This window comes from Acinetobacter sp. 2JN-4 (assembly GCF_003687745.1).
In the GTDB taxonomy this organism is placed as follows: Bacteria; Pseudomonadota; Gammaproteobacteria; order Pseudomonadales; family Moraxellaceae; genus Acinetobacter; species Acinetobacter halotolerans.
In genome coordinates this window covers 518,561-576,231 of the sequence record NZ_RDNY01000001.1, presented here as the reverse complement: position 1 = coordinate 576,231, position 57,671 = coordinate 518,561, and the positions used below count along the sequence as shown (strand labels likewise).

Here is a 57,671-nt window from a genome sequence, read left to right as displayed (position 1 = left end):
GGGTCAATGACCACTTGCACGAGACCATCGCGGTCACGCATATCAAGGAAAATCACACCGCCATGGTCACGGCGACGATGAACCCAACCACATAAAGTCACTGTTTGATCGATTTGGGCTTCAGTTAAAGAGCCACAGTAATGAGTGCGCATCATATTGAATTATTTATCCAAACTATATTGGCTGTAGAAGGTGAATGCGTAAACAGCGCAGCACCAATGAAGGGGGAGATTATGCCTTGTTGAGCGGATTGTCTCAAGTCTTAAGCGGGTTTATTGGCACTTCAAAAGTGCGGAGGTGATTTTCGATCTAAAAATAACAATAATAAGCAAGACAGTGTGAAGATTATTAGTGCTGTGTGAGTAAATTCATTGATTGATTTACCCATGAAAAAATAAGGCTCTTTCACCCAAATCTCGGATGCGATATGACGACTATAATCCCAGAGCGATAGCAGTCCACCAATGCTTGAAATGATCAAGCTGCTCCATACAAAAACTTTAAACTCTTTTGGAATAATCGTGTCTTGCTTATATTTTTGGAAATAGCTCAGACACATCCTAAAGATAAATGGGAGTGCAATGATGGATGAGCCAATCTGTAAAACGAAATGTAATGGGTAGTTAAAGCCAAACAATGAGATTTGCTGAGCAAGTATTGTTTCGAATGCAAAAGTACGGAAATCTAAATGGGTAAATCCATCCCAAATCAAATGTGTTGCAGTTCCGATGATGATTGCAAAACAACTCATCAAACTAAAGGCAACAAAACGGTCAAATGAATGGATATGTAAAGGATCTTGGATCGCGAACAGACGGTAGATCACTGGGCGATAAAGTAAATACCACAGGATGCAAAAGAATAATCCAATTGGAAGATTTGGAAATAAAATGCCGCTCCATTGGTGGGTTAGCGCAATATTTCCTTGTGTAAATAAACGATAAAGATCTGGTGTCATGCAGCCGATGGCTAAAGCTGCGATGGGCAAATGACCTTTACTGATTTTTGATAATGGTGGCGCAAGAACTGCATGAGACAGGGTAAAAGGCATATCGTTAGAAAACGAGTTTTTTAAAATCATGGAGCGACAGTGTAGCAAATGTTTTTTTCAGCTATGTTTTTTATTGCAAATTAAGTGAAATGTTATAGTATAACAATCAATATTTGAGCTGATCCGAGACACGGTATGTCATTTTCAAAAAGTATTCTGACTTTATCTATATTAGCTGCTGCATCAGTTTCATCATTTGCCGCAGAAAATGAGCAAGTTAAAACATTAGAAACAATACGAATTAAAGCGCATCCGCTTGAGCAAACTTCACAGGACTTTGCGGTTGCAGATACGGTGGTTGATCAAAAAACTTTAGCGCAAGGTGCGGTTACGATTGGGGATGCCTTAGCCAACGAAGTTGGCATTTATTCTAACCAGTTTGGTGCTGGTTCAAGCCGTCCTGTGATTCGTGGACAAGATGGCGCACGCGTTAAAGTGTTGCAAAACTCCTCTGAAAATATTGATGTCTCAACCCTTTCACCCGACCATGCTGTGACTGTCGATCCAGCATTGGCCTCGCAGGTTGAAGTGATTCGTGGGCCATCAACGTTATTATTTGGCGCTGGCACTGTCGGTGGTTTGGTCAATGTAACGGACAACAAAATCCCAACCCAAATGCCAGAAAAGGGTTATGAAGGCAATGTGGGTCTACGTTACAACACGGGCAGCGATGAAAAACTCGCAAGTGCAGGTGTGACCGTCGGTTTAGGTGACCAAGTTGCCTTGCGCGTTGAAGGGCTCAAGCGCGAAGCAAATGACTATATCGCTCCTAATTACTTTCATGAGGGCGAAAAGGAGCGTCGTGTTGATAACACCTTTGCAGAAGGTCAAACGGTAAATGTCGGTTTGTCTTGGATCTATGATCGTGGTTTTACCGGTATTTCATATAGTAACCGTCAAGATAAATATGGTTTGCCTGGACACAGCCATGAATATGAAAGTTGTGATGCACATCTAACGGGACGACCTCACTTACATTGTGGAGATCATGATCATGGGCATGGCGGACATGATGATCACGGACATGATGACCACGACCACGACCACGAACATGCACATGGCGGACCATGGATTGACCTCAAGTCTGAGCGTTATGACTTCCGTACAGAATTAGATGACCCATTTGCAGGCTTTAAAAAGATGCGTGCGCAAGCAAGCTATACCGATTATCGCCATGATGAACTTGAAGAAGATACCATCACAACCCGATTTAAAAACAAAGGTTATGATGGGCGTTTTGAGCTTGTTCATAATCCGCTCGGTGTATGGGAAGGGGTGATTGGGACTCAATACAGTCAGCAAAAACTCACATTAACAGGCGAAGAAGCGTTCTTGGCACCAAATACCACCAAGAAATGGAGTGTATTTGCTTTAGAACATGCACAATTCAATAATGTTCATGTTGAACTTGCAGCACGTGCGGATAAACAAAAGATTGATATTGATGATTCAAGCAAGAAAGATTTTGATGGCTCAGCCTATTCATTCTCTGGTGCAGCCAACTGGGAATTTGCCCCAGATTACAAGCTGTCTTTTGTTGCCTCTCATCAACAACGTTTGCCAATGGCACAAGAGTTGTACGCAAATGGCAAACACTTTGCGACCAATACCTATGAATTGGGTAATGATCAGTTGAAGAAAGAGAAATCAAACAATGTAGAACTTGGTTTCCATTATGACAATAACACCTTTGATTACCATGTACACGTCTACCATAACTGGTTTGATGACTACATCTTTGCACAAACTTTAGATCGTTATGAAGATTTCCGTTTGGTTGAATACACGCAAGATAAAGCGCGTTTCTACGGCGCTGAGGCAGAAGCAGGTTATCAAATCTCACCAATCTATAAAGTCAGCTTATTCGGTGACTATGTACGTGGCAAGATCGACAATGAAAATGCACCACGTGTACCAGCTGGTCGTGTCGGAACTAAAGTAAAGGCTGATTTTGGTGATGGATACAGCGGTTCGGCTGAGTACTATCATGTATTCCAGCAAAATAAGATTGCAGCATATGAAACAGATACCCAAAGTTATAATATGTTGAATCTTGGTGTGGCATATTCAGGTCAATATAGTAATGCTGGGGATTATCGTGTCTTCCTCAATGCCAATAACGTTTTGGATGAAAAGGTGTATCAACATGCTTCATTCTTGTCGACGATTCCACAAGTTGGGCGTAACTTTACTGTAGGTGTGAACTTTAGCTTCTAAGCTTAAGTGAAATTGATTATAAAACTTTGATTTTATAAACGATCACCAAATTAGCATTGAAAAATCAAAGCATAAGCTCTAGCCTTAATCCATTAGGCTAGGGCTTTTTCTGTTTATATGCGTATCTTCCAACGAATCCATCAAAAATTAAACTGGTCAGGTCGGCGTTACATGGCAGTCATATTGAGTATTTTGGTGATTGGGTATCTTGCTTCTGCAATTTACCACACTGTAAAACCACTTCCGAAAGGTTTGGATTTTACTGGTCAACTACAGCATGCCAATGTGAAGTTCTTAGCCGATCAGACCTATCTAGATGCACAGGGTCAGCAGCAAGTTGATCAGCAGATTTTTAAAGCAGTGTTTCAGTTGATTGAAGATGCGAGAAGCACCATTGTTTTGGATATGTTTCTCTTCAATCAAGAAGTTGGCGCATCCAAAATTAAGCAGATTCCATTGATGCAACAGTTGACTGATACATTGCTGCTCAAACGTCAGCAAAATCCAAACATCCAAATTGTAGTGATTACCGATCCCATTAATTCAGTGTACGGTGGTCTTGCTCCAAAGCATTATGAACAACTCCGTCAAGCAAACATTGAAGTCATTGAAACCGATTTAAAACCATTGCGTGCATCGAATCCGCTGTGGTCGGGGTTTTGGTATATCTGTTGTCAAGATGTCGGCAATAATCCAGAAAAAGGCTGGCTTAAAAATCCATTTGGTGAGCAGAGGATCACACTTCGCAGTTATCTTGCATTGTTTAATTTTAAAGCCAATCATCGTAAAACCTTAGTGGTGGATACTGAGGCTGGTTGGAAAAGTCTAGTGACTTCTGCAAATCCGCACGATGGAAGTTCACATCATAGCAATGTGGCGTTAGTGGTGGATGGTGCTACAGCAATTGATATGCTGCAAACTGAACAGGCTGTTGCGCAAATGTCGCAAGGGGGCAGTCCAATTGTGATCATGGGTGAGCTAACGGAAGATAAAAGCTTGCCACAGGTTCAGGTGCTGACTGAAAAAGCAATTTATGATGCAGTATTGGAAATGATAAACACGGCCAAACAAGATGAACATTTGGATATCGCGATGTTCTATTTGTCTGAACGGAAGATTATTTCAGCATTAAAGCAAGCAAAACAGCGTGGTGTCCGCATCCGTATGGTGCTTGATCCGAATAAAGATGCATTTGGTCGTCAAAAGAATGGTATGCCAAATCGCCAAGTGGCGTCTGAACTCAATGCGGTTGGTATTCCAATTCGCTGGTGTGATACTCATGGTGAGCAATGCCACAGTAAAATGCTGTTGAAATATAATACGCAGCAAGCTGAGTTGATTTTGGGTTCTGCAAACCTAACGGCACGCAATCTGAAAAACTATAATCTTGAGACCAATATGCGTGTGATTGGTTCAGTTCAAGTGCAAGTGTTTAAGGATGCTGGACAGTATTTTGATTCTTCTTGGAACAATGCCAATGGTCGTCAAGTGACGCTTGACTATAAAAAGTATGCTGATGACTCGAAAACCAAGTACTGGGTGTATCGTTTTATGGAATGGTCGGGGCTATCGACTTTTTGAAGAAAAAAGAAAAGAGGCGTAATGCCTCTTTTTAATTATGGGCTTGGTGGAATCAGCTGATCCAAATCTTTATCGCTTAACTTTTCTAATTCATTGAGATCGGTTTTAATCGCCCACTGCTTTTCATCATCAACAGGATTCGGCAAACGACCTTCTAACCAGTCACAAACAACATCAGGCGTAAAGTCCGCATGATTACATTGAATCACCCAAGCTAAAAAGTCTTTGGCTTCACCATTCATATACGGTGGTGGCGATACAGGAAAGAATTGTGTCGGTAAACGTTCATTGGTGGATAAATAATTCAGTACATGCCCTAGCTCTTGAACCGTTTGCCAAGCGAGTGGATGTTGTACATCAATGCTAAATTTAAACCACCACGCATGTTGACCATCTGAGCCATGCGCAACAATACGAGACTCTTGAACGCTAGGAACATTACAAAAAAATTGATAGAGACGATCAAAGTTCATTTCCGACACAGCTATTGACTCAAAACTGAAAAATGGATTCTAGCATATTCTAAAAGTGAGCTAAAAAATGGCCTCCTTATTTCATCCTCAATCTGCGTTAAAAAGTATAGAAAGGTAACAGTCATTGCTGTTTTTTTGTTCTAAAATAAGACAATAGTACTCAATATGGGGAGAGCGCAATGCTGCAATCTAAATATTATCATTATGCTTTGATTGGTGTGTTCAGCTGTTTCCCTACACTGCTGTATGCCGACAATGCTTGGGGTGGTTATAGTGGGGCAGAGCGTCGTTCATACCATCAAACTTCGCCGTCTTATCAAGCGCCTGCGCAAGACCCATTTGCATTTTCAAATCAGCGCTATACCCCTACAGCACCGCCGAAAGGGTATTACTATCAGCCTTACCAAAACAGCCATCCTTATTCTCACTATCCACAGCCGCGAGTACGGATAGAGTATTATCCAGATACTCAAACTGAGTACCGCTATAGTCGAGAGTCTTTCGTAGTTGGCAATGCCTTGCCGAGTGAGTTTCGTAGTGAGCGTTATGTGGTTCGGGATTGGGGATATTATTCATTGCGCGAACCACCAAAAGGACGACACTGGGTAATGGTTGATGGTCGTTACTTTCTGGTCACCAATGATAACTTCACCATTGAGATTATTCGTTGATGAATAGAAGTGCTGAAGATCTGCTCAGGTGATAGGTCTCCACAATTTCTTGGATATCATTACAAAGCTTTGCAATGTCCTTGGTTTTATTCATGGTTTCTCCTTGAGTTTCTTTTAATCTGAATTTAGATCAAAACACTGAGGATCAAAGAATGAAAAAGACATTAGTATTGCTTGTTTCAGCCCTTATGCTAGGCATGTCAGCATCTGCGATGGCGGACTCATCAAATCGTTGGAAAAATGAGCATAAAGATCGTTACGATCAACGCTATGATCACCGCCAAGACCATCGTAACCCGCCTCACTGGTCAAATGCCAACAAGGGGCATCATTATGGTCAACGCATTAGCTTTAAACGCGGAGAGCGTTTACCATCACAGTTCCGTAGTAGCCGTTATGTCGTATCAAACTATCGCCAGCATCGCCTGTATCAACCACCGCGTGGTTATAAGTGGATGCAAGTACAAGGTCGCTATGTGTTAGTCGATTCCAAATACCGTGTGTATCGTGTTGCATAAGTATGGTCAAAAATCCAAGCAGGCATTTGCCTGCTTTTTTTATGCTAGTTCATCATCTTGTGGTTTTGGTGTTTTGTTGGCAGCTAAAGCTTGTTCTTGATCTTTACCGCGAAGCACAGAAGGGTAATGCCATGATGCAAAACGCACTACCAAGATAGCGCCAGCCAAGATTAAAATGGAACCAGTAATGATCACTAAATCCATGGATGCCTTATGATTATGTTGAATATCGGCAATCAATAATCGAGTCAGTGCGGTAATGGCGATATAAATCAGAAAGCGCACAGGCATGTGATTGGTTTTGAAATAGATACCGACCATGGCACCGAGTTCAAGATAAATAAACAGCAGTAGGATATCGTCAATCGTTGCGTATTGTTTATCAGTCAGCATTTCGATGATGGTATGTACCGCGGACCAAGCAATCATACAGCCGATAATAAACAGCGCAGTATAATGAAAAGCCTCTACCGCATAGTGACCTAGACGATCGAATAAGCGGTGATAGCTTGCAAGTTTATCTTTTGAGTTCGGCATAGCAATAACGACTCTCAGCATGATGATAAGAATGTTATGCAAGTTCTGTGCTACTTTTATGAAAAGCGGATATAAAAAAACTGCCTAAACCAAATGATTTAGGCAGTTTTGATTAGCTTAGTAAAAATTAAGCTTGATTGGTGAAGTAATCTTCACTGAAGTTCATCATTAAAGGGTTAAGGGAATAATTTCAGTGGTGTAGGTCGAAGACATTATCTTAGGTTGGGGTATTGTTGTAAGATTTCTTCAAGTGAGACATGACCTAAAAATTTGCCCGAACTCTCAGTGGGATGTTGTTGTTCGATCGCATGTGTAAACTGAATGGCTGCCTGTTCTTGTAGCTGCTGATAAAGACGTTGGCAGTTTGGAAAATGATTAATATCAATCACATTGTGATATTTTAACCATCGGGCAATGCCTGCATAGTAAGCGTCTGCAAAAGACTTTTGTTCACCTAGTAGCCATTCCTGTCCTGTTAACGCATGTTCTAAAGCAGTAAATGCCTTTTCAACTTGTGCGGTTCCATACGCTCGTAATGCTTGTGTTGCATCTTTAGATGATGGATGTTCAAGGCTATACCACAACGGGCTGAATGCATTGAATAAGGTGGTATTCAAGAATGCGAGTTTTTGATTAAACAGATTAAATGCTTCAGTCCCTTGTTGATAATGAAAAGCTGTATTTGCGCTGTTTGCGATAAGATGATTCAAAATCGCCATGCTTTCGGTTAAAACTTTACCACTGTCGTAGAGTAGCGCAGGCGTTTCGCCCAGTGGGTTGATTCGATAGTATGCCTCGGTATTGCTTTGAGCTGGCATTTCTATTCTGCATAGCTGATAGGGTAAGCCAGACCATTCCAGCGCAACAATTGAACCAAATGAACAACCAGAAGGGATACCGTAGAATAAAGTGAAAACTGACATGATGTTTACTCATTCATTGAAGATAGAGTTATCTTAAGACAGCGGAAAAGTTTCGAGTAGTCAGGTATTATGAAACCTATTGTCTACATATATGGACATTAGCTTATGCGACTCAGACAAAATTTAAATGACGTTTTTCTATTTGTAATTGCAGTAGAGCATCAGGGATTTTCTGCTGCAGCAAGACAGCTAAATATTCCTAAATCCACGGTAAGCAAGCGTGTTGCGATATTGGAAGACAAATTAGGTCTAACACTGATTCATCGCAGCTCAAGAAGTTTTTCTCTGACTGAGGCAGGGCAAATTTTTTATCAACATGCTAAAAATGCGGTAGATGAGTTCCGTTACGCTGAAGAAAATTTGCTAATGCGTCAGCAAGAACCCAGTGGTGTAGTACGACTGAGTGCTTCTGTCCCTGTCGCACAGTATATTTTATCTGATTGTTTGCCTGAACTCGCAGAACGCTATCCTAAACTACTTTTACAACTTGAAGTGACTGACCGATATGTTGATGTCATGAGTGAAAACTTTGATATTGTGATACGCAGTCATTTCCATACCTTGGCAGACTCAGGTTTAATTCAGCGAATACTTAGCCATGAAAATATTATTGCAATTGCAGCGCCGTGTTATTTAGCCAAAGTCGGCTCAATACATGAACCTCAAGACCTCGTGAATCATGCTGGGTTGTGGTCAGACATGCAAATGAATCCGTGGCATTTTCAGCATCGCTCAGGAGAGAAGTGTTCTGTTCGTCCGAATATCCGTTTTATGGCGAATGAGACTGAGGTGTTAAAAGGGGCTGCTAAGCGCGGTATCGGGATCGCATTATTGCCAGAAGCCTTTTGTACACCTGAATTGTCTGATGGAGGTTTGGTTAATGTTTTACCTGAGTGGTATGCAGGGAGTGTAACTACCAGTTTATTGATGCCGACAAGACGTGGATTATTACCGAGTGTCACGACTACGGCTGATTTCCTCGTTGAAAAATTAAAAAAATAAAAATGCGTTTCACCGATATGTAAATTTGATTGGAACATAAAAAAAGCGCCTGAGTAATCAGACGCTTTTTAGTTTACTTAGATGATCAAGCTTGATTGGTGAAGTAATCTTCACTGAAGTTCATTAGTAAGTCAGAACCTGCTTCAACTTTCTTAATGCGTGAATCTAACTCAGGCAAGATACGCGTTACAAAGTATTGCGCTAAGGCAAGTTTGTTTTGGTAGAAATCACCAGACTTGTCTTTAGCTGCCGCAGCAATCTTAGCGAACATATAAGCAAAGCTGAGTAAGCCAACCGCATGCAAGTAATCAACTGCAGCAGCATTCGGGAAGTCTACATTTTCAGCCGCTTGTTCAATAATGAACTGGGTAACTGCTTCGATTTCAGTTGCAGCATCTAGTGTTGCATCTTTAATGAAGTTTAAATCAGCATCTAAGGTATTCGCAAAGTCACGGATTTCAGTGATGTATTCTGCAATGAATGCACCGCCACATTTAATGGTTTTACGGCCAATTAAGTCTTGTGATTGAACGCCGTTGGTACCTTCGTAGATTTGAGCAATACGAAGATCACGAATACATTGTTCCATACCCCATTCACGAATATAACCGTGACCACCAAAGACCATTTGTGCATCTAAAGTCGCTTGGAATGCGGTATCCGTAAGGTATGCTTTTGCGATTGGCGTTAACAATGCAACACGGTTGTTGGCTTGCTTTACTGCTTCAGGATCAGTCGAAAACTTAGTGATATCCAGTTGTTGACCGACATAGACTGCAAATGCACGAGAAGCTTCATTGTTAGCACGTACGTTGAGTAGCATACGACGAACATCGCCATGTACTAAGATGCTGTCAGCAGGTTTGTTTGGTGATTGAGCACCGGCAGCGCTACGACCTTGTAAACGATCAGTCGCGTATTGTGCTGCATTTTGATAGGCAAATTCAGAAGCACCAAGACCTTGGATACCCATCGATAAACGTTCGTAGTTCATCATCACGAACATTGCTGCAAGACCTTCATTTTCTTTGCCAACGAGGTAACCTTTTGCGCCGTCAAAGTTCATGACACAAGTTGCAGATGCTTTGATCCCCATTTTGTGTTCGATAGAGCCTGGACCAACTGGGTTACGTTCGCCTAAAGAACCATCTTCATTTACAAGGTACTTCGGTACGATGAATAAAGAAATACCGCGTGAGCCAGCAGGGGCATCAGGGGTTTTCGCAAGCACGAGGTGAATAATGTTTTCTGCTAAATCGTTATCACCACCAGTGATGAAGATTTTAGTACCCGTAATGTTATAAGTACCGTCTTCGTTACGTTCAGCTTTAGTCTTGATAATACCTAAATCAGTACCTGCATGTGGTTCTGTTAAGCACATGGTGCCTGACCATTCGCCAGAATAGATTTTTGGTAAGTAAGTTTCTTTTTGTGCTTGTGATGCATAGCTGTTTAACGCCATACCAGCACCCACAGAAAGCAGTGGGTAAAGCATGAATGATGGGTTGGTCGCAAATAACATCTCATCAGAAAGTACAGTCAGCATTTTTGGCATTGCTTGACCGCCCCATTCTTCCTCAGCACCTAAACCAATCCAACCGCCTTCAGCGTATTGACGGAAAGCTTCTTTAAAGCCTGTAGGTGTGAATACTTCACCATTTTCCCAACGCGCGCCTTCTTCATCACCTGTGCGGTTAAGCGGATGAGTGACGTTTTGAGCAAATTTAGCCATTTCTTCTAAAATTGCTTCAGCGGTTGCAGCATCTACATGAGCAAGTTTCTCATTAGACTGCCAAAATTGTTCTGCTTTAAATACATCATTTAAGATGAATTTCATATCTGCTAAAGGCGCGTTGTAAACTGGCATAATCGTTCCCTTATACGCACAACTTATGTGCAAAGTGATCAAATAAACGAAGAAATAAATCAATGCTATAAATTTAGCACTGATTAAACAAAAAAAGGACGGTCAAAACTGACCAGTCCTTTTTTTGTGATGAACGTTGCATCCCATTCTAATCTATGATTAGAACGCGAAGTGTTCCGCATCGAGTTCAAACAATGGCTCAACACCAGTTGAAAGTACGTCTACGTGAGAACGAACGCGTGGCAAGATCTTCTTGAAGTAGAAGCGAGCTGTCGTGATTTTCGCATTGTAGAAGTCAACTTCGGTTGTACCTTCAGCCAATTTCTCTTGAGCTACAAGCGCCATGCGCGCCCATAAGTATGCAAGTGTTACATAACCAGCGAAGTATAAGTAGTCAACCGCAGCTGCACCAACTTCATCAGGGTTTTGCATCGCACGCATACCAATTTGCATGGTGATGTCGCCCCATTCTTTGTTTGCAGCAGCCAATGGTGCAACGAATTCTTGCATCGCAGCATTGTCTTTGTTTGCTTCAACAAATTTATGGATGATCTTGGTGAAGTCTTTCAACATTGCACCTTGAGTTTGCAATACTTTACGACCTAACAAGTCAAGTGCTTGAATCTCAGTTGTACCTTCGTATAAGCAAGCGATACGTGTATCACGTACGATTTGCTCCATACCGTGTTCAGAAATGAAACCGTGACCACCAAAGACTTGTACACCGTGCTTCGCAGATTCAGAACCAGTTTCAGTTAAGAATGCTTTTGCAATTGGCGTTAATAAAGACAAGATGTTGTCAGCAAACTTACGCTCTTCTTCAGTTTCGCCTTTTTCAACGATATCTGCATATTGAGCCAATAAGTAAACCAATGCACGACCACCTTCAGCAAATGACTTTTGCGTTAAAAGCATGTTGCGAACAGCGGGGTGAACAATAATTGGATCCGCATCTTTTTCAGGTGCTTTCGGACCAGAAAGAGAACGCATTGCTAAACGATCTTTCGCATACGCCAAAGCGCCTTGGAAAGAAGATTCAGATGCAGATAAACCTTGAACTGCTGTACCGATACGTGCAGTGTTCATGAAGGTGAACATGCAGTTCAAACCACGGTTTTCTGGGCCGATCAAGTAACCTGTTGCTTTATCAAAATTGATCACACACGTTGCGTTACCATGAATACCCATTTTGTGTTCAATCGAACCACAACGAACAGCATTGCGCTCGCCTAAAGTACCGTCTGCATTGACGAGGAACTTCGGTACGATGAACAATGAAATCCCTTTAGTACCTTTAGGTGCACCTGGCAAACGAGCAAGTACGATATGGATGATGTTATCCGCCATGTCGTGTTCACCCGCCGAGATAAAGATTTTCTCGCCAGTGATTGCATAGCTACCATCTGCATTTGGTTCTGCTTTAGAACGGATAATACCGAGGTCTGAACCTGCATGAGATTCAGTTAAGCACATTGTACCTGTCCAAACACCTGAAACGAGGTTTGGCATGTAGACTGCTTTTTGTTCGTCAGAACCGTGATGCTCAAGGGTACGAACCGCACCGTGAGAAAGACCTGGGTACATGCCCCAAGACCAGTTCGCTGTACCAACCATCTCAGAGATCGTAATCCCTAAAGAGTTCGGTAATGCTTGACCGCCAAATTCTTCATCTGCAGAAAGGGAAGGGAAGCCAAGTTCGATATATTTTTGATACGCTTCTTTAAAGCCAGTCGGTGTAGTAACAACACCATCATTCCAAGTACAACCTTCGCGGTCGCCAGTTTGGTTAATAGGAGAAAGTTCATTCTCACAGAAATCAGCCGCTGCTTCTAGATATTGATCAACCAATTCACGGCTTACTGTGTCTTGAAATGCAGGAAGTTTCGCGTAATGTGCTTCAGCATTTAATAATTCGTGCAATACGAACTGCATATCACGTAAGGGTGCTTTGTATTGTGGCATAGCGGGTTCCTCAATACTGGTTAAACCAGAGTTATAATCTTAGTCAATGATAAATGTGCCCAATGGCACCATTTTGTACCGCTAATCGTGCAACAAGTTATAGTTCGGTACAAGCTCTTGCAGGTCATTTCTTAGTGACTGCTAAGTCAAAGTTTGTCATGTCACCTGCTCAAACCATTAGATTGTAGCGGTTTTTTTGTTTTTTACTCCAACTGCTTAGTGAAAATCGTAAGCAGCTGTGTATCAGGTATTGCGTCTTCGTTTATTCATGCTAATCAATGGCGCACACCAAAAAGGCGCTTAGTGCGCCTTTAAGGAAATCAAAATTAAGTTGTTTAATTGCTTTGACGTTTATATTGTGATTTTTCAGGGCTAAAGCGCATTTCGCATTTGCCTTGAATAGTACGTTGTTGCCATCGTACGTTAACCGTTTGCCCTGCTTTTTTGCCAACACAGGCTTTTTCAATTAATGCGCGCTGTTGTTGGCGTTCTTGACGGATTTTGCCTTGTTGATGTTGGCGTTGATCACGTTTTGCTTGCCATTCTTTACGTTGTTCTGGTGTAAGTTGCGGGCGTTGTTTATGGTTACGGTATTCACCATCTCGTTGCATTTGATATTTACCATGATGGTGTCTTTCATTTGCATATTTGCTTGGTGGTGTTGATTGGCATGCAGTTAAAGCAAACATGGAACCGAGTAGTGTAGTCATAAAAGCAACTTTTGTTTTGTTCATTGTTTTATCCAGCAAATAGGTTGTGATTTGATGGTTAAAGATTAGATAATAAACATGAAGAAACAATGGAGAGTTTTTTTGGACCATGTTGGTTACAATCCATAAATAGAACACTATTGAGACTTAGCTTTTGAATGTTCGTCGTATTCCGATAGCCTTACGTTTATTTCTGACTGTGCTACTGACCACTTTGTTGATCGCAACGATCAGCTTGGGTGTTTTGCATTGGACCATGCAAAAGAACTTTGCACGTTATGTTGCTGATGTAGAAATGCAGAAGCTCGATCGACTGATTGCCAACTTAGCCAATGTGTATACGATTTATCATGATTGGGGCAATGCGGTTCAGGCACAAATTTTACAGATTGAAGGTACTGCTGCGCCTGACGATTATGATCGTTTATCTCAGTGGTGGTTGCGTCGTCAATATGATATTGCACTGCAACAGCGCTATTTTAATGAGCATACTTTATTAAACCTTTCTCCAGCTTTAACTCAAAACAATACTGAAATAAGAAATCGTCAGATTTTCAATGAAGAAGAACTCAGTGTTTTAAAGCAGAATCTGCCTTCTGAATACCAACCCTTTGAGGGCTTACGCTTTCCGCTCAGCCCTAGTCAATTTCGGCTAAAGAAAGAAGGCTCAGATGCTGCACAGGAAAGTAAATCGAACAATGTGAATGCACAAGGGAAAAAGCGCTTTGTATCTATTCCTGATCGTTTGGGGCTGAGTTCTCGACTATCTTTATATAATGAAAAACAACAATTTATTGTGGGTGAACCAACCACAGATCAAATTTCATATCGTCCGATTATGGTTGAGCAAAAGGTAGTGGGCTATCTCGGCTTAAAGCCTGTGCTAGATCAAGATGATGCATCAAGTATTAACTTTTTTAGCAATCAAAAGCGCTATTTACTTTTAGTATACGCATTAACCGTGTTATCCAGTATGGTGGCTGCTTTACTGATGGCGGCTTATTTTAGAAATCCGATTCGTCGTTTGCTTGATGCCACATTGGAGCTGACGCGAGGTAATTATCAGTACCAAGTTAAGATTAGACGAAATGATGAATTGGGTGATTTGTCTAATCAGTTGAACCATTTGGCTGATATTCTGCATCAACATGAACAATCACGCCGTCAATGGGTCGCCGATACTTCACATGAGCTAAAAACGCCATTGGCTGTATTGCAAGCGCAAATTGAGGCGATGCAAGATGGGATTCGTAAAGCGACACCAGAGCATTTAGATGCAATGATGCGACAAGTCGCCAGTTTAAAGAAGCTGACACAGGATTTGGCAGATTTAGCACAAGCCGAAGCACAACAATTGAAATGTTATTTTGCTGAAGTGAATCCTTGGGATGTTGTGTTACAAGAAGTTGATAATTTTAAGTCAACTTTTGAACAACATCAGTTGGAAGTGTTGCTTGCAGGAGAGGATGCAACTTTATCTTTAGATCGAGATCGTTTTAAACAGATTATCGTGAATTTATTAGGCAATTGTGTCCGCTATACCGAACAGGGTGGAAAAATACAGATTCACACTCAACAAGATGAGCAACAATGGATACTGTATGTGGATGATAGTCCATTTGGGGTCAATGACGAACAATTGGCACGACTAGGAGAGCGTTTCTATCGCGTCGATGACTCACGTACCCGCAGTACAGGTGGAACAGGTTTAGGCTTGGCACTTTCATGTAAATTGGCACAGGCATTGGGTGGTTCGTTGACTTTTGATCATTCACCATTAGGTGGATTGCGTTGTGTGCTGACTTTTCCCAAACAAATGAAATAACGTTGAGATCCTCTTTTGCTTGAGGATAATGAATAGGATGAAGACATGAAACATATTATGTTGGTTGAAGATGAAGTGGAACTGGCGCAGTTGGTTCGTGATTATTTAGAAGCGGCTGGTTTTGAAGTCAGTATGTTTCATGATGGTCAGGAGGCTTATACGCATTTTCAACAGCGTAAACCAAACTTGATGATTTTAGATTTGATGGTGCCACGGATGGATGGTTTGACCATTTGCCGTAAAGTACGTGAACAATCAGATTTGCCCATCATTATGGTGACAGCCCGTACTGAAGAAATTGATCGAGTTTTGGGCTTAAACATGGGGGCAGATGACTATATCTGTAAACCGTTTAGCCCGAAAGAATTGGTCGCACGTGTTCAAGCAGTTTTACGCCGTTTAGAACGTAAAGCCGAGCCTGAGCAAAATGATTTATTCCGTATTGATAAAGCACAGCAACGGATTTGGTATCAACAAAAAGCGTTGACCTTAACCCCGACAGAGTTCCGTTTATTGGAGCTATTTTTAGAGCACTTGGGTCAGGTGTATTCACGGGCGCAGTTATTGGATCACATCAACCCGGATAGTTTTGATGTGGCAGACCGTGTGATTGATAGTCATATTAAGAATCTGCGCCGCAAGATCTCTGATGCTGCCGAAACAGGAAATCGTCATGAATGGATTCAAGCGGTGTATGGCGTGGGCTATCGTTTTGAATATCCTGATGAGTAAATAAAAGTTTATCCTGTGGGTAACCACAAGTTTATCCACAGAAATTGTGGATAGTTTTCTTGATCTTGTGCTGCTTGTATCTTCAGTTAGTCTAGAGTATTCAGAATATTATGGATGAATTTTGATTTTGGTATTGTTATCCACCAATTGCCAGATTTCATCCATATCAATATTGCGTACAGCGATACAACCTAAAGTCCAATCGCCTTGCGGCATATAAGTTGCGCTAGAAGGGATGAATGTTCGATCTTTAGGAACTGTACCGTGAATCATAATATCGCCACCCGCAGATTGACCATGTTGTTGTGCATAGGCCAGGTCAGCGTGGTTGGGATAGGAAATATGCAGTGATTTATAAAAAGCACTTTGTGGATTGCGCCAATCAATTCGGTATTCACCTTCAGGTGTTTTTCCATCGCCCTCAAATTGTTTATGTCCAATTGGATCGAAACCTAAACGCATTGGGTAATCACGTACGATCTCATCATGGTGTTTAAGGTGAAGACGACGTTTTTCTTTAAAGACTTCGATCTCGGTAATTGACTTGCTTTGTTTAAGCTGCTGAATCTCTTCATCCGAAAGTGCTTGGGGCACAGGGGGTTGCTGTGGTGAAATCGAGCTTGGGATATATTGTTTATAATGATAAATCGCAACGCCGATGATGATCATAAGTATAACAACGCATAGCGTCAGCCAAGCTTTCATGAATCCAAACCTCATTTATATAAAATAAATAGCTCACTTGAGCCGCGATAGTGGCGCAAGTGAACCCAAATTGTTCGGAATTAAGATGAACAACTCACTACAACCTCAGACACATCATTTGGCAATGGTGCGATATCTTGGTCGGTTTCTAAATCAGGTTGCTTCTGATAAGGCTGATTGAGCAGTTTAAATAGACGTTCAACTTCGCTAAAATCACCACGTTCAGCCAGTTCGATGGCTTTTTGCGCCATATGATTGCGTAAAACATAATGTGGATTTACTTGTTGCATTGCCTGATCCAATTCAACAGTATCTTGATGCTGACGAATGTTTTGATAACGTGTGAGGAAGTCATCAAACTGCTGCACATGAATACAATCATCTCTTAAAGCTTTGTAGTCGTGTTGCTGTAAACGAATAAAACTTTGGGTGTAATCCAGTTGCTCTGTTTGCAAAATTCCGAGGAAAGCAAAACTACAATCTAAACTGTCTTTATGAAAATTGGGTAGTCCCATTTTTTGACATAAACCCTGACCATAATATTGTAAAAATGTCGGTTCATATTGTTCTAAACATTGCGCCAAATCATGTTTGAATTGTTCCTTATCTTCAGGCTTTGCCAATGGAATCAGTGTATTTAACCATTTCCAAAGATTCCAATGTCCAATACTCGGTTGGTTTTGATAAGTATATCGTCCTTGATAGTCAGAATGGTTGTTGATCCAGTTTGGTCGGAAGCGTTCTAAAAAGCCATAAGGCCCAAAATCTAGCGTTGAACCAGTAATGTTTAGATTATCGGTATTCATGACGCCATGTGCAAAACCGACCAGTTGCCATTGGGCAATCATCAGCGCGGTTCGATCAATCACCGCTTGAGCAAAAGCGAAAATTGGCTGTTCAGCATTTAAACATTCTGGATAATGCCATTCGATACATTTTTGCGTGAATTCTGGCAAAAGTTCAGGTGCGTATTGATTGATCCACTCAAAATGCCCGAAACGAATATGACATTCGGAGGTGCGTAATAACATTGCCCCTAGTTCTAAGGTTTCACGTTGAACCCCTTGGGTCGAGGTAGTAAAACCAACCGCATGACTTGAGGCGATCCCCAAGGCATTGAGTGCATGACCAGCTAAGTACTCACGAATGACTGAACGTAGTACCGCGCGACCATCGCCCATACGAGAGTAGGGGGTCGCACCAGCACCTTTGAGGTGTATGTCTATGGTTTGACCTTGTTGATTTAAAATTTGCCCAATCAACAAACCACGACCATCTCCAAGCTGCCCAGCCCACTGTCCAAATTGATGACCTGCATAGACCATTGCCAATGGGGTGAATTCGGAAAAAGTTTTTTGCCCACTACAAATCTCAACCCAGTTGGCTTTATCTTCTTCACTCCATTGCAATTCGTCAGCTAAGCTTTCATTGAAATGTCCTGCTTTCGCACCACGTAAGGGGGTGGGCTGTTGCTGATGATAAAGCTTGGAATCGAGAGACGCATAACGTGGGTTAAAATGCATAAGATAGAAATCTTGAAAGGGCAGAGCAAAGACTATAGCAAATTTTGATTTGAGTCGCGATTAAAGCCGTGTAAGGGGGGCTGCTTGTACATGCACTTAGGCATAAAAAATGGCCCCATAAAGAGACCATTTTAGAAATTATTTAGTCAGTTATTCAGAAACAGGCGCTTTTTTGATGTTGCGCATTAGGGTTTCTAAACATTCACGATGGTGACTTAAACGATGTTCAAGCAATTGGAAATCGACTTTCAGCTTGTGGTCGATTTGATGGATTCTTTCAGCCATCGCTGCTTTTTTCGCTTGAAGCTCTTGTTCTTTCAATTTTGCCCAATCATTTAAGGTATGGGTAAAGGCTTCATATTCTTGAGCAATACGTTGTTTCATTTGTACGATGTCAGTATTGACGTCATGCCCATAAATCGCCAAATCCTGTTCAGCATATTTAAAGCGCATTGCAAGCTCAGCTTTTTTGATATTAAAGCTTGGAATACGACGTAAATTTTTGGCTAAACCGAGTTTAGAACTGGTCCAAATCAACCATTTTGTTGGGTCATACTGCCACCATTTCACGCCGTTACGATAATCGTATTGGAAAATGTGGTGATAGTTATGATAGCCCTCACCCCAAGTGAAAATAGCCAAGACAAAATTGTCACGTGCAGTATTTTCATCGGTATAAGGACGTTTGCCCCACATGTGGCAAAGTGAGTTGATAAAGAAGGTAACATGATGGCTAATGATGAGACGCAGTAAACCACCAAGTAAAACCACGCCCCAAATATCGCCGACAGCCCAACCAATACCACCTAAGACACCAACATGGACAGCAATCACCAGTGGGACATAGTATTTATGTTGGAACATCACCAATTTATCATTCAATAAATCAGGTGAGTTTTTATAGTCAGGTTCAGATGGTGAGTGATCACGAATCATCCAGCCTAAATGAGCATACCAAAAGCCGCGTTTAATTGAATACGGGTCTTGATCAATATCATCGACATGACGATGATGAGTACGGTGACCTGAAGCCCAAAACAAAATACTGTTCTGAACTGCAAAAGTACCGCCAATCATCAATAAGATTTTGAGTGGTAATGCCGCATCATAAGCACGGTGTGCCCAAAGACGGTGGTAACCTGCTGTAATTCCTAAGCTACTTAAAGCCAAAAGGAAAAACAAACTGACCCAGGCACTTACACTAAAATCATAATAATAAGCATATAAAGGGATTAAAATAGCAGCAAGAATTGGAGTTCCAATTAAGGTAATGCTAGCAGTCCAGTTAATGGGTGCTTTTTTGAGTGGGGCGGAATTCATATCCGTCAGCGCTCCTAATAACCTTGTTCACACAAGATAATAAAACTAAACGAGATAGCAAGACCAATCATGACGATATATTGCTATTTTAGTCCTGATATTAACATGCTCAAATCAATAAGCACTAGTATTATTCTACAGTTGTATCGAAAGAACCGTAACAGAATTCGTTTACCACATCGGCTTATCTATTAAAAGGTGAAACAAATCAATGTCTGAGCAAATTATCGTGAAAAATCCCATTTACGCTTTGAAGGCATATGTTCACAAAACTTTAATACTTTCTGCTGTTTTGATGCTTGCCGCTTGTCAAAGTCAACCAACTCAAATGCAAAACAAGACCTTACAACCCAAACATGGTAACCAACTACCGAGTTTGCAGGTTCGTAAGAGTATAGATGGAATACAAGATGTTGATTGGCAAATTACCATGATCCAGAACAAGCGTGCGTTGTTCTTTAACCAATACCCGAGTTTTTCGCTGAACTCAATTAGTAAGAGTGTTTCTGGGCATACGGGTTGCAATAATATGTATGGGGGCTACACCTTTGATTTTGCTCAGCGTAAACTTGATTTTGATGTGAGAGCAGGTCATTTGAGTTGTAATAAAGCATTGGCACAAGAGGCTGATCTATTAGATGCCATTCAACGTGTTCAGCGTTTTCAATTTGATGGAACTCATTTGTATTTGCTAGATGCGAAAGGGCAGCGTTTGATTCAGGCACAAAAGAAAAAATAGAGGAAAATGGTGGGATTTATTCCACCATTTCTATAAGGATAAATGTTGCAACATGGTGCTTGGAATATCAGTAATTAAGCCATGGATCCCTAACTGCTGTAAATATTTAGCTCGTTCTATATCGTTGACTGTCCAAACACTGACATTTAGATCTGCTTGGTGAGAGAGTTTAATCATCTCATCTGTTGCAAGTTGATCTTTCCAACCTGTTTGATGACACCCATATTGCTGAGCCAATTCAATTGCATGTTCAGCGATTGGAATCTCAACCAATAAACCACGTTTAAAATGACTCTCAAACTGTTGTAATGCAGCTAAAATTTTGACATCAAAACTGGTAATAATTGCCGTTTGCTCAAAGCCTTTAAGGTCTTGGTGTAGCTGGATAATCAGTTTTTCTGCTGCGGCATCATTTGCAACGGCTTTGATTTCAACTTCGATATGTTCAAAGTCGGTTAAGCATGCCATGACTTGCACTAAACTCGGCGTGTATTCTGGTTCAGCCCAAGTTTGCCATAGATGGCGATGGTCGAATTGTTGAGCCTGAGCTAAGCTACAGCTTTCGACATGCTGCGACAGACCTGTGGTACGAATAAAGTTGTCATCGTGAATTACAACCAGTTGCTCATCTTGAAGTTGTCGAACATCAAATTCGACAGCACGAACGCCAAGACCATGCAGATAATGAAACCCACCTAAGGTATTTTCTGGTGCTTCACCACGTGCTCCACGATGACCGATGATTCGCATTTATGTGCTGCCTTTAAAAGGTTATTCTTGATCAATACTGTCATTAATATTTTTCTGCCACAACACTTCACTGCCACCTTCAGCACGTTGTAACGCACGAGAAGCGACAAATAACCAATCTGATAGACGATTAAGTAATTGTAATGCGGTTGCTTGAATATTTTGGTCACGTGCATGCACTGACATTAATGCGCGTTCTGCACGACGACATACTGCACGCGCTTGGTGTGCATAGCTACACGATAAAGTACCTGAGGGTAAAATAAACTCTTTCAACATCGGTAAAGATTCATTCATGTGATCAATTTCTTTTTCTAGAAATTCGATACAAACAGGTTGAAGTAGGTGGTAGTTTGGAATACAAACTTCACCGCCTAAATCAAAGAGCCAATGTTGAATCAAGCTCAGGCTTTGGTCCCATTGATGTTTATCACCGATTTGACTCGCGCTAATTTGTGCGCGAAGCACGCCAATCGTTGCATTGAGCTCATCGACATCCCCCAAAGCGGTGATACGTAAATCATCTTTGGCAACACGTGAACCGTCACCTAAGCCAGTTGTGCCTGAATCACCTGTACGTGTATAGATTTTACTTAAACGATGTCCCATCGGATTTCCTAAAATAAAAAAGAGGCAATGCGGTCAAGACATTACCTCGAAACTGGAGTTAAGAAAATATGTTTATGATGTTATCGTAAGATTAATAACGGAATGTGACACCCGCTGAAGCTAAGCGACCGCCATTGATGTACCAATCTGTTGCAGATCGAGATACTTGGTGGTACTGATTATCCCAAAGGTTTTGAATGTTGGTAAAGATTTTTACATTTGGATTAATATTCCAAAAGGCGTTGAAATCCATCGTCGCATAGCCAGGTACTTTAATAGGATTTGCAGTATTTGATGCATTTGATTTTGAACGAGCAATCGCTGAAATATTGATACCGTAGATAGAGTTCTCTAAACCAGTTGTTAGGGTAACAGTATTTTTTGGTCTGTAAGCTATTTCTAACCCTGTTTCTTTATTTTCAGTTTTTACATAGGCATATTGGGTTGAAATGAAGTAATCATCTTGTTGCCATTTTAAACCTAATTCACCACCTTTAAATGTGGCTTTATCAACGTTTAAGTTTTGATAAACAGGAAAAGTTGTTACCCAATCACCATCACAGGTTGCAATACATTGAGATGAAATTAAATTCTTAACTTCATTTTGATAAAGTGAAATATTTGCAAGTAAATTTTGATTCAATTGATAGTCAGCACCAATTTCATAAGAAGTACTTTCCTCTGGTTTTAAATCAATATTTCCTCCCCATTGTGAGTACATTTCATTGAGTGTTGGTGCACGGAATGCACTTCCAATATTCGCATAGACACTTGCATTCGGTAGGAAATGATAACGAATTGCTGCTTGCCCAACGGTATGATCGCCAAAGCGCTCATTGTCTTCTAAACGTACACCGAATTGCGTATCAAATTGTTCATTTTTAAATTGATGTTGGAGGTAATAGCCTGTGCTATCAACACTCTGATCACCTTTTAAAATTGTATTGGTTTGATAATTGGCATCTGTATATGTTGCACCAACTAAGATATTTTGATTTGGGGTGAATTTCCATTTTAGGTTTAAATCACCTTCATTATTTTCTGTATCATAACGTGAACCATAAGAGGGTACATTTTGCTTATCTTGCGCATTTGAATAACGTGCATTTACGATTAAATCAGGCAAAATATTGTAGGCAAGCTTTGCATTAATGACACGATTCTCAAATTGGCGTTGTGCTGTATTGCTAATATAGTTATTAGTGAAAATACTGGTTCCCTTATTTTCACTAATCGAAGCAGAAGCATCTATTGTATTTTCTTGATAAAAACCGACTTTGGCGTGATAGCCCTTTTGGTCATAACTGGCTTTTTCATTTTTAGCTTGGCTTTCTAGAATGCGTGTGCCATCGCTTTCTAAGCGTTGACCACCGACTTGTGCATAAAAACCTTGATCAGTCACTAAATTGGCATTGGCGATCGTTTTATAAGTATTATTTTCCCCATAAATGCCTGTTAAATCTGCCCCAGTTTTTTCAGGTTTTTTTGAAATTAATTGGACAACACCGCCAATTGCATCACTGCCATATTGTACAGATGCTGGTCCTTTTAAGATTTCAACTTGTTGAACATCAGTTGTATCTAAAAATGCAGGATAGAGTGGACCAAGTTCATTTTGACTGTTTAAGCGAGCGCCATCTTTAAGGACCAATGTATGAACTGATTTGGCACCGCGCAGTGAAATCTCAGAAATTTGTCCTAAACCACCGCTTTGTTTTATATATACCGATGGATCACGTTGAATTACATCAGAGATATTTAATAAAGGATTTTGTTCAATCGTCTTTTGATCAATCACAGTTAGACGTGCAGGAACATTCTTTAACTTTTCTTCAGTACGAGATGCTGTTACAACGATGGTATCAAGTGAGGCTGTTTTTTCACTAGATTGATTTTGAGCAAAGGCAGGAGAGGAAAACCCCATCGCAATAGCGATAGCACCAACTAAACGAGTCGGTTGAAAAGTAGTAGACATGATGTTGCTCCATACATTCACCCTTCGTGAATGTTTGCGTAGAAGATAACAACAAGCAGGTCTCCGGACTTCACTATATCATCACAATAATGATGCTATTAATCATCTTCCCACATCATTCAGATGCAGTGATTTGGCGTAGAGCTGAGATTAATAATACGGTGTTACCGTTGCGAGGGCAGTGTTGGACTTACACCAACTTCCCTATAAGCAAAAGAAATTGCTTTAGACTTGTTGCAAAATTTATCAAAGTATAAAGTGTTAACGTTTTTTAAACAATCGCATTTCGGAATGAACTTTGCCCTATGAAGGTCAAATTGCATTACAATACGATGGTTTAAAAGTATTCATTTAAAATTGGACATGACATGCACCAAATCCAACTGCGAACTCGCGCCAAGATTTGTGGAATTACCCGAGCACAAGATATTCATGCTGTTGTGCAAGCTGGTGCGGATGCGATCGGTTTGGTATTTTTCCCACCGAGTCCACGTCATGTCAGCATTGAACAAGCTCAATCATTAGCAGTGCTCGTTCCGCCGTATGTGCAATTGGTGGGCTTGTTTGTGAATGCAAGCCCCGCAGAAATACAAACGGTGCTTGATTCAGTTCCTTTGGATGTATTACAACTACATGGTGATGAAACACCTGAACAATGCCAACAGATTGCTCAACACTGCAAGCGTCGTTGGTATAAAGCGATTCAGGTAAAACCAGATATCGATGTTGTGACCGAAATTCAACGTTATCAAGCTGCGGGTGCTAGTGCAGTCTTATTAGATGCATGGCATCCTGAGTTAAAGGGTGGAACAGGGCACAGCTTTGATTGGAATCAATTTCCACAACTTGATATTCCACTAATTTTGGCAGGCGGACTAACCCCTGAAAATGTGAGTGAAGCTATTGATACTACAGCTGCTTTTGCTGTGGATGTCAGCGGAGGCGTAGAGTCCGCAAAAGGTATAAAAGACCAACAACTCATTGAAAAATTTATGCAAGGAGTCCAACGTGGATCAGCAAAATCTTAGTCAAAAAAATCAGACAATTGACTATACCCAGTTTCCAGATGCTCGAGGGCATTTTGGTATTCATGGTGGACGTTTTGTGTCAGAGACGCTGATGGCTGCACTTGAAGATTTAGAAAATCTTTATGGTCGTATGAAAAATGATGCACAGTTTTTGGCAGAATTTGACCGTGATCTTGCGTTCTATGTTGGTCGCCCTAGCCCACTTTATCATGCAGAGCGATGGTCGCAGCAGCTCGGCGGTGCGCAGATTTACTTGAAACGTGAAGACTTAAATCACACAGGTTCACACAAGGTCAATAACACCATTGGTCAGGCTTTATTGGCAAAACTATCAGGTAAAAAACGTATCATTGCAGAAACAGGTGCTGGTCAGCATGGCGTTGCGACGGCAACGATTGCAGCGCGTTTAGGTCTCGAATGTGTGGTATTCATGGGTGCGGAAGACGTTAAACGTCAAGCGATGAATGTATACCGCATGCGTTTACTTGGTGCGAAGGTTGTGCCTGTGCAAAGCGGTTCAAAAACATTGAAAGATGCTATGAACGAGGCGATGCGTGACTGGGTCACCAATGTGGATAGCACTTATTACGTGATTGGTACTGTGGCTGGTCCACATCCATATCCGCAGCTAGTTCGTGATTTCCAGTCGATTATTGGTCGTGAAGCGCGCCGTCAAATCCAAGAGCAAGCAGGGCGTTTACCTGATGCTTTGGTGGCTTGTGTTGGTGGCGGTTCAAATGCAATGGGCTTGTTCTATCCATTCTTGAATGATCAAGATGTGAAAATGTACGGTGTTGAAGCTGCAGGTTATGGCATTGAAACAGGCAAGCATTCTGCACCATTGAATGCAGGTCATGTGGGTGTATTACATGGCAACCGTACCTACTTGATGTCGGACGAACAAGGTCAGATTATTGAGACACATAGTATTTCAGCAGGTCTTGATTATCCAGGTGTAGGACCAGAACATAGTTTCTTAAAAGATATGCACCGTGTTGAATATGTGCCGATCAATGATGAAGAAGCGTTACAAGGTTTCCGTGATTTAACCAAGATCGAAGGGATTATTCCTGCGCTTGAAAGCGCTCATGCCATGGCCTATGTCACCAAACTTGCGCCAACGATGTCTAAAGATCAAATCATTATTGCCACTGTTTCAGGTCGCGGTGATAAAGACTTGATGACTGTTGCTCGTATTGATGGTGTGGAAATGGTTGAGATGTAAATCTCAGCGGAATAAAAAAACAGGGAAGTAAATGCTTCCCTGTTTTTTTATTGTCTAAAACCTATTATGGAATCAGCTTGATACGATTTGTCGCAGGTGCACTAAGCGGTGAGTTTTGAGTCACGTATTTCTCTAAAACATCAATATCTTGTCCGCCACCGATTGGGTTCTTCCCTTGTTTTAAAACAGTGAAGTTATCACCACCATCGGCAATAAAACTATTCACAGTAACGCGATAGACTTGAGTATCGACCAAAGCTTGTCCTCCAATCATGATATTGCTGGCGCGAGGAGATACTGTGGCATCTTGTTTATACGAATAGCTGAATTCTTTTGACGGCTGTAATATCCGAGTGGTTGCCGCATTGGCACCAGACCATTGTTGTTCTAATAGCTCACGAATTTGTTTGCCTGTGAGACTCAGCGTGACTAACGAATTACCAAACGGTTGTACGCTGAATACATCACCGAAGGTAATTTGATTACTACTATTAATCAATAAGTCTGCGCGCACACCACCCGCATTCATCAATGTAAAATCCGAACCTTGATTGCTGGTTGCAAGTGCCGCCGCTTGTTGAGCATCCGCAATCAAATTACCCAGCGCGGTTTCGCCACTTTCAGTACGATTACGATCAATAACAGTGCTTGCTGATCCAACTACACGCCCGGAAATTGTCGCAACGGCTGGACGGTATTTATCTAATATCGCTTCGATACTTGGTGTTTTACTAAACTTTTGGTATAGATCCGTTAAGCTGACCGTGGTCGTCCCAGAGGTATAGCTTTCGCTTTGCACGGGAACTTGGGTCGCGTCTTTCTTGATCACATCACCTGTTTTTTCATCTAGTTCGAGTTGGATATTGGTAATGGCTGTGCCGTATTGTCCTGCAGATGTGAGTAAGAACGGTTTTTGTGGATTTTGGGTTGCATAGTCACAGATATAAGATTGATGCGTATGACCCGATACCACAACATCAACCGCAGGATCTAAGCGTTCCAATACATCGATTAATGGGCCACTCAACCCATCACAGGTTTTCTTATTGAATTTGGTACTTGGCGCAACGCCTTCATGCACCACCACCACAATCGCTTCAATCCCTTGTTTCTTTAACTCAGGAATCAATGCATTGACGGTATCTGCTTCATCATGAAAGTTGACATCGGTAATGCCAGCAGCAGAAACGATGCTCGGAGTTGCCTCTAAAGTAAGCCCAACAAACGCAACAGGGATGCCACCATAAGTTTTGACTTTATAGGCAGGAAAAAGCGTCTTATTTGGATCGGCCTTCATGGAAACATTGGCAGCGAGAAAGTTAAACTTTGCCCCAGTGAAGTTTGGATTGATTTGACATGGCTTAGTACTGGTGTATTGCTGACAGCCACCATTTTGTAAACGACGAAGTTCATCGGTTCCACGATCAAACTCATGATTTCCCACCGCATTAAAATCGATTTGAATATCATTCATTACTTCAATGGTCGGTTCATCTAAGAATAACGATGAGATTAATGGGGAAGCACTAATTAAGTCACCAGCCGAGACCACAGCATTATTGGGATATTGTGCCCGTAATTTTTTGATTGCATCGGCAAAGTAGCTGACACCACCAACAGGTATCTGTACCGTTTTACTATGGTCATGTGGATCATCTGCTTCAATAAAGCGTTTAGGTGGTTCTAAATTGCCATGAAAGTCATTAAAGGCAAGAATATTGATACTTTGATTTTTTCTTTCGGTTTTGGGTGCTTGATTATCATCACTATCATTACAGGCGGTTAGCGCCAACAGCATTACACACAATGCATTTACTTTAAAAAGAGTACGCGTCTTCATGATTTTTTGATCAAGTGGTATAAGATTGTTTTTAAAGATAAAACTTATGTATGAATATTTGATGAAATATTGAACTTTAATGTGAATGAAATAAAGATCGAGTGAAGTTGAAATGTGCTCAAAAATTGTGAACGGTTTTGAGTAAATATTATGAATTAGCGGCTATGATAGACAGGATGCTCTCATGCGGTCACGGAATCAAAAATCATGGATTTGATACAAGCCAATGGTCAGCCACGCTATGGGCGTTTTGATCAGGTACCCTCTGGAATTAACCTCGATGACTATATCTATAAAACGCCGTATGGTCAGATACTTAAAGGCTGGCGTAAACAATTAAAATATAAGAAATTCAAGTTTTGCGGTATACAGCATGAGCACTACAGTATCGGCGTTGCAATCGTTGATTTATCGTGGGCTGGACATGCTTTCTTTTATATCTATGATCATCAAGCTGAACAAGTGATTGAATGCAATGCTATTCAACCTTTTGGTTATAAAACCAAGCTGGATGAACAACCGCTATTTAGTCAAAGCTATTTTAAAAAATCAGGCTATTGTTTTAACATGAAACACGCCAATGGTGTGCGTTATATCCAAATCACCAGACATGGTGAAGTTCAGCTTAAAGCGCGTATCTTTTGTGCGGGAACTGATGCACTGAGTTTATGTAGTCCAACTGGGATCAATGGTTGGACGTATACGCAAAAGCAAACCACCTTAGCGGTTGAAGGCTATTTTATAAGTCCAAAACAGCAACAGATAAAATTTAATGCACAAAGTCTTGCATCATTAGATGATACCTGTGGTTTTTTACGCCCTGAAACGGCTTGGTTCTGGTTGTCTTGTCAGTTCCGTGATGAACAAGATCGTCGTATTGGACTTAACCTTGCATCGGGTGTGAATGAAAGCTTTGGCAATGAAAATGCCTTGTGGGTCGATGGTCGTTTATATCCACTCACGGATGTTTTATTTGAACAGCAGAATGAAAAGTGTTGGTCAATTCGCTCTTTGGATGCCCGATTAAACTTGTTGGTGCAAACAGGGTGGTGTCGTTTTGAAAATATCAATTTACGTTTAATCGGAAGTCAGTTTAATCAATGGCAAGCCAAAGTGAGTGGCACGATTGAGCAAGAAAATGGTGAATTACTGGTGTTGAGTGATCAGTATGGTTTATTGGAACAGCATTATGCAAAGTGGTGATTATTTATAAATCTTCCAAACCTCCCTTTAAAAAAAGGGAGGCTCTAATGGGATTTTATATTGCTGCTTGCCAAAAAGCTTCACCAGCTGCAATTGGGTCATTGGTTTTGGCTAAAGTATCAATCCAAACATCGTATTGACGAATAATTGGGTGTTGATTTGGATGGAAGTCTTTTTTAAACCAGTCGCTATATTGTGCTCTTTTTGCCATCAAAATACCGTTGCGCCCAAAGAACCAAGGCAAACCTTTACGCGCCATATCAAAACGTTGTCTTAAATTAAAACCATCACATTTTAGCATCACGTCGGTACGGTAAAGGGTAAATCCAAACATTAACACCGTCGTAATCACTAATGCAGATTTACGGGTAAACTCAGGCACTTCGCCGACTTGTTGCATTACATCAAATGCGACATCACGATGTTCCATTTCTTCAATAGCATGCCAAGCAAACAGGGCACGAACAAAAGGATCTGCATCCGCTAAGGTTTCTTTTTGGCTATAGAAAGTATCCGCCATCAGTGCAGTTAGATGTTCTGCTGCTGCAGTCATAGCAATATTGTATTGTGGGGAACGATTCTTCAATTCAAATTTAAATATTTTCTTTAAACGATGGGTGAATTGATCAACAGGCATACCTTGTTGTTTCATGACTTGGTTCATTTTGTCATGCGCAATCCCATGTTGAGCTTCTTGACGAATGAAGTCCGTGACGCGTTCCTGCAATTCAGGATCATTGATTTTGTCACGAAATAAGCGGACACATTCAATGAAATAGCGCTCACCATCAGGAAATGTGAGGCTCAAGGCGTCAAACATACGGGTACGGAACGGATCGCCTCCAAACCAAAAACGAGGTGCTTCATTTAAGTGGAAGTCTAAGTTCGTTCTTACGATTGGATCAACCTGATAGGATACATGTGCATTCATCGGTGCTCTTCCTTTTCTTTTAATGTACTCAGTATGGGGAAAGTTCGATGAAATGTTTTGACAGTTACAGCCAAGTTTTATACAAATAGCGACAGATTAGGATGAGATTGGCGCATGTCAGTTAAAATAATTATTGGATACTTACGATTATTAAATCGTGTTTTGCAACAAGAACACATTGATTTGTATAAAGTTGTTGCACCTGAGCTTTGGCAGGATTTTGCTGCTTGTTTAGAAAACCCAGATGAACAAGAGTTTGATGTCGAGCGTTATGTCGTACTGTTACGCGCTGCTCAACCTTATTTTACCCGACCAATTACGCTTGTTTTAGCTGAACATGCCAATTTACAAGATCTCGGTTTAATGGGGTATTTGGCTTCAACCAGCTTAGACCTACAGCAAGCGTTACAGTTATTACAGCGTTATTATTCTCTGATTTTTAAACAGACCAACTTAGAACAACTCGATGTACAACAATTTTCAGATTATATTCAAATAGTGTGGAATGCCTCGTATCCTGATTATCGTGAGATGTATGAATTGAACTTGGCGCTGATTTTTAAAATTGCCGAATCAATTGCACAAGATACGCTCATTCCACCACAAATGATTCAATTTGGTTATGCGCCGCATACTGCGTTATATCATTTTGAAAAGTTTTATGGATGTTCAATACAAGTTCATACTGGACAATACGCTATTCGTTTTCCTCATCAGATTTTAAAAGCCAAGAGTATTGCAGCAGATCAACAGCTCAATCAGGTTTTATCGAGTCAAGCACAGCAATCCTTGAATAGCATCAGTTCCGTTGAAATACAGCAACAACAATTTAAACAGAAAATTCAAAGTTATATTGAGCAAGGTTTATTGCAGCAAGAAGAAGTTTTGCAACGTTATGTCGCCAAGCGGTTGCATTGTTCCGAACGGACTTTGCAGCGCCAGCTTAAAGCCTATCAATTGAATTTTCAGGATATTTTAGATCAATATCGGTTGGAGCAAAGTAAGCTTTATTTGCAGCAAGGCAAGTCATTTTCTGAGATTGCAGAACGTTTAAATTATGCGGATCAAAGCGCATTTGGACGGGCGTTTAAGCGTTGGACAGGTTTTACACCAAAGCAGTTTTTAAAGTCTCTTTAGTTTTCAGAACAAAACTAAAGAGACTCATATGAATTTTTAAGATGTTCTTAAGCGTGGATAATTAAATACAATTGCCAGTATCGCAACGATAGCTAAAATCCAGCAATAGTAGATATGTCCAATCAATTCTATAGGCGAAAGTTTGGCTATCGAGCAGGCAAGAAGTAATTGTGCGCCATAGGGGATAATCCCTTGGGTTACACAAGAAAAAATATCAAGTAAAGCGGCACTACGCTTCGGATCAACCCCGTATTCTTTGGCGACCTCACGTGCCATATCCCCCGATAAAATAATCGCAACAGTGTTGTTGGCAACGAATAAATTTGAGAAGACCACAAGGAAACTAATGCCTAATTCACCTGCACGTTGTCTCCCAAATTTAAATAAGCGAGTAATGGCGTAGATTCGTTGGATTAACCATTGTAAACCGCCTTCTTTTTGCATCAACGCTGACAGTCCGCCAAGGAGCATGGAAAGTAATGCCACCTCAAACATGCCCACAAAACCGTTATAAATTGAATTATTCAATTGCAGCAGGTTGAATTCTGGCTTTTCCATAAGCCCCATAACCCCAGATAAAACCACACCAATCATTAAAACAGCAAGTACATGTAAGCGACTAAATGCGAGGAAGAAAACGGCTAGATAGGGCAGAATTAACCATAAATCATACGGCTTTGATTGAATCTCCTCGGCATGCTGGCTCAATGCAACATAAACGATCAAGCTGATCAATGCTGCAGGCAAAGCAATCCAGATATTGACGCTGAATTTATCTCTTAATTCAACATTTTGGCTGCGTGTTGCGGCAATAGTCGTGTCTGAAATCATCGATAAGTTATCGCCAAACATTGCACCACCTACCACGGCACCAATGGCATAAATCGGAGCAATATCGGTTGCTTGAGAAAAGCCAAATGCAATCGGGGCACAGGCTGCAATCGTACCCATTGACGTTCCCATTGCTGTTGCAATAAACGCGGATATGATAAACAGCATGGGTAAAACATACTCTGCTGAAATCAATGAAAGCCCTAGTTGGACCGTAGCATCGACACTACCAATGGTATTGGAAACACTGGCAAATGCGCCCGCCAACATAAACACCATAAACATCAAAATCAGGTTAGGATGACTTGCGCCCTGTAGGAAATCTTCAATAGCAGTATTGAGTTTTTGTTTGTAGAGGAGTAGTGCAAGAATCACTGCTGGAACTGCAGCGACAGGGGCTTTGATTTGATAAAAGGCAAATTCTGTCCCAATCATTGAATGATAAATACCACTCCCTAGAAAGATGATCAAAAATACCAATAGAGGTAGCAACGCAAGCGCATTACTGTGCACTTTTTCCTGAGAGTGGGAAGACATAAAATCAAAAGAACATTCAAAAATTGCGCATAGTATAAAGGAGCTTGGCCAATTTCTAAAATGTAGTGCGATTGGGCTAAAATTAGGAAGCTTTGATCATTGAGAAAAAATCCAAAATATAGATAAATGTATCAGGGCTGTTGTTGGTGGCAATAATCAACACTGCAATCATCTCAAACGCTGTTCAATGTACAAAAAATAGCGTTACAATGCAGTGTTTTTTGTACGACTACAAACAACTCCTCAACATAAATCAAGGAAAGCATAATCCTATGTCACGTCTTGCCACTCGTTTTGAACAGCTTAAATCTCAGCAACGTAAAGCGCTTGTTTCTTATGTGATGGCAGGTGATCCGCATCCACAGGTAACCGTTCCATTACTTCACCAAATGGTTGAAGCGGGCGTTGATGTCATTGAACTGGGTCTACCATTTTCAGATCCAATGGCAGATGGTCCAGTGATTGCCTTAGCCGCTGAGCGTGCTTTGGCTGGTGGAACAAATACCTTAGATGCGTTGAATATGGTCAAAGAATTTCGTCGACAAGACCAAACGACACCTGTTGTTTTAATGGGTTATCTAAACCCTGTTGAAGTGATTGGTTATGAAAAGTTTGCGGCTTATGCGAAAGACTGTGGTGTTGATGGTGTTCTTCTCGTGGATTTGCCACCAGAAGAATCACAGCAGTTGGGAGACATCTTAAAACAAAATGAGATGGATCAAATCTTCTTGCTTGCACCAACTTCGACCGATCAGCGTATTCAACATGTGGTCAATCAAGCCAGTGGCTTTGTTTACTATGTGTCACTCAAAGGTGTGACTGGTGCAGCGACATTAGATACCTCAGAAGCAGCAGCGCGGATTGCAAAAATTAAATCTAAAACTAATGTGCCAGTCGGTGTTGGTTTTGGGATTAGTGATGCAGCGTCTGCAAAAGCCATGGGACAAGTTGCCGACGCTGTGATTGTAGGCAGTGCTTTCGTTAAATCTTTTGCAACATTGCCAGCCGATGAAGCTGTGCAACAGACGGTGAATAAAGTGAAGGAGCTTCGAGCTGCGCTCGATGAGTTAGTATGAGTCAAGACGTAGAAATCATAACAGGGAAAGTATTGCATCCTGCAACCCCTTGGACGGAGCGTGAAGTTCCTGGGATTCAGGTCGCGGATCAACAACAGATATTCAAAGCGACGTTTACTGAGCCGACGATTGAGTGTCCTGAGTGTCATGCACTGGTTACTCGTACTGCGATGTCATTCAATGCTTATGTTTGCCCACAATGCGATGAACACTTACGCATGCGTGCGCGTGATCGTTTGAATTGGTTTTTTGATCAAGTCAACACTGAGTTAGGTCAAGAGTTCAGTGCTAAAGATCCATTGAAGTTTGTAGATACTAAACCTTATCCAGATCGTATGCGTGAAGCACAAGATAAAACGGGTGAGACAGAAGCACTCGTGGTCATGCAAGGTTCTCTTAAAGGTTTAGATTTAATTGCTTGTGCTTTTGAATTTGACTTCATGGGCGGTTCAATGGGTACAGTTGTGGGTGATCGCTTTGTACAAGCGGCTGAACGCGCGATTGAACTGCATCAACCTATGATTTGTTTTGCTGCTTCGGGCGGTGCACGTATGCAAGAAGGGATGTTGTCCCTCATGCAAATGGCACGTACCTCGGCTGTGATTCAAAAAATGAAAGAAGCACGTGTACCTTATGTGGTGGTATTGACGCATCCTGTTTACGGTGGCGTAACTGCATCATTGGCCATGCTGGGTGATGTACATATTGCTGAGCCTAAGGCCATGATTGGTTTTGCGGGTAAACGTGTGATTGAGCAAACGGTGCGTGAAAAACTGGAAGAACCTTTCCAACGCGCAGAATATTTGCTTGATCATGGGGTAATCGATCAGATTGTTCACCGTCATGCGTTACGTGATACTGTATATCGACTTGTTGCAAAGCTGATGAATTTACCTTGAAACCGCACGACCCACATTCAAAAGATACATTAACAACATGGCTCGATTATTGGAGCCATGTTCATGTTACAGGCATTGATTTAGGCCTAGAACGCGTCATTCCTGTCGCTGAAAGATTAGGTGTTATGCAACCTGATGCGAAAGTATTTACGGTCGCGGGTACCAATGGTAAAGGTTCAACCACAACCACTTTAGCCGCTATTTTAAATGCGCAAGGCTATAAAGTCGGTCTCTATCAGTCACCGCATATTTATCGTTTCAACGAGCGCGTGAAGTTGGCTGGCATGGAAGTCGATGATCAAACTTTGATTGATGCTTTTGTTTTGGTCGATCAAGCTCGCCGTGAATGTGGTTTATCACTCTCTTTCTTTGAAGCAACCACTTTGGCTGCTTTCGTTATTTTTAAACAGCAACACTGTGATGTTTGGGTGCTCGAAGTGGGTTTGGGCGGGCGGCTTGATGTGGTCAATGTCATCGATCCAGACATTGCTGTTATTACCAATATTGGCTTAGATCATACTGACTGGCTTGGTGATAGCATCGAAAAGATTGCGTTTGAGAAAGCAGGTATTATTCGCCCAAATATCCCCGTTATTTTTGCAGGACAACAACAACTGCCCCAAGCAGTGCAAGATAAAGTGACTGAGACTCAAGCTCACTTGTCTGTTTTAAATCAAGATTATTTTTATCAACTCAATGATGATGGTCAAACATGGTCATTTGCATCATCAGGAACGACATTGCAGCTCCCAGTCGGGCAGTTAGCGCTTGATAATATTTCTACGGCTGTCGCTGCTGTGCTCCTGAGTGGTATCGAAATATCCCAAACAGCAATAGCACAAGGAATCCAACAAGCAGCTTTGCAGGGACGTTTTGAAATACGTCAGATTCAAGGTAAAACGGTTGTTTTTGATGCAGGCCACAATCCGCATGGCGTTGAATTTTTATTGAAGCAGTTGCGAAAATTCCTAAAATACAATAAACAGTACACAGAAGTTGTTGCGGTATTTTCAATGTTGGCAGATAAAGACATTGCATCGGTCACTGATTTACTAAAAACAACAGTAAAAAATTGGTTTATTGCTAATTTAGATGTGCCTAGAGCCGCACCAGTGCAACAGTTACATGATGCATTGCACGGTCAACAGGTACATGAGTTTGGCAGTATCCAACAAGCTTTTGAAACTGCGCTGAACAAATGTAATAACAATCAGCTGATTTTAGTCTGTGGTTCGTTTCATACCTTAGAAGCGGTCTGGGAGTATTTAGAACAATGTCAATGAATAACAAACAACGCTGGATGGGCGGCGTTGTTTTACTTGGAGGTGGTGTTTTATTGGCAGCATTACTTCTCAAAGGTAATGAAGAAATAGAACAAGACAAGACACAAACTCAGATTGAACACCCAAGTGCTCAAACTGGGTCTAAACCAAAACTTGCACAGCCTGCTCAAGATAGTGAAATGGTGTCATTGCAACCCATGGCTGTTGATATTGAAACTGAAAAACGTTTGCTTGAAGAGCAGCGCCAAGCGCGTGAAAAAGCGGTTGCTGAACAAGAAGCACTTGCCGCTGATTTTTTAAAGATGCAACAAGAAGCAGAAGCTGCTGCTGCACGTAAGGCAGCAGAGGAATATGCTGCAATTAATGCCCATCGAAATGCTGCGCAAGAAAGCTCTGATAATATTCCACCAGAGTTGATTGAAGATGACAAAGTCAAAGCACAACGACTTGCGGAAGAAAAGCGTAAGTTAGAAGAGAAGCGTAAAGCGGAAGCAGAGAAGAAAGCCGCTGAAGATAAACGTAAAGCCGAAGCAGACAAAAAAGCTGCTGAAGAGAAACGTAAAGCCGAAGCAGACAAGAAAGCTGCTGAAGATAAACGTAAAGCTGAAGCAGATAAAAAAGCTGTTGAAGATAAGCGTAAAGCGGAAGCAGATAAGAAAGCTGCCGAAGAAAAACGTAAAGCTGAAGCAGAGAAAAAAGCTGCTGAAGAGAAACGTAAAGCTGAAGAAGCTGCGAAGAAGAAAGCAGATGCTGAAAAGGCACGCGAACTTTTGGAAAATGGCGACAAGAACTGGATGGTACAAGTGGCATTGGCTGCAAACCAAGCCAACGCGGATGCAGTGGTATCCAAGTTAAGAGCGAAAGGCTATAAAGTTACAACTAGCCCTACCTCTAAAGGGATCCGTATCATGGTTGGTCCGTCCAAGGATAGAGAAACAGCTGATGCCGCGCGTAAGAAAATTGCGGCAGATGAAAGTTTAAATATGAAATCAGCTTGGGTGATTGACTGGGTGCCACTCGAACAGCGCTAAATCAAACACTTACTAAGTGCTAAGTTAATGGATTCTTCAGTTGCTGTTGAATCCATTTTACATTTTCAGGACTAAGCAAATGATCAATGTTCTTCCAAATGGCATGGTAGCCGTAGCCCCTTGCTTCATTTCTTGCTTTGCTTCGTCAATTGACCAGTTTTCAAAGACAATACGATACATTGCGATCGTAGCGCCTGTACGGTCAGAACCATGATAGCAATGTACTAAGACTTTTTAATTGTGTTGTTTTGCTGTTTGAATGGCGCGCAAGAGGTCATTACGATTGATTGCTACGAAATACATCTGGGCTAATTTGATAAAAATTATGAGTATTGGAAATAAGCGTTCCCAAGTTATCCTCACTCAGGCTGAGGGGTTAATCGTAAATACGGTTTTATTGCCGTATAGCCTTGAGGAAAACGTTGTTTAATTTCTTCTTCATCTTTAAGTGATGGAATAATGACGACATCTTCGCCTTGTTGCCAATTTGCAGGCGTTGCGACCTTATGTTTGTCCGTCAACTGTAATGAGTCGACCACACGTAACACCTCATTGAAGTTCCGACCTGTAGAGGCAGGATAGGTAATAATCAAACGCACTTTTTTATTTGGGTCAATGATGACCAACGAGCGTACTGTCAGTGTTTCACTGGCATTGGGGTGAATAAACCCATAAAGCTCAGAAACTTTACGATCTTTATCTGCAATAATCGGGAAGTTCACAGTTGTATTTTGGGTTTCATTAATGTCTTGAATCCAGCTTTGATGAGATTCAACATCATCCACAGAAAGCGCAATCGCTTTGACTCCACGTTTTGCAAATTCATCTTTAAGTTTGGCGGTAAAGCCAAGTTCAGTGGTGCAAACGGGGGTGAAATCTGCTGGGTGTGAAAATAAAATCCCCCAACTGTCAGCTAAAAACTCATAAAAATCAACTGTTCCATCGCTTGATTGTTGCTGGAAATTTGGGGCAATATCGCCTAAACGTAGTGTCATTTCAATTCTCCATCCATACTATAGGTGCTCAATGTTTATTTAATATGCAGCATCGATTTTATAAATAAAATGATTGTTTTTTCATATAGTTATGTTTTTTTTGGATATTGAATAAGTAGGGAGTTAAAAATTTGATCAGGAATTCACATTTAAATCGGTGTAACTTAAATGCAAATTTGCTACATTAACGCTCTTTGGTTGTGTGATGTCAGAATCGTAGGGCAGATTTTTTTACCTGTTTGGATGTAAAGCCCTTGTAGTTCTTATTTCTGACTCCATAATAACAGCTAAGAAAAAATTACCTATTTAAACTTAAACAAACAGGATTAGAGAGTTCTTCATGTTGGCAAGTCTGATCGGAGGTATCTTCGGTACTAAAAATGAGCGTGAGCTCAAACGTATGCGTAAAATCGTCGAACGAATTAACGCGCTCGAACCGACGGTATCTGTTCTTAACGATGCAGACCTATCTGCAAAAACTCAAGAATTCAAACAACGTTATAAAGACGGTGAAAGTTTAGATCAATTATTGCCTGAAGCATTTGCGGTCTGCCGTGAAGCTGCAAAGCGTGTCATGGGCATGCGTCATTATGATGTGCAGCTGATTGGTGGTATTACCTTGCACGAAGGTAAAATTGCTGAGATGCGTACAGGTGAAGGTAAAACCCTCATGGGTACTTTGGCATGTTACCTCAATACGTTGAGTGGACAAGGCGTGCATGTGATCACTGTAAATGATTACTTGGCACAACGTGATGCTGAGCTTAACCGCCCATTATTTGAGTTTTTAGGTTTAAGCATTGGCGTGATTTATTCAATGCAAATGCCAGATGAAAAAGCACAAGCCTATATCGCCGATATTACTTACGGAACCAACAACGAATTTGGTTTTGACTATTTGCGTGACAACATGGTTTTTTCCCTACAAGAGAAAAAACAACGTGGTTTAAGCTATGCAATTATCGATGAAGTTGACTCCATCCTGATCGATGAAGCACGTACACCATTGATTATTTCTGGGCAAAGTGAAGATTCATCGCATCTTTACCAACTAATCAATAGTATTCCACCAACATTACGCCCACAGAAAGAAGAAAAAGTGGCTGACGGTGGGCACTTTTGGGTTGATGAAAAACAACGTTCAGTTGAAATGACTGAAATCGGTTATGAAACAGTTGAAGATGAACTGATTCGTATGGGTTTATTGGCTGAAGGCGAGAGTTTATATTCAGCAACCAATTTGAACTTGGTTCATCATGTTACGGCTGCGATTCGTGCGCATTATCTGTATCAAAAGAATGTGCACTATATCATCGGTGTAAATCCACAGACTCAAAAAGAAGAAGTCATTATTGTGGATGAAAGCACAGGTCGTACCATGCCTGGTCGCCGTTGGTCAGAAGGTCTGCATCAAGCGGTTGAAGCCAAAGAAGGTATGGAAATTCAACCTGAGAATCAAACCCTTGCTACAACGACATTCCAGAACTATTTCCGTCTCTATAAAAAACTTTCAGGTATGACCGGTACTGCTGATACAGAAGCAGCAGAAATGAAAGAGATTTATGGTTTGGACGTGATCATTATTCCAACGCATCGTCCGATGGTGCGTAAAGATCATAATGACTTAATTTATTTAAATCGTAATGGCAAATATAGTGCCATTATTGAAGAAATTGCCAATATTCGTCAGCAGGGTGTTGCACCGATTCTGATCGGTACAGCAACGATTGAAGCCAGTGAAATCTTATCTTCTAAGTTATTACAGGCAGGTATCCAGCATGAAGTTTTGAATGCAAAACAACATGAGCGCGAAGCCGATATTATTGCCCAAGCAGGTAGCCCAAATGCAGTCACGATCGCAACTAACATGGCAGGTCGTGGTACTGATATTTTGCTAGGTGGTAACTGGAAAGCAAAACTGGCGAAAATTGAAAATCCAACAGCGGAAGATGAAACACGTTTACAAGCGCAATGGGAAAAAGACCATGAGGATGTTCTAAGTTCTGGTGGTTTGCATATCATTGGTTCTGAGCGTCATGAGTCTCGTCGTATTGATAACCAGTTGCGTGGTCGTGCTGGTCGTCAAGGTGACCCAGGTGTATCTCGTTTCTATTTATCACTTGAAGATGACTTGATGCGTATCTTCGCGGGTGATCGTGTTGTCGCGATGATGCGTGCGATGGGCTTACAAGAAAATGAAGCAATTGAACACAAGATGGTCAGTCGTTCGATCGAAAATGCGCAGCGTAAAGTTGAAGCACGTAACTTTGATATTCGTAAGAATCTATTGAAGTACGATGATGTCAATAATGAGCAACGTAAGATTATTTATGCTCAGCGTGATGAAGTCCTCACTGAAAGCACTTTACAAGACTACATTGAAGAAATGCACCGAGATGTGATTAAGGGTGTGATTGCAAACTTTATTCCACCAGAATCGGTACATGATCAGTGGGATGTTGAAGGCTTAGAAACTGCTTTACGTACCGATTTGGGCGTTGAATTGCCAGTGCAACAGTGGTTAGACCAAGATCGTCGTTTAGATGAAGAAGGTTTGGTTGCGCGTATTTCTGATGAAATTGTGAACCGCTATCTTCAGCGTCGCGAGCAAATGGGTGCAGAGTCAGCAGTTATGCTGGAGCGTCACTTTATGTTGAATTCACTTGATCGCCACTGGAAAGAGCATTTGGCTGCGATGGATTACTTGCGTCAAGGGATTCATTTACGTGGTTATGCGCAAAAAAATCCTGAGCAAGAATATAAAAAAGAAGCATTTAATTTGTTCGTAAATATGTTGGGTGTGATCAAATCTGATGTGGTGACTGATCTATCTCGTGTACATGTTCCGACGGCTGAAGAACTTGCAGAAATGGAAGCACAGCAGCAACGTCAAGCTGAATCGATGCGTCTTTCTTTTGAGCATGATGAGGTCGATGGTTTAACGGGTGAAGTGACTGCTTCTGAAGAAACAGAACAGCAAAATGCAGTATTCCCAGTGCCTGAGAGTCGCAATGCACCTTGTCCTTGTGGTTCTGGTTTAAAATACAAGCAGTGTCACGGTAAAATCTAAGCTTAGGTTTTATTGGGTCATGATAGAAAAGCAGAGCATAGACTCTGCTTTTTTTACGATAAACTACTTGAGTGGAATCAAGCTTTGTAGTTTTATTAGCAGACTTACAGTTCTTCGTTGAATTGATATTAGAAGCGGGAAGACAATGAAAAAAGCATTACAACTTTTAATTTTAGCAAGTGCGGCGACATCAGGTTTTGCGCTTGCGGCAGATGTTCCACAAACTACGACAGTGGATAAAGTGCAGGCTGCAAAAGGAGAGACTTCTGCTCAAGCACAGGTTAAGCATGATGTCACAACGGTGATTAGTCCACGTACGGGCATTCGCTATACTTTAGGCGATACAGGTAATCGTCCAATTGTGTTGCAAACCGCTGCGATTGCACCAGCAAATTCTGCCAATATCAACCGCATCGTGGCATCAAATCCTGCACTCTCTGAAAAGAGCCAAGAAAAAGCCAAGATTGCTTTAATTGGTGAAGCAGCGGTACAAGCTGCAAATGCAGCAGCTACACAAACTGCGAGTGTGCAAGCAGCGCAGACAGCAAGCACTCAAACAGCGAAAACAAATTAATTGATCATTTTTTCAATAAAAAAGAGATGCTAAGGCATCTCTTTTTTATTTTAATACAAGTTTTTATAAAAGGCTTGGTAATAAAATCAAACCAATAATGATTGCAAACATTAACCATTTTAAAGCATAGTACAGTGGGCGATTGCGTTGTTTTAAGCCACGACCATAGTGGTGAACGGCATAACCATATTTGAAAATACGGTTAATAAAACCAGTCTTATCTTGATCATCATTTGGTGAGCTTGCTGCCGACATAATATTACGACCAAACCAGTGATTAAATCTTTGCGCCCAACCCCATTTCATTGGACGTTCAATATCACAGAATAAGATGATCCGAGTTTGATCGGTTTTATTATGTGCCCAATGTACATAGGTTTCATCAAATACAGTGGCTTCGCCATCTCTCCAGCTATAGCGCTCCTGATCGACTTCGATAAAGCAATCATCGCTATTGGGCGTCACTAAACCCAAGTGATAACGAACTGAACCGGCATAAGGATCACGGTGTTTACCCAAATAGCTTCCAGATGGAAGTTCGGTAAACATGGCGGCTTTGACTGATGGGATGCTTTCCAGTAACGCCACAGTTTTTGGGCAGAGTTGTTGTGCTGAAGGGTGGCTATCCCGATACCATTTCAAATAAAAACGCTTCCAGCCACGTTTAAAGAAAGTGTTAAAACCTGCATCATTATTTTTTTCAGATGCTTTGATTTGATTTTGGAGTTGAATCGCTTCTTCCCGAATCACTTGCCAATTATCTTGTAGCGGTTTGAGTTCAGGGAATTGCGCCACATCAAAAAATGGCTGGTTTGGTAGCTTAGAAAACCCTGACATAAACATATTGATAGGAGCTAAGAAAGTCGAATGGTCGAATAATTGTCGAGATGCCTTTAATCGCTCTTTGCCACGATAAAATGTATATAAAAAACTGACTAAAAATACGGCAACGATAATCACTGCGTACATAAGTGCAATCATCTGAAAAATGGGAGGCGGCTATTTTAGCATAAAAAATATTATGTAGAATGTTGCGATAAAATCAATTTTATCTATTGCCGCGCCATGCGCTGAATGGATGCCAATTCGGTAGTTTTTTATATATTTATTTACAACCTCCCTTGTGTAAGGGAGGTGTATTCTCAATGAAAGACGTGATTAAACTTGGTTATTAACATCGTCATTTTTAGTCTCACGCATCAATAAAAATGCGATTAGAGATAAAATTGAAGCTAAGCTGAGATATAAACCAACAGCACCGAGTCCATAACTTTCAGCCAGTTTGGTTGCAATATAAGGTGCAAATGAAGCACCGAAAATGCCAGCCAAGTTAAAGGTCAGTGCTGAGCCAGTGTAGCGGACTGAAGTTGGGAAAAGTTCAGATAAAATCGTACCGATTGGACCGTATGTGAGCCCCATAATCGAAAGACCAATACATAAGAATAAAAATACCAGTATTGGATTACCTGAATCGAGTAGCGGCGCAAAACACAATCCAAATAATGCAGAAAGTATGCAGACTGCGATGGAGGTTTTTCTACGACCAAATTTCTCTGCGAGAATGGCTGCAATCGGAATAAATGCAGCAAAACATAAGGTGGCAACCAGTTGCAGCTGAAGAAAATCTCCACGTGCATAACCTAGTTTGGTGGTTCCCCAGTTCAGCGCGAATACCGTTGTCAGGTAGAACACCACAAAAGTACAAATCGCAGCAACTGTACCGAGTACCAACATTTTGAAGTGTTTGGTCATCACTTCTTTGAAGGGTACATTCACTTCTTTTTGCTTATCTAATACTTTCTGGAAAGCAGGGGTTTCATGTAGTTTTAAACGAATATATAAACCCACCAGTACCAGAACAGCACTCGCGATGAATGGAATACGCCAGCCCCATTGCATAAAAGCCTGTTCCGACATGAATGCATTCAGTAATAGAAATGAACCTGTTGCAAGGATAAAGCCGATCGGTGCACCTAATTGAGGGAACATCCCATACCAAGCACGTTTTCCTTCAGGCGCATTTTCAGTGGCGAGTAAAACCGCACCACTCCACTCACCACCTAAGCCCAAACCTTGTCCTAAACGACATAAGGCGAGCAGTAGTGGTGCTGCAATACCAATTTGTACATAGGTGGGCAGTAAGCCGATGCAGACGGTTGAAATCCCCATGGTGAGCAAGGCAGCAACCAAAGTTGCCTTACGTCCGATTCGATCGCCCAAATGTCCAAAAACTGCAGCACCAATCGGGCGGGCAATAAAGGCAAGTGCGAAAGTTGCAAGCGATTGTAATACGGCTGCGCCATCACTACTTTCAGGGAAAAAGAGATGGGGGAAAACCAGTACTGCGGCTGTAGCGTAGATATAAAAGTCAAAAAACTCAATCGTAGTACCAACCAGACTGGCAAATAATACGCGTACTTTTGAATTGCTTGCCACTTCAGGGGTGGCAGCCGTAGAGTTTGACGACATACAAGACCTTAATTCTCATTATCCAAGACATAGATAGATGTATTGTTTGGATATTCCTTTTTTAATGCGGAGTTTACTCAGGAAACCTGATGTTATGGAGCGCGTATTTATTGGTGCTCATCATAGGACATAACAGTAGATCGCTAAAAAATGTAACCCTGCTCCTAGCAGCACAAAAACATGCCAAATTGCGTGGCTATATCTTACCTTTTTTAAGGCATAAAACAATGTACCGACTGTATAAGCCAGCCCACCTGCGATTAATAGCTGTAGCGCCTCTCGAGAGAGATAGAGTTGCATATCATCCATCAGTAGAACAGCGAGCCAACCCATGACCAAATACGCTGCCAGTGAAAGCTTTTGGAAACGGTGAATGAACACTAATTTAAACAGTGTTCCGATCATTGCGATGACCCAAAGTGCAATGAGTAGGTAATGTGCTTTTGCCGTTGGAATCGCGATACTTAAAAATGGGGTGTATGTCCCTGCGATGAGATAATAAATCGCGGTATGATCTAGTTTTTTATACCAATATCGTTTGTTTTCATCTTGGGCGAAGTGGTAGAGCGTTGAGCTAAGGAGTAATAGCACCAGACTAAAACCATAGATCCATAAACTCATCCATTGAGCTAAAGGAAGATAGTAACCTTTGATAATGAGAAAAATTGAGGCAATTAAAGCGAATATTGCGCCAATAGCATGACTATAAGCGTTTAGTCGTTCTTCTTTTGGATCATAATCCAATAGTGAGTTCATGTTCATGGCAATATGCTTTGCATAAAAATACGACTGTATCGTAATGCAATTTCCCTTTTAAAGTAAGACGCTTTAAAATTTAGTTTCTATTTGTTAGGTTTTCATTATGTTTGCGCCGATTTTTTCTTTTGAACAAGAACAGCAGTTTTTTCTAGAAGTACAGCAAGCTATTGAAAATAGAAGTTTTGATCGCCTGATTCTCAGTCAATATAAAGGTGAATTGGCAGATTTAGAGAAAATGACGTTTCGGATTATTGAGCTACAAGGGCAGGCAGTTTTGTCTTGTTTATATCACCATAAGACGCAAGACATCACCAAGAACTATACAATGGACGAAGGTGTAGAGAGAATTGCAGCATTATTAGCTCATTCTAAGCAGGCGAATTTATTTAGCGCAACACAAGAGATTCAACTCAAGAAAAATAAAAAGAAAGCTATGTTAAATGCACAGAAAAAACAGGCAACAGGTTTAACTGAACAACAGCACAATCGTGAAAAGCAACGTTATATTCAACAGCAAAGTCCGTTCTTAACGCATTTAGGTATTACCGATGCCAATGGTCAAATTATTCCAAGCATGGCGCGTAAATGGAAACAGATTAATAAGTTTATCGAGATCTTTTCCAATGCCTATGAGCACATTGATGCCTCACAACAAGCATTGAAGATCGTTGATTTTGGTTCAGGCAAAGGCTATTTAACGTTTGCCTTGTATGATTATTTACAAGCACAGGGCAAGACACCATTGATCACAGGTGTTGAGTTACGCTCAAATTTAGTTGAGTTTTGTCAGAAAGTGGCTGATGACGTAGGATTTAATTACCTTGATTTCTTCGAGGGGGATGTTCGCAGTTATTCTCCTGACAAATTAGATGTCATGATCGCACTACATGCCTGTGATGTGGCTACGGATTTTGCCATTCATACAGGGATTCGTCTCAATGCTTCGATGATCATGTGCGCACCGTGCTGTCATAAAGAATTAAGACCACAACTCAGGAGTCCAGAAGTGTTGCAACCGATGTTGCAGTTTGGAATACATGCAGGGCAACAGGCGGAAATGCTCACAGATACTTTACGAGCTTTGTTGCTTAAAGCGTATGGTTATGAAACTAAAGTATTTGAGTTTGTGTCTTTAGAACATACCAGTAAAAATAAAATGATTTTGGCGACCAAACGTAAAGATATTCAACAACCTGACCCTAAAATTATGCAACAAATTCAAGCCTTGAAAACCATGTATGGCATTGAAAAGCAAAGTTTGGAATTGTTGTTGCAAGATCAAATGCCAATCGAGAACTTGGGTTGTAAATGTTAATACAAACTGAGAAAGATATGTTTAACGTCGAAAATGGGCAATGGAATCAATTGCAGCTACAGCAAGATGCTAAATTCATTCGAGAATTGGTGTTTATTCAGGAACAGGATATTCCTGAACAAGATGAATGGGATGATCAAGATCCAGTGCCACAACATTTTGTGGTTTATGACCAAGATCGAGCGATTGCGACTGCTCGATTATTGCAGAATCATAGTGTTGGGCGTGTTGCTGTCATTAAAGAGTATCGTGGACAAGGGATTGGCCAGTTGATTATGTTGGACATTATAGATTATGCACAAAAGCAGAATCGTCCATTTCTACAACTCTCCTCACAAGTCCATGCCATTTCATTTTATGAAAAACTGGGTTTTGTGACACAAGGCGATGAATATGACGAATGTGGTATTCCGCATATTGAAATGGTGATGCCAATCATCAAATAAGTTGAGTCATCATATGAACTCATCACTCATTTGATTGCTTGGTTTAGGTTTGAATGGGTATTAAGGATGTTGATGTTGTTCCGCGACTTCTGATGCGGCGGAAGGGGTATGGTTTAGCTCATTTTCTTGTTGAATTTTACGTTGAGCGCCGGGCATATAGTCAGGCTCTTGGGTCATCGCCAAATAGAACAAGCTTAAAAAGATCGTGCTTAATACCCCAACAATGATGACAAACTTCCACCCCAATACCGTTTCATTTGAATCTTTTTGTGGGGATGGTTGATTGCTCATAATAAATTCCAAAAATAAAAAATGCGATTTTGCGCCTTTTTTATATCGGTTGACAAAGGAGTGACTTGCAGAGGTTTATGTTTTGTTGTGCAACACTAAATAGACTTTTTGCACGATTGTTTGTGTTCCTCCCGATAGAAGAAACACAAAGAGGGTGTGATTAATTGTGGAAGCGATCTAATCGTTTCTTTTGTTTAGCTTAAAAAGTCGGAAGATTATCGGGTCTAGAGAGAATGCCAGTCTTCAATGGCTTTTAGACCTGTTTCGATGCCGACGTCATAACTATAGCGAATCTTTGCTTTATTTTTGGAAAGTCGACTTGCCATGTTTTTTAAATCAGGTGGGCAGATTTCTAGGATTTTTTGTTCCGATGAAGAACGTACGAAATTGACTGCATCATTATAACGTTGGGTTCTTGCTAGTAGACTTTGAGCAAAACCACGTTGTTGTTTAAATAAATATTTAGCCAAAAACTGATCGCCTTTACTGCTGGCTTTATAATAATTTTTAGGGCGTGTTCGTAATACCATCAGTTTGGAAACATGATCTTGTTTGGCTGCCCAATGCACAGGCAATGCATCTGCAACACCACCGTCAAAGTAAGGTTCACCAAAGACCTCAACGGCCTGACGTGTCAGCACAGGAATAGAACTAGATGCTCTTAACCCATCAAGAATATTGTCTCTAGAAGCTCTGATATAGGTTGCTTCACCTGAAATGGCATGGGTCAGCACCATATAAAATTCTGGATGATTGGAAAATAGATGGCTTTGATTTAGTGGATGCTCTTTTTCTACTACATCCCACATCCATTTTAAATCGAGTAAGTCACCGCCTTTGAAAAAGCGACCGTAATGAATGAATTCAGAACGAAGGGAATGATCTAAACAAATTTCCAATGTGCGACCGTGTTGGGCTGCAAGATAGTTGGCAACATTGGTTGAGCCTGAGGAAACACCAATACACAGATCGAAAGGATTAAATTGTTGCTGTAAAAATGCATCTAAGACACCGCTGGTAAATGCACCACGCATTCCACCACCTTCAACGACGAGTGCCTGACGATTTTGTTGAAGCATTGAAAATCTCGAATAACATGATAAATCCCTGTTTAACACGGATTTATCATGTTCGACAATAGCACTTTAGTGCTGATGATGCTCTGATTCAGGGGCAACTGTTGCTGCCGCATTTTTTTTAGCCGCTTCTAATGCTTCTGGAGACATTGCAGGTGCTGTTTTCAATGCATGTTGTTGGCTACTGGTTTGTTTGTGACTTGGCATATAGTCAGGTTCGTTGGTAATCGCTAAGTAAAAAATAACCATAAAAACAAAGCTTAGAATGATCGTGATAATCAGCGCTTTCCACCCCCAAGGTGAAGTTTCTGGGCACAATTTCTCAGACATAAGACAAATTTCCAAAGGACAAAAAATAAGGCAGAATTAGGATAATTTATAGCATATTTTGTGATGTATTAGGCAGAAGTTTTGCAGTGATTTTGTCGAGTAGTAAAAAAGCCCATATCTATCATACTGAGCGATATGGGCTTTAACTTATTAGAAAGAAATCAATTATTGGATGATTTCTTTCTTTTGTGCTTTGTCTTTCAACAATTGTGGTGGATTGAAACGTTCACCATATTGAGCAGCTAATTGTTCAGCACGTTGCAATGATTTTTCAATACCATTCTGATTCAAGAATTGAATCGCGCCGCCAGTCCACGGCGCAAAACCAATTCCAAAAATCGAGCCGACATTGGCATCAATCACAGATTCCAAAACGCCTTCTTCATAACAACGCAAAGTATCAAGTGCTTGAACAAACAAGAAGCGATCAATCATTTCTTGTTCAGAAATGTCATTGTCTTTGCTCCAACGGCTGAGTCCATCCCATAGGTGTTTTTTGCCATTTTCAGGATATTCATAGAAACCCGCACCCGCAGCTTTACCTTTACGGTCTAACTCGTGAACCATGCCGTGTACCACATCATCCACAGGTGTTTTTGGTAGATCTTTGCCTTCGGCTTGCAGTGCTTTACGAGTTTCATTGGTAATGTGTTCAGTCAAAGTGAGTGACACTTCATCCTGAATGGCGAGTGGACCAACGGGCATACCTGCTTTCAGTGCCGCCATTTCAATTTTGGCAGGGTGTACACCTTCAGCCAGTAAGCGCATACCTTCTTGAATAAACGTACCAAACACACGACTGGTAAAGAAGCCACGACTATCATTCACTACAATTGGAATTTTGCCAATTTGTTGAACGAAGTCATAGGCTTTCGCTAAAGTCTCAGCAGATGTGTTTTTGCCTTTGATAATTTCAACCAATTGCATTTTGTCGACTGGGCTAAAGAAGTGTAAGCCAATAAATGCTTTGTCATCTTTGCTAGCTTGCGCTAAACCCGTGATAGGTAATGTCGAGGTATTTGATGCAAAAATACCACCTTCTGCCAAATACTGTTCAGCTTCTTGGGTGACTTTGGCTTTGAGTGCTTGATTCTCAAACACTGCTTCAATAATCAAATCACAGCCTTGTAGGTCTGCTGCATCAGCTGTTGCGGTAATCAATGCTAAAACCTGATCACGTTTTTCCGCAGTCATACGACCTTGTGAAACGCGTTTATCCAACAGTTTTTGCGAATAAGCTTTGCCTTTTTCTGCATTTTCGACTGATACGTCTTTGAGTACGACAGGCGTGCCTTTGATCGCGGTTGAATAGGCAATACCTGCACCCATCATACCTGCACCAAGTACACCGACTTTGCTCGCTTTCCATTTTGCGACATCGGCAGGACGACTTGCGCCTGACTTAATCGCATTTAGACCATGCCAAAATGTACCAATCATATTCTTGGCAACATTTCCGATTGTTAATTGAGCAAAATAGCGAGACTCGATGCGTAAAGCGGTATCAACATCGACTTGTGCCCCTTCAACTGCCGCGGCCATGATGGCTTCAGGCGCAGGGTAGCAGCCTTTGGTTTTATCGCGTAGCATGGCTGGCGCAATCGCAAGTACTTGAGCAACAGCTGGAGTCTTTGGATCACCACCAGGAATTTTGTAGCCTTTCACATCAAAGGGTTGTTGAGACTTTGGATTAGCTTTAACCCAAGCAATAGCCTTATCTAACAGCTCTTGTTCATTCTCAGCCGTGTCATGTATTAAACCGAGAGATTTTGCTTTATCTACACCAAACTGTTTCCCTTCCATGAGGAATGGAAAGGCATTTTGTAAGCCAAGCAGGCGTACCATACGGACAATACCACCACCACCCGGAAGTAAGCCTAAGGTCACTTCAGGTAAACCGAACTTGGTTTTCGGATCATTGATGGCAATACGATAGTGACAGCCTAAAGCAATCTCCCAACCACCACCGAGGGCAGTGCCGTTTAAAGCAGCAACGACAGGCACACCTAACGTTTCAATGCTGCGTAAGTCGCCTTTGAGCTTTTCAATCATGTTGAAAAATTCAGTGGCATGTTCAGGTTGAACCTGAATCAGTTCATCAAGATCGCCGCCAGCAAAGAAGGTTTTCTTGGCGGAGCGGAAAATCACACCTTTGAGATCAGTTTCAGCTTTGAGTTTTTGACTCACTTCATTCAATGAATCACGGAACTCTGCATTCATGGTATTGGCAGATTGACCAGATGAATCAAGGGTAAGAATTACAATATTGTCAGCGTTTTTTTCGTATTTAATAGCGCTCATACATCATCGTCCAATATTTTATGAGCTTAATCGTAAGTGACCTGCATAAGTAAATATAAGCATCGCAGCGTCTTGTTAAGCTCTTATCTAATTTTAGGATAAACCTTCAGTTCGACCTACTTTTGTTTCGTCAAAAGTAGGCAAAACCATTGTCATTCGCAAAACCTGTTCAATTCTTTCATTTATACAATTTATCGCAGAAACAATATATTGTAGATACTATGCAGGTTGCGAATGACGTTTCCGAGTCTCATATTTCAGGGAGGTTTTGAGTGATTTACACCAACTCAATAATGGTAGCGATGCCCATACCACCACCAACACATAAAGTTGCCAGACCCCGTTTTTTGCCTTGGCGCTCTAATTCATCAAGTAAAGTGCCTAAGATCATTGCACCAGTTGCACCCAATGGATGTCCCATTGCGATTGCACCACCATTGACGTTGACTTTCTCAGCAGGAACTTTAAGTTCAGTGATAAAACGCATAACCACTGCGGCAAAAGCTTCATTTACTTCAAACAAGTCAATGTCATCAATGGTTAAACCAGCTTTGGCTAATGCTTTACGTGCAGCAGGTGCAGGACCAGTCAGCATAATGGTTGGATCTGTACCCACCAATGCGGTTGCAAGTACTTTGGCACGAGGTTTTAAACCTTGTTCTTTGACTGCTTTTTCAGAAGCAAGCAATACAACTGCTGCACCATCCACGATACCTGATGAGTTACCTGCGTGATGCACATGGTTAATTTTTTGCGCTTCTGGATATTTCTGTAGTGCAACGGCATCGAAACCCATTTGTCCCATCATTTCAAAGCTGGCATTCAGTTTTGCCAAACCTTCAACGGTGGTGTTGCCTCGAATGAACTCGTCTTTGTCTAAAATCATTACGCCTGAATGATCTTTGATAGGGACTACAGATTTATCAAAATATCCATGGGCTTGTGCCGCTGCCGCTTTTTGTTGTGAAGCTACAGCAAAAGCATCAACGTCTTCACGGCTATAACCATCAAGCGTTGCGATTAGGTCAGCGCCAACACCTTGAGGAACAAAAGATGATTTTAAGTTGGTTTCAGGATCAAGTGCCCAAGGACCACCATCTGAACCCATTGGAATGCGTGACATTGACTCAACGCCACCAGCAACCACAATATCTTCCCAACCTGAACGTACTTTTTGTGCTGCCATATTTACAGCTTCTAAACCAGACGCACAGAAACGGTTGATTTGGACACCTGCAACATCATCATTCCAACCTGCTGCAATCGCTGCGGTTTTGGCAATATCACCGCCTTGGTCAGCAACAGGGGTTACACAACCTAAAACGATATCATCGACTTTTGAGGTGTCGAGTTGATGACGTTGTTGTAATTCATTGAGTAATGTTGTGAGTAAAGTAATAGGTTTGACTTCATGCAGTGAGCCGTCTTTTTTTCCTTTTCCGCGTGGTGTGCGAATGGCATCAATAATATAGGCCTCGCTCATAGCTTTTCCTTGTGTCACCTTAAAATTGTTGTGTATTGAGTGTACTCAATTTAAATGTCAGTGCAATGATGATAAACATTGGCAAATCTGATGTTTTTCGCCAATTTACTTGATTGTCTAGCAAGTGAATTGTTCAGTAAAATAGACAGCCATAATTCAACATAATTATCTTGATGAAATTCATTAATATTATTGGTACAACAGGTTCAGGTAAGTCTACGCTTGCTCGGAAACTGGCACAAAAACGACAATTGCAATATATCGAACTTGATAATTTACTTTGGTTAGACGATTGGCAGGAATCGCCAAATGATGCATTTTTTTGCAAGCTTAAATCGAGCATGGACGCAGCATCAACAGGTTGGGTAATTGATAATCTTTATACGCGTAGTATCGATATGATTTGGTCTGAGGTTGATACCGTCATTTGGCTCGACTATTCATTTTCTATAAATTTATATCGATTAACGAAACGAACTTTGTGGCGTGCTCTGAGTCGGAAACCGCTATGGGAAAATTCTAATAATAAAGAAAGTTGGAAAATGATGTTCTCTAAACAATCAATCTTTCTTTGGATGTTTCAGAAATATCCGCAAAATAAACACAGATATTTAGCCATGATGCAAAATCCCAAATATCAGCATATTCGATTTATTCGTTTAACTTCACCTAAGCAGGCGGCAGTATTTTTACAGCAGATTATGGATATGTCGGAATGACATCTTATTTATCCAAAAAGGATAGAGCAGTGGTTAATCGCAGAAGAATAAATAGCCTGAATATTCTCAGGCTATCTATAAAATTGATTAAGAATGATGTCCATGTAACTGGCGATATAAACCCGGCGTGACACCTGTCCATTTCTTAAAGGCACGGTGGAAAGTACTGGTTTCACTAAAGCCGACCTGTTGAGCAACATCTTCAAGGGTGAGATTCGGTGTCAATAATAAGTGAATCGCAGCATCACGACGTAATGCATCTTTCACACCTTGATAGCTCTTACCTTCGGCTGCTAAACGACGACGCAAGGTTTGTGGAGATAAATACAACATTGACGCAACATCATTGAGTGTCGGCATTTCCTCGCCGATTTGGCTTTTTAGCACATCACGAATACGTGATGTCAGCGAGTTGGTGTTTTTGAATTTTACCAATAACTGAGCTGGCGCAGCTTTCAAGAATTCTTCTAAACTTTTGTCATCTTGACGAATCGGTAAATCAAGATAATCTGCGGCAAAAGTAATTTCGGTACGTGGCGCATCAAATTGCATCACAGGCGCAAAAAACAGCGCATCATATTCGTCGGCATGATTTGGACGTTCATAACCAAAATGAACACGTTCTAAGGGTAAACGACGTTCAATCAACCATGAGGCAAGTCCATGCCAAATCATCAGCATACTTTCAGTGATGAAATGATCTGGGTCTAATGCTTTTGGAATATGTGGAACCAAACGCGCTTCATGTTTATCGCGTTCTAAGCTTACTGACCATTCATCCCCAAACAGTTTGTAGAACTGTGATGAAAGTTCAAGTGCTTGTCCAAGTGTCTTCGAGTGAATTATTAATTGGCACATGATGGCAAATGTACCCAAACGACGTGGTTGAACATCGAAACCAACATGCTCGTCTTGGGTGACCATCCATAACATTTTGACAAAGCGAGTGTATTGCTCTGGGGAGATCCGTGCTTTGGGTTGTCGCAGCAGTTCAGCCTCTATACCGACATGTGAAAGTAATGTTTCAACGTCCATGCCTAGGCGTTTTACACCTGTTAAAGCCGCATTCACGAAGTGGATGCTGATCGTATCACGGCTCATATTGAATCCTTCAGTTTCTTTACTATTCACGATAATTGACCTAAATAACCGTCTAAAATATCAAATTGGGCAATTGACAATAAAAATAATTGCCTAATGCGTACATGTTAAATTGCCGAAACTATCAAGGTAAATGGCTGAACATGACATTGTTTTTGTGTTTATCCACACCTAGTATAAAAGAAAATTTGAACAAATTGAGTAAAAATTATTATGCCATCTGCACTAAAGGGATTGAAAGTCCTCGATTTTTCCACATTATTACCGGGTCCATTTGCCAGTATGTATCTAGCAGACATGGGTGCAGAAGTGATCCATGTTGAATCTCCAACGCGTCCAGATCTTGTGAGGATTATGCCACCCTATGCCAATGGTCAAGCCACTGCACACAGTTATCTCAACCGAAATAAGCAGTCGATTGCACTAGATTTGAAAGATGCGGCAAATATTGAACTGATCAAAAATAAAATTTCTGAGTTTGATATTGTGCTTGAGCAGTTCCGTCCTGATGTAATGCGCCGTCTAGGTCTGGATTATGAAACCTTGGCAGAGATAAATCCACGTTTAATTTATTGTTCGATTACGGGCTATGGTCAAACGGGAGGGTATAGGGATCGAGCGGGGCATGATATTAACTATTTAGCTTTGGCTGGGATTTCGGGTCATAGTGGACGTCAAGACAGTGGACCTCCGCCACTGGGGATTCAAATTGCTGATGTTGCAGGTGGTTCTTTACATGCGGTGATTGGAATCTTAGCCGCAGTTGTAGAGCGCCAACGCAGTGGTATGGGACAATATATTGATATTTCCATGACCGATTGTGTGGCGAGTCTAAACAGTATGGCGGCTTCAGCCAGTCTTGCTGGGAAAACACCACAAGCACCTGAAGCAGGAATGTTAAACGGTGCGAGTTTCTATGACTATTATGAAACCAAAGATGGTCGTTATTTCTCAGTTGGTAGTTTAGAACCCCAATTCATGGCTGGTTTAGCTGCTGCTTTAGAGTTGCCATTACTTTTGGCAAAAGGCACATCATTCGATCCAGACGATCGCAACGCGGTTAAACAAGCGTTGCAGCAAAAGTTTAAAACTCAAGACTTCGCAGTTTGGCAGTCACTATTTCAGGCCTTAGATATTTGCGTAGAACCTGTATTGAGTCTTGATGAGGCATTGGTATCGCCAATTGCTCAACAACGCGGCTGGGTGGTAGATGTTCCAGTGGCTGAAAATGCTGAACAGACAGAGCCTCAATTGGGCTGTCCGATTCAATTTTCACGTTCAAAAATGCAGTACGCTTTTATTGGTCAGGGCTTGGGTGAAGGTAAATGGTAGAAAATATGTGCATTTAATCACTGATTGTTAAAATATTGTACAGATTGTTAACATTTTGAATAAATTGTTATTTAAAAATCGGAGTAACCTTTTATAGACAATAACATAAAAGGTTACGTAAACATGACAATCTCTAAATCTTTGATTGTTTCTTGTTTATCCGTTCTATCATTGAGTCTTTTCACACAATCTACTCAAGCAGCCGCAGCATTTGATCCAAATGGCCAGTGGATGTTTGGTGATTGGAACGGTCAACGCACGGCGTTACAAGAACAGGGTTATCAGTTTTCTGCAGATTACACGGGTGAATTCGCGGGAATTTTAGACTCCAAACAGCATTCTAGTCATGGTAGTGAATATACTGGTCAACTTGCCTTAGGTACACATCTTGATCTAAATAAAATTTTAGGTTGGGAAGATACCGAAGCACAACTCACTTTAACTTATCGTGATGGTCAGTCTTTGTCACAAACTGCAGATGGTTTGCAAGGACACTTAAGTTCTGCACAAGAAGTCTGGGGACGTGGTCAAACTTGGCGCTTAACTGAATTGTGGATCAAAAAGAAATTTTTAGATCAAGCGCTGGATATTAAGGTTGGTCGTTTTGGTGAAGGTGCGGATTTCAACAGTTTTGATTGTGATTTCCAAAACTTAGCGCTATGTGGTTCACAAGTCGGTAACTGGGTTGGCGACCAATGGTATAACTGGCCAGTGAGTCAGTGGGCATTGCGTGTGAAATACAATTTACAGCCTGATCTTTATGCGCAAATTGGGGCATATGAATATAACCCTGAAAACTTACAGCGCGGCAAGGGTTTCAACTTAAGTACTGATGGCTCACATGGCGCGATTATTCCCGCAGAACTTGTTTGGACACCAAAGTTAGGTGCGCTTGCTTTAGCAGGTGAGTACCGTTTTGGCTATTACTACAGTACCGCGGATGCAGAAGAAATTGCGAATCCAACGCGAACCTCACATAAGCAGGGTGGTTGGTTTACTGCGAAACAACAGTTAACCCGTCATGATGGCCAATCTGATCGTGGTCTAACAGGTTTCGTCAATGTCACGGTGCATGATTCTAAAACCAACTCTGTCAAAGACATGCAAAATGTCGGTTTGATTTATAAAGGTTTACTTGATCAACGTCCCCAAGATGAACTTGCTCTGGGTGTTGCGCGTATTCATGCAAATGACAAAAACAATAGTTTATTGAATGAAGAATACAACACTGAATTGTATTACGGCATTCATGCGACTAACTGGCTGACCATTCGACCAAATATTCAATATGTACATCATGTGGGTGCATTGAAGAATGGCGATAAAACTTGGGTTGGCGGTATTAAGTTCCAAACTATTTTCTAATTCTACATTCGAAAAATTTTGCAGATTTGATTCATTGATTGGGTGAGATCTGCAAGGTTTTTCGTTGTGATTTGAACTCGACCATTCACAAGATTGATTGTCTTGTTGATGGACCTCAAAATACAAAAGATGCAAGGTGATCGTATGAATCAATCTGCTTCAAAATCGGGGCTTAGAACATTGACGGTAATTATCATTGCCCTCATTGCGTTGTTCTTGCTGGTTGGCGGTATATGGCTCGCAGCAATTGGCGGGTCTTTTTATTATATTATCGCAGGGGCGCTGCTACTCATTGTAGCGGTGCAACTGTATAAGCGCGCATCAGGACCTTTATGGGTGTATGCAGCTTTGATGTTAGGTAGTGTGATATGGGGTGTCTGGGAAGTTGGTACGGACTTTTGGGCACTGGCACCACGTCTAGATATATTAGGTATATTAGGCTTGTGGCTTTTAGTTCCTGCGGTAACGCGAGGAATTGATAACCTCACCTCAAGTAAAGTCGCGTTATCCTCTACTTTGGCGATTGCTATTGTGGTGATGGTGTATTCGATCTTTAATGATCCACAAGAAATCAATGGTGTGATCGAAACGCCTCAACCTGAACAAGCAAAAGCGATTGAAGGGATTGCGCCTGAAGATTGGCCAGCGTATGGTCGTAGTCAAGGTGGTGAGCGTTATTCTCCACTTGCACAGATTAATGATCAAAATGTCAAAGATTTGAAAGTTGCTTGGACTTTCCGCACAGGTGATTTTAGAACCGAAAATGATTCAGGTGAAACCACCAATCAGGTTACACCGATCAAAATTGGTAATAATCTGTTTATGTGTACGCCACATCAGCATTTAATTGCGATTGATCCTGCTACAGGTCAAGAAAAATGGCGCTTTGATCCAAAATTGAGATCGGATAAAACCTTCCAACACTTAACCTGTCGTGGTGTGATGTACTACGATGCGGATAATACCACCAAGTTTGCAACAAGCTTACAGGCTAAAAAATCAAGCTCGACCGAATGTCCGCGTAAAGTCTTTGTTCCTGTGAATGATGGTCGTTTAGTTGCGGTCAATGCAGATACAGGTAAAGCATGTTCTGACTTTGGTGATAATGGTGAAGTCGATTTACAAGCCTTTATGCCTTTTGCCTATCCGGGTGGATATAACCCGACTTCACCGGGAGTTGTATCAGGTACAACTGTCGTGATCGCAGGCTCTGTGACAGATAATCACTCGAATAAGGAACCGTCTGGTGTCATTCGTGGTTATGATGTAAATACAGGCAAATTGCAGTGGGCATTTGATACGGGTGCCGAAAATCCAAATGCCTTGCCAGGTGA

Annotated in this window: 51 protein-coding genes, 1 pseudogene and 1 riboswitch (2 of these 53 running past the window's edge); of the genes and pseudogenes, 24 read left to right on the top strand and 28 right to left on the bottom strand. The window is 41.3% G+C overall.

Going from position 1 to position 57,671, the window contains the following annotated elements; all coding sequences use genetic code 11:
- Both aspS and EAH57_RS02790 read right to left on the bottom strand, forming a co-directional pair.
- Positions 1 to 155, bottom strand: partial view of an aspartate--tRNA ligase gene (gene aspS, locus EAH57_RS02795; protein WP_004669569.1) — the start only. It extends 1,624 nt beyond the left edge of the window; the window shows 155 of its 1,779 coding nt (coding positions 1-155); its start codon is at positions 153 to 155; its stop codon lies off the left edge, out of view.
- A gap of 128 nt (positions 156 to 283) precedes the next feature.
- Complete coding sequence (locus tag EAH57_RS02790; protein WP_171407364.1) at positions 284 to 1,051, bottom strand: DUF4184 family protein; 768 nt, start codon at positions 1,049 to 1,051, stop codon at positions 284 to 286.
- A gap of 135 nt (positions 1,052 to 1,186) precedes the next feature.
- Between EAH57_RS02790 and znuD the strand changes: the two genes are divergently transcribed.
- Together znuD and EAH57_RS02780 are read left to right on the top strand one after the other, a co-directional pair.
- On the top strand, positions 1,187 to 3,268 hold the full coding sequence (znuD, locus tag EAH57_RS02785) for a zinc piracy TonB-dependent receptor ZnuD (protein WP_121928734.1): 2,082 nt from the start codon (positions 1,187 to 1,189) through the stop codon (positions 3,266 to 3,268).
- A gap of 117 nt (positions 3,269 to 3,385) precedes the next feature.
- On the top strand, positions 3,386 to 4,849 hold the full coding sequence (locus tag EAH57_RS02780; protein WP_171407348.1) for a phospholipase D family protein: 1,464 nt from the start codon (positions 3,386 to 3,388) through the stop codon (positions 4,847 to 4,849).
- A gap of 35 nt (positions 4,850 to 4,884) precedes the next feature.
- Here EAH57_RS02780 and EAH57_RS02775 read toward each other — a convergent pair whose 3' ends face one another.
- On the bottom strand, positions 4,885 to 5,331 hold the full coding sequence (locus EAH57_RS02775) for a hypothetical protein (protein ID WP_171065210.1): 447 nt from the start codon (positions 5,329 to 5,331) through the stop codon (positions 4,885 to 4,887).
- 170 nt (positions 5,332 to 5,501) lie between these two features.
- Between EAH57_RS02775 and EAH57_RS02770 the strand changes: the two genes are divergently transcribed.
- Complete coding sequence (locus EAH57_RS02770; protein ID WP_121928733.1) at positions 5,502 to 5,993, top strand: RcnB family protein; 492 nt, start codon at positions 5,502 to 5,504, stop codon at positions 5,991 to 5,993.
- A 152-nt stretch (positions 5,994 to 6,145) separates the two neighbouring features.
- A complete protein-coding gene (locus tag EAH57_RS02765) occupies positions 6,146 to 6,511 on the top strand; it encodes an RcnB family protein (RefSeq protein ID WP_004669556.1) in 366 nt (121 codons plus the stop codon).
- A 39-nt stretch (positions 6,512 to 6,550) separates the two neighbouring features.
- Here the strand turns inward: EAH57_RS02765 and EAH57_RS02760 are convergent, their stop codons facing one another.
- Together EAH57_RS02760 and EAH57_RS02755 are read right to left on the bottom strand one after the other, a co-directional pair.
- Positions 6,551 to 7,048: a phosphate-starvation-inducible protein PsiE gene (locus EAH57_RS02760; protein WP_121928732.1), complete on the bottom strand. Its 498-nt coding sequence runs from the start codon at positions 7,046 to 7,048 to the stop codon at positions 6,551 to 6,553.
- A 212-nt stretch (positions 7,049 to 7,260) separates the two neighbouring features.
- Entirely contained in the window at positions 7,261 to 7,971 is a 711-nt protein-coding gene (locus EAH57_RS02755) for a glutathione S-transferase family protein (RefSeq protein ID WP_121928731.1), read from the bottom strand.
- 105 nt (positions 7,972 to 8,076) lie between these two features.
- Between EAH57_RS02755 and EAH57_RS02750 the strand changes: the two genes are divergently transcribed.
- On the top strand, positions 8,077 to 8,973 hold the full coding sequence (locus EAH57_RS02750) for a LysR substrate-binding domain-containing protein (RefSeq protein ID WP_121928730.1): 897 nt from the start codon (positions 8,077 to 8,079) through the stop codon (positions 8,971 to 8,973).
- Between the two features lie 85 nt (positions 8,974 to 9,058).
- Here the strand turns inward: EAH57_RS02750 and EAH57_RS02745 are convergent, their stop codons facing one another.
- The 3 genes from EAH57_RS02745 to EAH57_RS02735 all read right to left on the bottom strand — a co-directional run bounded on the left by EAH57_RS02745 (position 9,059) and on the right by EAH57_RS02735 (position 13,536).
- The gene (locus tag EAH57_RS02745) at positions 9,059 to 10,840 is read right to left on the bottom strand and encodes an acyl-CoA dehydrogenase C-terminal domain-containing protein (RefSeq protein WP_004669552.1); all 1,782 of its coding nucleotides are present in this window, start codon (positions 10,838 to 10,840) and stop codon (positions 9,059 to 9,061) included.
- Positions 10,841 to 10,999: 159 nt separating this feature from the next.
- Entirely contained in the window at positions 11,000 to 12,802 is a 1,803-nt protein-coding gene (locus EAH57_RS02740) for an acyl-CoA dehydrogenase C-terminal domain-containing protein (protein ID WP_121928729.1), read from the bottom strand.
- Positions 12,803 to 13,137: 335 nt separating this feature from the next.
- Positions 13,138 to 13,536, bottom strand: a complete 399-nt coding sequence (locus EAH57_RS02735) for a heavy-metal resistance (protein ID WP_121928773.1) — start codon at positions 13,534 to 13,536, stop codon at positions 13,138 to 13,140.
- Positions 13,537 to 13,666: 130 nt separating this feature from the next.
- Between EAH57_RS02735 and baeS the strand changes: the two genes are divergently transcribed.
- Together baeS and EAH57_RS02725 are read left to right on the top strand one after the other, a co-directional pair.
- Positions 13,667 to 15,337, top strand: coding sequence for a sensor histidine kinase efflux regulator BaeS (gene baeS, locus EAH57_RS02730; RefSeq protein WP_121928728.1), 1,671 nt, complete (start codon positions 13,667 to 13,669; stop codon positions 15,335 to 15,337).
- A gap of 45 nt (positions 15,338 to 15,382) precedes the next feature.
- A complete protein-coding gene (locus EAH57_RS02725) occupies positions 15,383 to 16,069 on the top strand; it encodes a response regulator (protein WP_121928727.1) in 687 nt (228 codons plus the stop codon).
- A gap of 108 nt (positions 16,070 to 16,177) precedes the next feature.
- Here EAH57_RS02725 and EAH57_RS02720 read toward each other — a convergent pair whose 3' ends face one another.
- From EAH57_RS02720 to EAH57_RS02710, 3 genes are all read right to left on the bottom strand, one after another.
- Positions 16,178 to 16,774 carry a L,D-transpeptidase family protein gene (locus tag EAH57_RS02720; protein WP_121928726.1) on the bottom strand — a complete coding sequence of 199 codons (597 nt, stop codon included), beginning with the start codon at positions 16,772 to 16,774 and terminating at the stop codon, positions 16,178 to 16,180.
- 80 nt (positions 16,775 to 16,854) lie between these two features.
- Positions 16,855 to 18,297: a protein adenylyltransferase SelO gene (locus tag EAH57_RS02715; RefSeq protein ID WP_121928725.1), complete on the bottom strand. Its 1,443-nt coding sequence runs from the start codon at positions 18,295 to 18,297 to the stop codon at positions 16,855 to 16,857.
- A 150-nt stretch (positions 18,298 to 18,447) separates the two neighbouring features.
- Positions 18,448 to 19,617 carry an acyl-CoA desaturase gene (locus tag EAH57_RS02710; RefSeq protein WP_004669543.1) on the bottom strand — a complete coding sequence of 390 codons (1,170 nt, stop codon included), beginning with the start codon at positions 19,615 to 19,617 and terminating at the stop codon, positions 18,448 to 18,450.
- A gap of 211 nt (positions 19,618 to 19,828) precedes the next feature.
- Between EAH57_RS02710 and EAH57_RS02705 the strand changes: the two genes are divergently transcribed.
- Positions 19,829 to 20,356, top strand: coding sequence for an META domain-containing protein (locus tag EAH57_RS02705; RefSeq protein ID WP_121928724.1), 528 nt, complete (start codon positions 19,829 to 19,831; stop codon positions 20,354 to 20,356).
- 30 nt (positions 20,357 to 20,386) lie between these two features.
- Here the strand turns inward: EAH57_RS02705 and EAH57_RS02700 are convergent, their stop codons facing one another.
- From EAH57_RS02700 to EAH57_RS02690, 3 genes are all read right to left on the bottom strand, one after another.
- Positions 20,387 to 21,106 carry a glycerophosphodiester phosphodiesterase gene (locus EAH57_RS02700; RefSeq protein ID WP_121928723.1) on the bottom strand — a complete coding sequence of 240 codons (720 nt, stop codon included), beginning with the start codon at positions 21,104 to 21,106 and terminating at the stop codon, positions 20,387 to 20,389.
- A 21-nt stretch (positions 21,107 to 21,127) separates the two neighbouring features.
- Complete coding sequence (locus EAH57_RS02695) at positions 21,128 to 21,715, bottom strand: cob(I)yrinic acid a,c-diamide adenosyltransferase (protein ID WP_121928722.1); 588 nt, start codon at positions 21,713 to 21,715, stop codon at positions 21,128 to 21,130.
- A gap of 91 nt (positions 21,716 to 21,806) precedes the next feature.
- Positions 21,807 to 23,690: a TonB-dependent receptor plug domain-containing protein gene (locus EAH57_RS02690; RefSeq protein WP_121928721.1), complete on the bottom strand. Its 1,884-nt coding sequence runs from the start codon at positions 23,688 to 23,690 to the stop codon at positions 21,807 to 21,809.
- Positions 23,691 to 23,726: 36 nt separating this feature from the next.
- A riboswitch (cobalamin riboswitch) is annotated at positions 23,727 to 23,940 on the bottom strand.
- Positions 23,941 to 24,058: 118 nt separating this feature from the next.
- On the opposite strand from EAH57_RS02690, the gene EAH57_RS02685 reads away from it, so the two are divergent.
- A complete protein-coding gene (locus EAH57_RS02685) occupies positions 24,059 to 24,718 on the top strand; it encodes a phosphoribosylanthranilate isomerase (protein WP_121928720.1) in 660 nt (219 codons plus the stop codon).
- A complete protein-coding gene (trpB, locus tag EAH57_RS02680; protein ID WP_121928719.1) occupies positions 24,699 to 25,943 on the top strand; it encodes a tryptophan synthase subunit beta in 1,245 nt (414 codons plus the stop codon). Before EAH57_RS02685 ends, trpB begins: the two co-directional genes overlap by 20 nt.
- A gap of 64 nt (positions 25,944 to 26,007) precedes the next feature.
- On the opposite strand, the gene EAH57_RS02675 is transcribed toward trpB, so the two are convergent.
- Positions 26,008 to 27,783, bottom strand: a complete 1,776-nt coding sequence (locus EAH57_RS02675; RefSeq protein ID WP_121928718.1) for a bifunctional metallophosphatase/5'-nucleotidase — start codon at positions 27,781 to 27,783, stop codon at positions 26,008 to 26,010.
- A 207-nt stretch (positions 27,784 to 27,990) separates the two neighbouring features.
- On the opposite strand from EAH57_RS02675, the gene EAH57_RS02670 reads away from it, so the two are divergent.
- Positions 27,991 to 28,986 carry a DUF2804 domain-containing protein gene (locus EAH57_RS02670; protein WP_121928717.1) on the top strand — a complete coding sequence of 332 codons (996 nt, stop codon included), beginning with the start codon at positions 27,991 to 27,993 and terminating at the stop codon, positions 28,984 to 28,986.
- A gap of 55 nt (positions 28,987 to 29,041) precedes the next feature.
- On the opposite strand, the gene EAH57_RS02665 is transcribed toward EAH57_RS02670, so the two are convergent.
- Positions 29,042 to 29,917 (bottom strand): metal-dependent hydrolase, encoded by an 876-nt coding sequence (locus EAH57_RS02665; RefSeq protein WP_121928716.1) that lies wholly within the window; start codon positions 29,915 to 29,917, stop codon positions 29,042 to 29,044.
- Between the two features lie 114 nt (positions 29,918 to 30,031).
- Here EAH57_RS02665 and EAH57_RS02660 point away from each other — a divergent pair, with 114 nt between their 5' ends.
- The gene (locus tag EAH57_RS02660) at positions 30,032 to 31,054 is read left to right on the top strand and encodes an AraC family transcriptional regulator (RefSeq protein WP_121928715.1); all 1,023 of its coding nucleotides are present in this window, start codon (positions 30,032 to 30,034) and stop codon (positions 31,052 to 31,054) included.
- A 36-nt stretch (positions 31,055 to 31,090) separates the two neighbouring features.
- Here EAH57_RS02660 and EAH57_RS02655 read toward each other — a convergent pair whose 3' ends face one another.
- On the bottom strand, positions 31,091 to 32,422 hold the full coding sequence (locus tag EAH57_RS02655; protein WP_121928714.1) for a Na+/H+ antiporter NhaC family protein: 1,332 nt from the start codon (positions 32,420 to 32,422) through the stop codon (positions 31,091 to 31,093).
- 272 nt (positions 32,423 to 32,694) lie between these two features.
- Between EAH57_RS02655 and trpA the strand changes: the two genes are divergently transcribed.
- From trpA to EAH57_RS02635, 4 genes are read left to right on the top strand one after another with little or no spacing between them, the layout of a single operon-like run.
- Positions 32,695 to 33,498 carry a tryptophan synthase subunit alpha gene (gene trpA / locus EAH57_RS02650; protein ID WP_121928713.1) on the top strand — a complete coding sequence of 268 codons (804 nt, stop codon included), beginning with the start codon at positions 32,695 to 32,697 and terminating at the stop codon, positions 33,496 to 33,498.
- Positions 33,495 to 34,397, top strand: coding sequence for an acetyl-CoA carboxylase, carboxyltransferase subunit beta (gene accD / locus EAH57_RS02645; protein ID WP_005195349.1), 903 nt, complete (start codon positions 33,495 to 33,497; stop codon positions 34,395 to 34,397). The genes trpA and accD overlap by 4 nt, the downstream gene beginning before the upstream one ends.
- Positions 34,394 to 35,680, top strand: coding sequence for a bifunctional tetrahydrofolate synthase/dihydrofolate synthase (gene folC, locus EAH57_RS02640; RefSeq protein WP_121928712.1), 1,287 nt, complete (start codon positions 34,394 to 34,396; stop codon positions 35,678 to 35,680). The genes accD and folC overlap by 4 nt, the downstream gene beginning before the upstream one ends.
- Positions 35,671 to 36,711 (top strand): SPOR domain-containing protein, encoded by a 1,041-nt coding sequence (locus tag EAH57_RS02635; protein WP_121928711.1) that lies wholly within the window; start codon positions 35,671 to 35,673, stop codon positions 36,709 to 36,711. The genes folC and EAH57_RS02635 overlap by 10 nt, the downstream gene beginning before the upstream one ends.
- Before the next feature lie 19 nt (positions 36,712 to 36,730).
- Here the strand turns inward: EAH57_RS02635 and EAH57_RS02630 are convergent.
- Both EAH57_RS02630 and EAH57_RS02625 read right to left on the bottom strand, forming a co-directional pair.
- Positions 36,731 to 37,060, bottom strand: a pseudogene (locus EAH57_RS02630) (dual specificity protein phosphatase family protein); the annotation flags it as partial.
- A 10-nt stretch (positions 37,061 to 37,070) separates the two neighbouring features.
- Positions 37,071 to 37,706, bottom strand: a complete 636-nt coding sequence (locus EAH57_RS02625; protein WP_121928710.1) for a peroxiredoxin — start codon at positions 37,704 to 37,706, stop codon at positions 37,071 to 37,073.
- Positions 37,707 to 38,046: 340 nt separating this feature from the next.
- Between EAH57_RS02625 and secA the strand changes: the two genes are divergently transcribed.
- Both secA and EAH57_RS02615 read left to right on the top strand, forming a co-directional pair.
- Positions 38,047 to 40,776 carry a preprotein translocase subunit SecA gene (gene secA / locus EAH57_RS02620; protein WP_121928709.1) on the top strand — a complete coding sequence of 910 codons (2,730 nt, stop codon included), beginning with the start codon at positions 38,047 to 38,049 and terminating at the stop codon, positions 40,774 to 40,776.
- A 145-nt stretch (positions 40,777 to 40,921) separates the two neighbouring features.
- On the top strand, positions 40,922 to 41,350 hold the full coding sequence (locus tag EAH57_RS02615) for a hypothetical protein (RefSeq protein WP_121928708.1): 429 nt from the start codon (positions 40,922 to 40,924) through the stop codon (positions 41,348 to 41,350).
- 63 nt (positions 41,351 to 41,413) lie between these two features.
- Here the strand turns inward: EAH57_RS02615 and lpxO are convergent, their stop codons facing one another.
- The 3 genes from lpxO to trhA form a co-directional block, all read right to left on the bottom strand.
- Entirely contained in the window at positions 41,414 to 42,319 is a 906-nt protein-coding gene (gene lpxO, locus EAH57_RS02610) for a lipid A hydroxylase LpxO (RefSeq protein WP_121928707.1), read from the bottom strand.
- Between the two features lie 189 nt (positions 42,320 to 42,508).
- A complete protein-coding gene (locus tag EAH57_RS02605) occupies positions 42,509 to 43,819 on the bottom strand; it encodes an MFS transporter (protein WP_121928706.1) in 1,311 nt (436 codons plus the stop codon).
- Between the two features lie 120 nt (positions 43,820 to 43,939).
- On the bottom strand, positions 43,940 to 44,581 hold the full coding sequence (gene trhA / locus EAH57_RS02600; protein ID WP_005195361.1) for a PAQR family membrane homeostasis protein TrhA: 642 nt from the start codon (positions 44,579 to 44,581) through the stop codon (positions 43,940 to 43,942).
- A gap of 100 nt (positions 44,582 to 44,681) precedes the next feature.
- Here trhA and EAH57_RS02595 point away from each other — a divergent pair, with 100 nt between their 5' ends.
- Together EAH57_RS02595 and EAH57_RS02590 are read left to right on the top strand one after the other, a co-directional pair.
- On the top strand, positions 44,682 to 45,893 hold the full coding sequence (locus EAH57_RS02595) for a class I SAM-dependent methyltransferase (protein WP_121928705.1): 1,212 nt from the start codon (positions 44,682 to 44,684) through the stop codon (positions 45,891 to 45,893).
- A 17-nt stretch (positions 45,894 to 45,910) separates the two neighbouring features.
- Positions 45,911 to 46,339 carry a GNAT family N-acetyltransferase gene (locus EAH57_RS02590; protein WP_121928772.1) on the top strand — a complete coding sequence of 143 codons (429 nt, stop codon included), beginning with the start codon at positions 45,911 to 45,913 and terminating at the stop codon, positions 46,337 to 46,339.
- Positions 46,340 to 46,399: 60 nt separating this feature from the next.
- On the opposite strand, the gene EAH57_RS02585 is transcribed toward EAH57_RS02590, so the two are convergent.
- The 5 genes from EAH57_RS02585 to EAH57_RS02565 all read right to left on the bottom strand — a co-directional run bounded on the left by EAH57_RS02585 (position 46,400) and on the right by EAH57_RS02565 (position 51,820).
- Positions 46,400 to 46,630, bottom strand: a complete 231-nt coding sequence (locus EAH57_RS02585; RefSeq protein WP_121928704.1) for a hypothetical protein — start codon at positions 46,628 to 46,630, stop codon at positions 46,400 to 46,402.
- Positions 46,631 to 46,854: 224 nt separating this feature from the next.
- Positions 46,855 to 47,709 (bottom strand): patatin-like phospholipase family protein, encoded by an 855-nt coding sequence (locus EAH57_RS02580; RefSeq protein WP_121928703.1) that lies wholly within the window; start codon positions 47,707 to 47,709, stop codon positions 46,855 to 46,857.
- A 66-nt stretch (positions 47,710 to 47,775) separates the two neighbouring features.
- Complete coding sequence (locus tag EAH57_RS02575) at positions 47,776 to 48,036, bottom strand: hypothetical protein (protein ID WP_004669488.1); 261 nt, start codon at positions 48,034 to 48,036, stop codon at positions 47,776 to 47,778.
- Positions 48,037 to 48,201: 165 nt separating this feature from the next.
- A complete protein-coding gene (locus EAH57_RS02570; RefSeq protein WP_121928702.1) occupies positions 48,202 to 50,337 on the bottom strand; it encodes a 3-hydroxyacyl-CoA dehydrogenase NAD-binding domain-containing protein in 2,136 nt (711 codons plus the stop codon).
- A gap of 277 nt (positions 50,338 to 50,614) precedes the next feature.
- Positions 50,615 to 51,820 carry an acetyl-CoA C-acetyltransferase gene (locus tag EAH57_RS02565; protein ID WP_121928701.1) on the bottom strand — a complete coding sequence of 402 codons (1,206 nt, stop codon included), beginning with the start codon at positions 51,818 to 51,820 and terminating at the stop codon, positions 50,615 to 50,617.
- A 173-nt stretch (positions 51,821 to 51,993) separates the two neighbouring features.
- On the opposite strand from EAH57_RS02565, the gene EAH57_RS02560 reads away from it, so the two are divergent.
- Positions 51,994 to 52,539: a shikimate kinase gene (locus EAH57_RS02560; protein WP_121928700.1), complete on the top strand. Its 546-nt coding sequence runs from the start codon at positions 51,994 to 51,996 to the stop codon at positions 52,537 to 52,539.
- Positions 52,540 to 52,626: 87 nt separating this feature from the next.
- Here the strand turns inward: EAH57_RS02560 and EAH57_RS02555 are convergent, their stop codons facing one another.
- Positions 52,627 to 53,640, bottom strand: coding sequence for an AraC family transcriptional regulator (locus EAH57_RS02555; protein ID WP_004669483.1), 1,014 nt, complete (start codon positions 53,638 to 53,640; stop codon positions 52,627 to 52,629).
- Positions 53,641 to 53,853: 213 nt separating this feature from the next.
- On the opposite strand from EAH57_RS02555, the gene EAH57_RS02550 reads away from it, so the two are divergent.
- The 3 genes from EAH57_RS02550 to EAH57_RS02540 all read left to right on the top strand — a co-directional run.
- Positions 53,854 to 54,972: a CaiB/BaiF CoA transferase family protein gene (locus EAH57_RS02550; protein ID WP_121928699.1), complete on the top strand. Its 1,119-nt coding sequence runs from the start codon at positions 53,854 to 53,856 to the stop codon at positions 54,970 to 54,972.
- Positions 54,973 to 55,116: 144 nt separating this feature from the next.
- Entirely contained in the window at positions 55,117 to 56,337 is a 1,221-nt protein-coding gene (locus tag EAH57_RS02545; protein ID WP_171407362.1) for a carbohydrate porin, read from the top strand.
- A 144-nt stretch (positions 56,338 to 56,481) separates the two neighbouring features.
- On the top strand, positions 56,482 to 57,671 hold the 5' portion of the coding sequence (locus tag EAH57_RS02540) for a glucose/quinate/shikimate family membrane-bound PQQ-dependent dehydrogenase (protein WP_121928771.1). Its footprint extends 1,216 nt past the window's final position; the window shows 1,190 of its 2,406 coding nt (coding positions 1-1,190); its start codon is at positions 56,482 to 56,484; its stop codon lies off the right edge, out of view.

Bases quoted from the DNA above. Each gene is read 5' to 3' on its own strand.
- EAH57_RS02550 (WP_121928699.1), top strand. From the start codon at position 53,854: ATGCCATCTGCACTAAAGGGATTGAAAGTCCTCGATTTTTCCACATTA.
- EAH57_RS02740 (WP_121928729.1), bottom strand. From the start codon at position 12,802: ATGCCACAATACAAAGCACCCTTACGTGATATGCAGTTCGTATTGCAC.
- EAH57_RS02555 (WP_004669483.1), bottom strand. From the start codon at position 53,640: ATGAGCCGTGATACGATCAGCATCCACTTCGTGAATGCGGCTTTAACA.
- EAH57_RS02735 (WP_121928773.1), bottom strand. From the start codon at position 13,536: ATGAACAAAACAAAAGTTGCTTTTATGACTACACTACTCGGTTCCATG.
- EAH57_RS02765 (WP_004669556.1), top strand. From the start codon at position 6,146: ATGAAAAAGACATTAGTATTGCTTGTTTCAGCCCTTATGCTAGGCATG.
- EAH57_RS02690 (WP_121928721.1), bottom strand. From the start codon at position 23,690: ATGTCTACTACTTTTCAACCGACTCGTTTAGTTGGTGCTATCGCTATT.
- EAH57_RS02695 (WP_121928722.1), bottom strand. From the start codon at position 21,715: ATGGGACATCGTTTAAGTAAAATCTATACACGTACAGGTGATTCAGGC.
- EAH57_RS02585 (WP_121928704.1), bottom strand. From the start codon at position 46,630: ATGAGCAATCAACCATCCCCACAAAAAGATTCAAATGAAACGGTATTG.
- lpxO (WP_121928707.1), bottom strand. From the start codon at position 42,319: ATGTACGCAGTGATTATCGTTGCCGTATTTTTAGTCAGTTTTTTATAT.
- EAH57_RS02700 (WP_121928723.1), bottom strand. From the start codon at position 21,106: ATGCGAATCATCGGTCATCGTGGAGCACGTGGTGAAGCACCAGAAAAT.
- EAH57_RS02655 (WP_121928714.1), bottom strand. From the start codon at position 32,422: ATGTCTTCCCACTCTCAGGAAAAAGTGCACAGTAATGCGCTTGCGTTG.
- EAH57_RS02755 (WP_121928731.1), bottom strand. From the start codon at position 7,971: ATGTCAGTTTTCACTTTATTCTACGGTATCCCTTCTGGTTGTTCATTT.
- EAH57_RS02705 (WP_121928724.1), top strand. From the start codon at position 19,829: ATGTCTGAGCAAATTATCGTGAAAAATCCCATTTACGCTTTGAAGGCA.
- EAH57_RS02565 (WP_121928701.1), bottom strand. From the start codon at position 51,820: ATGAGCGAGGCCTATATTATTGATGCCATTCGCACACCACGCGGAAAA.
- znuD (WP_121928734.1), top strand. From the start codon at position 1,187: ATGTCATTTTCAAAAAGTATTCTGACTTTATCTATATTAGCTGCTGCA.
- EAH57_RS02715 (WP_121928725.1), bottom strand. From the start codon at position 18,297: ATGCATTTTAACCCACGTTATGCGTCTCTCGATTCCAAGCTTTATCAT.
- EAH57_RS02595 (WP_121928705.1), top strand. From the start codon at position 44,682: ATGTTTGCGCCGATTTTTTCTTTTGAACAAGAACAGCAGTTTTTTCTA.
- EAH57_RS02720 (WP_121928726.1), bottom strand. From the start codon at position 16,774: ATGAAAGCTTGGCTGACGCTATGCGTTGTTATACTTATGATCATCATC.
- accD (WP_005195349.1), top strand. From the start codon at position 33,495: ATGAGTCAAGACGTAGAAATCATAACAGGGAAAGTATTGCATCCTGCA.
- EAH57_RS02560 (WP_121928700.1), top strand. From the start codon at position 51,994: ATGAAATTCATTAATATTATTGGTACAACAGGTTCAGGTAAGTCTACG.
- EAH57_RS02745 (WP_004669552.1), bottom strand. From the start codon at position 10,840: ATGCCAGTTTACAACGCGCCTTTAGCAGATATGAAATTCATCTTAAAT.
- EAH57_RS02780 (WP_171407348.1), top strand. From the start codon at position 3,386: ATGCGTATCTTCCAACGAATCCATCAAAAATTAAACTGGTCAGGTCGG.
- EAH57_RS02625 (WP_121928710.1), bottom strand. From the start codon at position 37,706: ATGACACTACGTTTAGGCGATATTGCCCCAAATTTCCAGCAACAATCA.
- trpA (WP_121928713.1), top strand. From the start codon at position 32,695: ATGTCACGTCTTGCCACTCGTTTTGAACAGCTTAAATCTCAGCAACGT.
- secA (WP_121928709.1), top strand. From the start codon at position 38,047: ATGTTGGCAAGTCTGATCGGAGGTATCTTCGGTACTAAAAATGAGCGT.
- EAH57_RS02605 (WP_121928706.1), bottom strand. From the start codon at position 43,819: ATGTCGTCAAACTCTACGGCTGCCACCCCTGAAGTGGCAAGCAATTCA.
- EAH57_RS02580 (WP_121928703.1), bottom strand. From the start codon at position 47,709: ATGCTTCAACAAAATCGTCAGGCACTCGTCGTTGAAGGTGGTGGAATG.
- EAH57_RS02635 (WP_121928711.1), top strand. From the start codon at position 35,671: ATGTCAATGAATAACAAACAACGCTGGATGGGCGGCGTTGTTTTACTT.
- EAH57_RS02615 (WP_121928708.1), top strand. From the start codon at position 40,922: ATGAAAAAAGCATTACAACTTTTAATTTTAGCAAGTGCGGCGACATCA.
- EAH57_RS02675 (WP_121928718.1), bottom strand. From the start codon at position 27,783: ATGAAGACGCGTACTCTTTTTAAAGTAAATGCATTGTGTGTAATGCTG.
- EAH57_RS02685 (WP_121928720.1), top strand. From the start codon at position 24,059: ATGCACCAAATCCAACTGCGAACTCGCGCCAAGATTTGTGGAATTACC.
- EAH57_RS02790 (WP_171407364.1), bottom strand. From the start codon at position 1,051: ATGCCTTTTACCCTGTCTCATGCAGTTCTTGCGCCACCATTATCAAAA.
- EAH57_RS02670 (WP_121928717.1), top strand. From the start codon at position 27,991: ATGGATTTGATACAAGCCAATGGTCAGCCACGCTATGGGCGTTTTGAT.
- trhA (WP_005195361.1), bottom strand. From the start codon at position 44,581: ATGAACATGAACTCACTATTGGATTATGATCCAAAAGAAGAACGACTA.
- EAH57_RS02750 (WP_121928730.1), top strand. From the start codon at position 8,077: ATGCGACTCAGACAAAATTTAAATGACGTTTTTCTATTTGTAATTGCA.
- EAH57_RS02725 (WP_121928727.1), top strand. From the start codon at position 15,383: ATGAAACATATTATGTTGGTTGAAGATGAAGTGGAACTGGCGCAGTTG.
- EAH57_RS02590 (WP_121928772.1), top strand. From the start codon at position 45,911: ATGTTTAACGTCGAAAATGGGCAATGGAATCAATTGCAGCTACAGCAA.
- EAH57_RS02665 (WP_121928716.1), bottom strand. From the start codon at position 29,917: ATGAATGCACATGTATCCTATCAGGTTGATCCAATCGTAAGAACGAAC.
- EAH57_RS02660 (WP_121928715.1), top strand. From the start codon at position 30,032: ATGTCAGTTAAAATAATTATTGGATACTTACGATTATTAAATCGTGTT.
- EAH57_RS02710 (WP_004669543.1), bottom strand. From the start codon at position 19,617: ATGAATTCCGCCCCACTCAAAAAAGCACCCATTAACTGGACTGCTAGC.
- EAH57_RS02575 (WP_004669488.1), bottom strand. From the start codon at position 48,036: ATGTCTGAGAAATTGTGCCCAGAAACTTCACCTTGGGGGTGGAAAGCG.
- EAH57_RS02760 (WP_121928732.1), bottom strand. From the start codon at position 7,048: ATGCCGAACTCAAAAGATAAACTTGCAAGCTATCACCGCTTATTCGAT.
- EAH57_RS02570 (WP_121928702.1), bottom strand. From the start codon at position 50,337: ATGAGCGCTATTAAATACGAAAAAAACGCTGACAATATTGTAATTCTT.
- EAH57_RS02770 (WP_121928733.1), top strand. From the start codon at position 5,502: ATGCTGCAATCTAAATATTATCATTATGCTTTGATTGGTGTGTTCAGC.